Origin of the sequence: Streptomyces sp. NPDC006140, from assembly GCF_040628815.1 — a bacterium.
Lineage (GTDB): Bacteria > Actinomycetota > Actinomycetes > Streptomycetales > Streptomycetaceae > Streptomyces.
The window spans coordinates 170,531-226,510 of record NZ_JBEXTS010000013.1 but is presented as its reverse complement, the minus strand read 5'-3'; the positions used below and the strand labels follow the sequence as shown (position 1 = coordinate 226,510).

General features: G+C 72.3%; 52 protein-coding genes, 2 tRNA genes, 1 other RNA gene and 2 pseudogenes (2 of these 57 only partly in view). 23 read left to right on the top strand and 34 right to left on the bottom strand.

Annotation, left to right across the window (positions count from 1 at the left end; all coding sequences use genetic code 11):
* The 4 genes from ABZ386_RS30610 to ffs form a co-directional block, all read right to left on the bottom strand.
* A protein-coding gene (locus ABZ386_RS30610; protein ID WP_358966843.1) for a hypothetical protein crosses the window boundary here: on the bottom strand, positions 1-903 show its 5' end (the start). Its footprint begins 942 nt before the window's first position; the window shows 903 of its 1,845 coding nt (coding positions 1-903); the start codon lies at positions 901-903; its stop codon lies off the left edge, out of view.
* Between the two features lie 339 nt (positions 904-1,242).
* A complete protein-coding gene (gene purD, locus ABZ386_RS30605; protein ID WP_351347871.1) occupies positions 1,243-2,496 on the bottom strand; it encodes a phosphoribosylamine--glycine ligase in 1,254 nt (417 codons plus the stop codon).
* Between the two features lie 151 nt (positions 2,497-2,647).
* On the bottom strand, positions 2,648-5,182 hold the full coding sequence (locus ABZ386_RS30600) for a DNA polymerase III subunit gamma and tau (protein WP_358966790.1): 2,535 nt from the start codon (positions 5,180-5,182) through the stop codon (positions 2,648-2,650).
* Between the two features lie 54 nt (positions 5,183-5,236).
* Positions 5,237-5,335: signal recognition particle sRNA small type (gene ffs / locus ABZ386_RS30595), an RNA gene on the bottom strand.
* Positions 5,336-5,407: 72 nt separating this feature from the next.
* Between ffs and ABZ386_RS30590 the strand changes: the two genes are divergently transcribed.
* A tRNA-Ser gene (locus tag ABZ386_RS30590) sits at positions 5,408-5,495 on the top strand.
* A 5-nt stretch (positions 5,496-5,500) separates the two neighbouring features.
* Here ABZ386_RS30590 and ABZ386_RS30585 read toward each other — a convergent pair.
* From ABZ386_RS30585 to ABZ386_RS30575, 3 genes and pseudogenes are all read right to left on the bottom strand, one after another.
* Complete coding sequence (locus tag ABZ386_RS30585; protein WP_358966789.1) at positions 5,501-6,016, bottom strand: hypothetical protein; 516 nt, start codon at positions 6,014-6,016, stop codon at positions 5,501-5,503.
* A 154-nt stretch (positions 6,017-6,170) separates the two neighbouring features.
* Positions 6,171-6,440: a hypothetical protein gene (locus ABZ386_RS30580; protein ID WP_358966787.1), complete on the bottom strand. Its 270-nt coding sequence runs from the start codon at positions 6,438-6,440 to the stop codon at positions 6,171-6,173.
* Between the two features lie 114 nt (positions 6,441-6,554).
* Positions 6,555-6,869: pseudogene (locus ABZ386_RS30575) on the bottom strand (ATP-grasp ribosomal peptide maturase); the annotation flags it as partial.
* Between the two features lie 592 nt (positions 6,870-7,461).
* On the opposite strand from ABZ386_RS30575, the gene ABZ386_RS30570 reads away from it, so the two are divergent.
* Both ABZ386_RS30570 and ABZ386_RS30565 read left to right on the top strand, forming a co-directional pair.
* On the top strand, positions 7,462-7,833 hold the full coding sequence (locus ABZ386_RS30570; protein WP_358966786.1) for a low affinity iron permease family protein: 372 nt from the start codon (positions 7,462-7,464) through the stop codon (positions 7,831-7,833).
* Between the two features lie 264 nt (positions 7,834-8,097).
* Positions 8,098-8,286: pseudogene (locus ABZ386_RS30565) on the top strand (hypothetical protein); the annotation flags it as partial.
* Between the two features lie 25 nt (positions 8,287-8,311).
* On the opposite strand, the gene ABZ386_RS30560 reads toward ABZ386_RS30565, so the two are convergent.
* The 14 genes from ABZ386_RS30560 to ABZ386_RS30495 all read right to left on the bottom strand — a co-directional run bounded on the left by ABZ386_RS30560 (position 8,312) and on the right by ABZ386_RS30495 (position 25,819).
* Positions 8,312-8,683, bottom strand: coding sequence for an STAS domain-containing protein (locus ABZ386_RS30560; RefSeq protein ID WP_358966785.1), 372 nt, complete (start codon positions 8,681-8,683; stop codon positions 8,312-8,314).
* 263 nt (positions 8,684-8,946) lie between these two features.
* A complete protein-coding gene (locus ABZ386_RS30555) occupies positions 8,947-9,147 on the bottom strand; it encodes a hypothetical protein (protein ID WP_358966784.1) in 201 nt (66 codons plus the stop codon).
* A gap of 5 nt (positions 9,148-9,152) precedes the next feature.
* Complete coding sequence (locus tag ABZ386_RS30550) at positions 9,153-9,749, bottom strand: DUF5994 family protein (protein WP_358966782.1); 597 nt, start codon at positions 9,747-9,749, stop codon at positions 9,153-9,155.
* Between the two features lie 612 nt (positions 9,750-10,361).
* A complete protein-coding gene (locus tag ABZ386_RS30545; RefSeq protein WP_358966779.1) occupies positions 10,362-11,555 on the bottom strand; it encodes an HTTM domain-containing protein in 1,194 nt (397 codons plus the stop codon).
* The gene (locus tag ABZ386_RS30540; RefSeq protein WP_358966776.1) at positions 11,545-12,228 is read right to left on the bottom strand and encodes a DUF5819 family protein; all 684 of its coding nucleotides are present in this window, start codon (positions 12,226-12,228) and stop codon (positions 11,545-11,547) included. The genes ABZ386_RS30545 and ABZ386_RS30540 overlap by 11 nt, the downstream gene beginning before the upstream one ends.
* 138 nt (positions 12,229-12,366) lie before the next feature.
* Positions 12,367-13,674, bottom strand: a complete 1,308-nt coding sequence (locus ABZ386_RS30535) for an ice-binding family protein (protein ID WP_358966774.1) — start codon at positions 13,672-13,674, stop codon at positions 12,367-12,369.
* A 488-nt stretch (positions 13,675-14,162) separates the two neighbouring features.
* A complete protein-coding gene (locus ABZ386_RS30530) occupies positions 14,163-14,501 on the bottom strand; it encodes a hypothetical protein (RefSeq protein ID WP_356503495.1) in 339 nt (112 codons plus the stop codon).
* The gene (locus ABZ386_RS30525) at positions 14,482-15,744 is read right to left on the bottom strand and encodes a CHAT domain-containing protein (protein ID WP_358966771.1); all 1,263 of its coding nucleotides are present in this window, start codon (positions 15,742-15,744) and stop codon (positions 14,482-14,484) included. Before ABZ386_RS30525 ends, ABZ386_RS30530 begins: the two co-directional genes overlap by 20 nt.
* Entirely contained in the window at positions 15,741-18,263 is a 2,523-nt protein-coding gene (locus ABZ386_RS30520) for a hypothetical protein (RefSeq protein ID WP_358966769.1), read from the bottom strand. The genes ABZ386_RS30525 and ABZ386_RS30520 overlap by 4 nt, the downstream gene beginning before the upstream one ends.
* Before the next feature lie 88 nt (positions 18,264-18,351).
* Entirely contained in the window at positions 18,352-19,977 is a 1,626-nt protein-coding gene (locus ABZ386_RS30515) for an amino acid ABC transporter substrate-binding protein (RefSeq protein WP_358966766.1), read from the bottom strand.
* Between the two features lie 5 nt (positions 19,978-19,982).
* Complete coding sequence (locus tag ABZ386_RS30510) at positions 19,983-22,154, bottom strand: hypothetical protein (RefSeq protein WP_358966764.1); 2,172 nt, start codon at positions 22,152-22,154, stop codon at positions 19,983-19,985.
* A 164-nt stretch (positions 22,155-22,318) separates the two neighbouring features.
* Complete coding sequence (locus ABZ386_RS30505; RefSeq protein ID WP_356503503.1) at positions 22,319-22,786, bottom strand: MSMEG_6728 family protein; 468 nt, start codon at positions 22,784-22,786, stop codon at positions 22,319-22,321.
* A 17-nt stretch (positions 22,787-22,803) separates the two neighbouring features.
* Positions 22,804-23,259, bottom strand: coding sequence for a DUF4383 domain-containing protein (locus ABZ386_RS30500; RefSeq protein WP_351347850.1), 456 nt, complete (start codon positions 23,257-23,259; stop codon positions 22,804-22,806).
* A 13-nt stretch (positions 23,260-23,272) separates the two neighbouring features.
* Positions 23,273-25,819: a SpoIIE family protein phosphatase gene (locus ABZ386_RS30495; RefSeq protein WP_358966840.1), complete on the bottom strand. Its 2,547-nt coding sequence runs from the start codon at positions 25,817-25,819 to the stop codon at positions 23,273-23,275.
* 162 nt (positions 25,820-25,981) lie between these two features.
* On the opposite strand from ABZ386_RS30495, the gene ABZ386_RS30490 reads away from it, so the two are divergent.
* The gene (locus ABZ386_RS30490) at positions 25,982-26,953 is read left to right on the top strand and encodes a DUF72 domain-containing protein (protein ID WP_355727475.1); all 972 of its coding nucleotides are present in this window, start codon (positions 25,982-25,984) and stop codon (positions 26,951-26,953) included.
* Here the strand turns inward: ABZ386_RS30490 and ABZ386_RS30485 are convergent.
* From ABZ386_RS30485 to ABZ386_RS30470, 4 genes are all read right to left on the bottom strand, one after another.
* Positions 26,853-28,643 (bottom strand): copper resistance protein CopC, encoded by a 1,791-nt coding sequence (locus ABZ386_RS30485; protein WP_358966837.1) that lies wholly within the window; start codon positions 28,641-28,643, stop codon positions 26,853-26,855. The two genes, ABZ386_RS30490 and ABZ386_RS30485, sit on opposite strands and share 101 nt — an antisense overlap.
* 177 nt (positions 28,644-28,820) lie before the next feature.
* Positions 28,821-29,300 (bottom strand): cupin domain-containing protein, encoded by a 480-nt coding sequence (locus ABZ386_RS30480; RefSeq protein ID WP_358966760.1) that lies wholly within the window; start codon positions 29,298-29,300, stop codon positions 28,821-28,823.
* Complete coding sequence (locus ABZ386_RS30475) at positions 29,297-29,905, bottom strand: GNAT family N-acetyltransferase (protein WP_351347844.1); 609 nt, start codon at positions 29,903-29,905, stop codon at positions 29,297-29,299. Before ABZ386_RS30475 ends, ABZ386_RS30480 begins: the two co-directional genes overlap by 4 nt.
* A complete protein-coding gene (locus tag ABZ386_RS30470) occupies positions 29,898-31,991 on the bottom strand; it encodes a penicillin acylase family protein (RefSeq protein ID WP_358966757.1) in 2,094 nt (697 codons plus the stop codon). Before ABZ386_RS30470 ends, ABZ386_RS30475 begins: the two co-directional genes overlap by 8 nt.
* A gap of 78 nt (positions 31,992-32,069) precedes the next feature.
* Between ABZ386_RS30470 and ABZ386_RS30465 the strand changes: the two genes are divergently transcribed.
* The 6 genes from ABZ386_RS30465 to ABZ386_RS30440 all read left to right on the top strand — a co-directional run bounded on the left by ABZ386_RS30465 (position 32,070) and on the right by ABZ386_RS30440 (position 35,669).
* Positions 32,070-32,789 carry a siderophore-interacting protein gene (locus ABZ386_RS30465; protein WP_351347960.1) on the top strand — a complete coding sequence of 240 codons (720 nt, stop codon included), beginning with the start codon at positions 32,070-32,072 and terminating at the stop codon, positions 32,787-32,789.
* Between the two features lie 86 nt (positions 32,790-32,875).
* Positions 32,876-33,475 (top strand): HhH-GPD-type base excision DNA repair protein, encoded by a 600-nt coding sequence (locus tag ABZ386_RS30460; RefSeq protein WP_358966754.1) that lies wholly within the window; start codon positions 32,876-32,878, stop codon positions 33,473-33,475.
* Between the two features lie 366 nt (positions 33,476-33,841).
* On the top strand, positions 33,842-34,180 hold the full coding sequence (locus tag ABZ386_RS30455; protein WP_358966751.1) for a hypothetical protein: 339 nt from the start codon (positions 33,842-33,844) through the stop codon (positions 34,178-34,180).
* A gap of 60 nt (positions 34,181-34,240) precedes the next feature.
* The gene (locus tag ABZ386_RS30450; RefSeq protein ID WP_269803208.1) at positions 34,241-34,372 is read left to right on the top strand and encodes a hypothetical protein; all 132 of its coding nucleotides are present in this window, start codon (positions 34,241-34,243) and stop codon (positions 34,370-34,372) included.
* Positions 34,373-34,637: 265 nt separating this feature from the next.
* A complete protein-coding gene (locus ABZ386_RS30445) occupies positions 34,638-34,934 on the top strand; it encodes a type II toxin-antitoxin system VapB family antitoxin (protein WP_004943146.1) in 297 nt (98 codons plus the stop codon).
* A gap of 120 nt (positions 34,935-35,054) precedes the next feature.
* Complete coding sequence (locus ABZ386_RS30440) at positions 35,055-35,669, top strand: LytR C-terminal domain-containing protein (RefSeq protein ID WP_351347958.1); 615 nt, start codon at positions 35,055-35,057, stop codon at positions 35,667-35,669.
* A 171-nt stretch (positions 35,670-35,840) separates the two neighbouring features.
* Here ABZ386_RS30440 and upp read toward each other — a convergent pair whose 3' ends face one another.
* Positions 35,841-36,476, bottom strand: a complete 636-nt coding sequence (gene upp / locus ABZ386_RS30435) for a uracil phosphoribosyltransferase (protein ID WP_114257496.1) — start codon at positions 36,474-36,476, stop codon at positions 35,841-35,843.
* A 203-nt stretch (positions 36,477-36,679) separates the two neighbouring features.
* On the opposite strand from upp, the gene ABZ386_RS30430 reads away from it, so the two are divergent.
* From ABZ386_RS30430 to ABZ386_RS30395, 8 genes are all read left to right on the top strand, one after another.
* A complete protein-coding gene (locus tag ABZ386_RS30430; protein ID WP_198678215.1) occupies positions 36,680-36,889 on the top strand; it encodes a hypothetical protein in 210 nt (69 codons plus the stop codon).
* Between the two features lie 275 nt (positions 36,890-37,164).
* Positions 37,165-37,701 carry a hypothetical protein gene (locus ABZ386_RS30425; RefSeq protein WP_355715028.1) on the top strand — a complete coding sequence of 179 codons (537 nt, stop codon included), beginning with the start codon at positions 37,165-37,167 and terminating at the stop codon, positions 37,699-37,701.
* 56 nt (positions 37,702-37,757) lie between these two features.
* Entirely contained in the window at positions 37,758-38,189 is a 432-nt protein-coding gene (tadA, locus tag ABZ386_RS30420; protein WP_351340809.1) for a tRNA adenosine(34) deaminase TadA, read from the top strand.
* Positions 38,190-38,234: 45 nt separating this feature from the next.
* Positions 38,235-38,319, top strand: a tRNA-Ser gene (locus tag ABZ386_RS30415).
* A 116-nt stretch (positions 38,320-38,435) separates the two neighbouring features.
* Positions 38,436-38,612: a hypothetical protein gene (locus tag ABZ386_RS30410; RefSeq protein ID WP_351340806.1), complete on the top strand. Its 177-nt coding sequence runs from the start codon at positions 38,436-38,438 to the stop codon at positions 38,610-38,612.
* Positions 38,612-38,905, top strand: a complete 294-nt coding sequence (locus ABZ386_RS30405; protein ID WP_114254004.1) for a Dabb family protein — start codon at positions 38,612-38,614, stop codon at positions 38,903-38,905. The genes ABZ386_RS30410 and ABZ386_RS30405 overlap by 1 nt, the downstream gene beginning before the upstream one ends.
* 170 nt (positions 38,906-39,075) lie before the next feature.
* Positions 39,076-39,912, top strand: coding sequence for an RNA polymerase sigma factor SigF (locus tag ABZ386_RS30400; protein ID WP_351340845.1), 837 nt, complete (start codon positions 39,076-39,078; stop codon positions 39,910-39,912).
* 268 nt (positions 39,913-40,180) lie between these two features.
* Positions 40,181-41,086, top strand: coding sequence for an RNA polymerase sigma factor SigF (locus ABZ386_RS30395; RefSeq protein WP_351340802.1), 906 nt, complete (start codon positions 40,181-40,183; stop codon positions 41,084-41,086).
* Between the two features lie 479 nt (positions 41,087-41,565).
* On the opposite strand, the gene ABZ386_RS30390 is transcribed toward ABZ386_RS30395, so the two are convergent.
* Positions 41,566-41,760 carry a hypothetical protein gene (locus tag ABZ386_RS30390; protein ID WP_351340799.1) on the bottom strand — a complete coding sequence of 65 codons (195 nt, stop codon included), beginning with the start codon at positions 41,758-41,760 and terminating at the stop codon, positions 41,566-41,568.
* 215 nt (positions 41,761-41,975) lie between these two features.
* Here ABZ386_RS30390 and ABZ386_RS30385 point away from each other — a divergent pair, with 215 nt between their 5' ends.
* The 3 genes from ABZ386_RS30385 to ABZ386_RS30375 all read left to right on the top strand — a co-directional run bounded on the left by ABZ386_RS30385 (position 41,976) and on the right by ABZ386_RS30375 (position 45,943).
* Positions 41,976-42,464: a MarR family transcriptional regulator gene (locus ABZ386_RS30385; protein ID WP_351340796.1), complete on the top strand. Its 489-nt coding sequence runs from the start codon at positions 41,976-41,978 to the stop codon at positions 42,462-42,464.
* Between the two features lie 13 nt (positions 42,465-42,477).
* On the top strand, positions 42,478-45,033 hold the full coding sequence (locus tag ABZ386_RS30380) for an MFS transporter (protein ID WP_358966749.1): 2,556 nt from the start codon (positions 42,478-42,480) through the stop codon (positions 45,031-45,033).
* Positions 45,034-45,121: 88 nt separating this feature from the next.
* Positions 45,122-45,943: a YceI family protein gene (locus ABZ386_RS30375; protein WP_355715015.1), complete on the top strand. Its 822-nt coding sequence runs from the start codon at positions 45,122-45,124 to the stop codon at positions 45,941-45,943.
* Here the strand turns inward: ABZ386_RS30375 and ABZ386_RS30370 are convergent.
* Entirely contained in the window at positions 45,926-46,636 is a 711-nt protein-coding gene (locus ABZ386_RS30370; protein ID WP_351340788.1) for a GAF and ANTAR domain-containing protein, read from the bottom strand. The two genes, ABZ386_RS30375 and ABZ386_RS30370, sit on opposite strands and share 18 nt — an antisense overlap.
* Before the next feature lie 57 nt (positions 46,637-46,693).
* Entirely contained in the window at positions 46,694-47,416 is a 723-nt protein-coding gene (locus ABZ386_RS30365; RefSeq protein ID WP_351340784.1) for an ANTAR domain-containing protein, read from the bottom strand.
* A 278-nt stretch (positions 47,417-47,694) separates the two neighbouring features.
* On the opposite strand from ABZ386_RS30365, the gene ABZ386_RS30360 reads away from it, so the two are divergent.
* Both ABZ386_RS30360 and ABZ386_RS30355 read left to right on the top strand, forming a co-directional pair.
* Positions 47,695-47,988, top strand: coding sequence for an STAS domain-containing protein (locus ABZ386_RS30360; protein ID WP_351340781.1), 294 nt, complete (start codon positions 47,695-47,697; stop codon positions 47,986-47,988).
* Positions 47,989-47,998: 10 nt separating this feature from the next.
* Positions 47,999-48,469, top strand: a complete 471-nt coding sequence (locus tag ABZ386_RS30355; RefSeq protein WP_037760219.1) for a PPOX class F420-dependent oxidoreductase — start codon at positions 47,999-48,001, stop codon at positions 48,467-48,469.
* 23 nt (positions 48,470-48,492) lie between these two features.
* Here ABZ386_RS30355 and ABZ386_RS30350 read toward each other — a convergent pair whose 3' ends face one another.
* The 5 genes from ABZ386_RS30350 to ABZ386_RS30330 form a co-directional block, all read right to left on the bottom strand.
* Entirely contained in the window at positions 48,493-49,254 is a 762-nt protein-coding gene (locus ABZ386_RS30350; protein WP_356669950.1) for a TetR/AcrR family transcriptional regulator, read from the bottom strand.
* Between the two features lie 121 nt (positions 49,255-49,375).
* Positions 49,376-50,872 carry an MFS transporter gene (locus ABZ386_RS30345; RefSeq protein ID WP_351340775.1) on the bottom strand — a complete coding sequence of 499 codons (1,497 nt, stop codon included), beginning with the start codon at positions 50,870-50,872 and terminating at the stop codon, positions 49,376-49,378.
* Between the two features lie 123 nt (positions 50,873-50,995).
* A complete protein-coding gene (locus tag ABZ386_RS30340) occupies positions 50,996-53,146 on the bottom strand; it encodes a glycosyltransferase family 39 protein (RefSeq protein ID WP_358966744.1) in 2,151 nt (716 codons plus the stop codon).
* Complete coding sequence (locus ABZ386_RS30335; protein ID WP_351340770.1) at positions 53,143-54,519, bottom strand: bifunctional glycosyltransferase family 2/GtrA family protein; 1,377 nt, start codon at positions 54,517-54,519, stop codon at positions 53,143-53,145. The genes ABZ386_RS30340 and ABZ386_RS30335 overlap by 4 nt, the downstream gene beginning before the upstream one ends.
* A 14-nt stretch (positions 54,520-54,533) precedes the next feature.
* Positions 54,534-55,980, bottom strand: the 3' portion of a protein-coding gene (locus tag ABZ386_RS30330) for a HAMP domain-containing sensor histidine kinase (RefSeq protein ID WP_355715001.1). Its footprint extends 155 nt past the window's final position; the window shows 1,447 of its 1,602 coding nt (coding positions 156-1,602); its start codon lies beyond the right edge, outside the window — the gene reads right to left on this strand; its stop codon occupies positions 54,534-54,536.

The following is a 55,980-nucleotide window of genomic DNA, read 5'->3' as shown; positions in this document are numbered from 1 at the left end:
GGACGGCCAGCGGCCCATCCGCCAGGCGGGCAGGGCGACCCTGGTCAGCAGCCGGTCCCAGCCCGCGTACGCCAGCCCCACCTGCTCCTGGGCGACGATCCGCAGGCCGTAATCCACAGCCTGTGCACGCTCCGCGGCCGCGGCCGCCACCCCCCGCTCCATCTCGGCGGCGTGACCACGGCAGCTGCGCAGCAGAAGCCGGGCCACCCAGCCGACACCGGCGAGCACCGCCCGGGACACCGGATCGCGGCGGGACTCCGAGGCCACGGCCACCGCGGCGTCCAGCCCCCGGACGAAGCGCCGGGCGGCGGCTATGTCCGGGTGGGCCGAGGGGCCCGTACCGGCGACGACCGGTGCGAGGACCGCCCGCAGCTCGCCGACCCGCATCCACCACAGGAAGGGCGAGCCGATGACGAGGACCGGCGCGACGGGCTGCCGGCCGTGCGTGTACTTCCCGGCGCCCGCTATGTCGTCGTGCTCCTCGACCGGGGGCGGGCCGTGGGCGCGGTGTGTACGGTCCTCCAGCCAGCTGTCGCAGTCCGGGGTGAGCGCTATCGCGGAGGGCGCGGGGACGTCGAGCCGGTCGGCGAGGTCGCGCACCATCCGGTACAGGTCGGGGGCCGCCTCCTCGGTGATCGGGACGGTCGGGGTGATGGCGGGGCGGGCCCGGGCGACGACCAGGGCGACACCGGCGGCCGCGAGCAGCACGAGGACCGCGACCGGCGTCAGGGCCCAGCGGGCGGCGTCCCAGCCGGGGCCCGTGAGACGGCCGGTGGCCGGCCCCGCGAGCAGGATCACGGCGACGGCGGCGGGCAGCAGGGCCACGGCCAGCGCGCGGCTGCGGATGCGCAGCACGACGAGCGCCCGGTACCGCGCGGCCTGCGCGCCTGCCTCCACACCCATTCCGGTCACGACCGACCTCACCCCCTCCCCGTTGACCTGACGCTTCCCTTGCTCACTCCCCCACTGTGGCACCCGCCACCGACATCGCAATGCCGGTGGGCCAAGTGCCGGAACGCTTGCGCGGCACCCTAGTTGGGGCCTCGGCCCCCGTCAGCCGGATAGGGCATCGGTCACTCGATGGAATGGCTTTGGGGAGAGGTGGATGACGGAAAGCGAGGATCAGGCCCCCGCCTACCGCACACATCAGGCCCCGGATCCTGAGACGGATCCGGGGCCTGTGCGGTTCATCGGCGTCGGGGTGGTTTCCCTGGGTCCCCGGCGCCTGTCGCGCGCTGTCGGTTATGCGCCGGCCGCCGCCTTCGCGGCGATGTCCGTGCGGTGCTGGGAGCCGTCGAGGCGGATGCGGCCGACGGCGGTGTAGGCGCGGTCGCGGGCCTCGGTGAGGTCCTTTCCGGTGGCCGTGACGGACAGGACGCGGCCGCCGGCACTGACGATCGCGTCGCCGTCCCGCTTGGTGCCGGCGTGCAGCACGTACGCGTGCGGGGCGTCCTGCGCGGCGACCTCGTCGAGACCGGTGATCGGGTCGCCGGTGCGCGGGGTGCCGGGGTAGTTGTGCGAGGCGACGACGACGGTCACGGCCGCGTCGTCGCTCCAGCGCAGCGGCTCCAGGTGGGCGAGGTTGCCCGTGGCGGCGGCCATCAGGACACCGGCCAGCGGGGTCTTCAGGCGGGCCAGGACGACCTGGGTCTCGGGGTCGCCGAAGCGGGCGTTGAACTCGATCACGCGGACGCCGCGCGAGGTGATCGCGAGTCCGGCGTAGAGGAGGCCGGAGAACGGCGTCCCGCGGCGCTGCATCTCGTCCACGGTCGGCTGCAGAACGGTCTGCATGACCTCGTCGACCAGCTTCGGGTCGGCCCAGGGCAGCGGGGAGTACGCCCCCATGCCGCCGGTGTTCGGGCCCTCGTCGCCGTCCAGCGCGCGCTTGAAGTCCTGGGCGGGCTGGAGCGGCACGACCGTCTCGCCGTCGGTGACGGCGAAGAGGGAGACCTCGGGGCCGTCCAGGTACTCCTCGATGACCACGCGCTCGCAGGCGGCGGCGTGCGCCCGGGCGGCCTCCAGGTCGTCGGTGACGACGACGCCCTTGCCGGCGGCGAGCCCGTCGTCCTTGACGACGTACGGGGCGCCGAAGGCGTCGAGGGCCGCGTCGACCTCTTCCGGGGTCGTGCAGACGTACGAGCGGGCCGTGGGCACCTCGGCCGCCGCCATGACGTCCTTCGCGAAGGCCTTGGAGCCCTCCAGCTGCGCGGCCTGGCCGGACGGGCCGAAGACCGGGATGCCCGCCTCGCGCACGGCGTCGGCGACACCGGCGACCAGCGGGGCCTCCGGGCCGACCACCACGAGGTCCGCGCCGAGCTGCCTGGCCAGCGCGGTGACGGCCGCGCCGTCCAGGGCGTCGACCTGGTGCAGCTCGGCCACCTCGGCGATGCCGGCGTTGCCGGGGGCGCAGTGCAGCGCGGTGACGTCGGGGTCGTGGGACAGGGAGTGGCACAGGGCGTGTTCGCGGGCGCCGCTGCCGATGACGAGGACCTTCACGGGGGTCAGCCTAACCGGAGGCGGCGGGTTTCCTTTGTGCGGGCTGCCGAAGGGGGTGGGGATCTTGAGCTGGAGGTTCCTACGAGCACAGCGGAGCTGAGCTGAGCTGAGCTGAGCGGTCAGGCAGGGCTACTCGTTGGAGGACTCAGGGCTACTCGTTGGAGAACTCCTCCACGACCGTCGCTCCCAGCTCCCGGACGATGAGCTCCTGGCCGGAGAGGGCCGACTCGTCGAGGTCCGGGTCGTCGTCCTCGGGGATGTCCTCTTCCACGGAGACGTGGCGGGGCGCCGGGGTGGAGGGCTGGGGGGCCGGGGCGGACGCGGCAGGTGCGGACGGGGCGGACGCGGGTCTGCTCGACTGCTGGGCGGGGGCGGACGGGGCGGACGACTGGGGTGGGGCGGGGCGCTGGGCGGTTGCCGTGCCACCGCCGGCGGCGCTGTAGCCGCCCTGGGCGCCGCCGGGGTTGTAGCCGCCCGCGGTGCCGCCACCGCCTGCGTTGTAGCCGCCGGAGGCGCCGCCGCCGAAGCCGGAGGGGCCGCCCGGGGCCGGGGGCGCGGAGCCGCCGGAGGGGTCGACGATCGCCTCGATCTTCCACTGGACGTTGAACTGCTCGCCCAGCGCCTGCCGCAGCACGTCCTCGCTGCCGCTGCTCAGGAAGTTGTCCCGGGCGCCGGCGTTGACGAAGCCGAGCTGGAGGGTCGTGCCGTCGAAGCCGGCCACCTGGGCGTTCTGGCTGAGCAGGATCCAGGTGAAGCGGCGGCGGTTCTTGACCGCTTCCAGGATGTTCGGCCAGAGCATGCGGGGGTCGAGTCCGCCGCCCGTGGGGGCCGGGGCAGGGGCGGCCGGGCCAGGGGTGGCCTGGGCGGGAGCCGACGGTGGGGCTGCCGGGGCGGGGCTGGGGGCGGGAGCGCTCGGGGCCGGGGTGCCCGGGGCGGGTGCGTTCGCGGTGGGTGCCCCCGCAGCGGCCGTGGGCCAGCCGCCGGGGCGACGGCCGCCGCTGCCCGCGGAGGCGGCGGTGGGCCAGGCGCCCGGGGCCGGGGCGGTCGGGGCCGGGCTCTGGGCAGGCTGGGCGGGTGCGCCGGGGTGGGATGGTCCGCCGGGCTGGGCGTGTGCGCCGTTGCCGGGGCCGGAGGCGGCAGGGGCGTCGGAGGGTGCTCCCGACGCACCGGGGGCCTGTCCCCCGGGCGTACCCGATGCCTGGGGCGGCGCGCTCTGGCCCGCCGCGGCCGCCGTACCGGCTCCGGTGCCGCCTCCGGGACCACCGGGACCACCGGGACCACCAAGGTCTCCATGGTTTCCGGGGCCGACCATGCCGCCGCTGCTCCCGCCGGTACCGACACCGGCGCCGGGGGCACTGGGGGATCCGGGGGCTCCGGAGGCGCGGACCGCCGCCCGGGCCGCGGCCGGGCCCCCGCCCGGCGGGACCGGAGCCGCGCCCGTTCCCCCGTGCGCCGCCTCGTGGTGGCCCTCCGGCCCGGGGACGTAGCCCATGGCGGGCATGCCGGCCGCGGGACCCGGCGAGAAGTTCACGCCGCGCTCGATCCGGTCCAGGCGGGCCATGACGGACCGCTCGTCGCCGTAGGCGGCGGGGAGCAGGACGCGGGCGCAGATCAGTTCCAGCTGGAGACGGGGCGAGTTGGCGCCGCGCATCTCGGTCAGTCCCTCGTTGACGAGGTCGGCGGCGCGGCTCAACTCGGCCGGGCCGAAGGTACCGGCCTGGGCCTGCATGCGCTCGACGACGTCGGCGGGGGCGTCGATGAGCCCCTTCTCCGCAGCGTCCGGGACGGCGGCGAGGATCACCAGGTCGCGCAGCCGCTCCAGCAGGTCGGCGACGAAACGACGGGGGTCGTTCCCGCCCTCGATCACGCGGTCGACGACCTCGAAGGCCGCGGCCCCGTCGCCGGTGGCGAAGGCCTCGACGACGGAGTCGAGGAGGGACCCGTCGGTGTATCCGAGCAGCGCCGTCGCCATGGCGTACGTCACACCGTCGGCGGCGGCACCGGCCAGCAGCTGGTCCATGACGGACATCGAGTCACGCACGGACCCGCCACCGGCCCGGACGACGAGCGGGAGGACGCCGTCCTCGACCGGGATGGCCTCCTTCTGGCACACCTCGGCGAGGTAGTCCCGCAGGGTCCCGGGCGGGACGAGCCGGAACGGATAGTGATGGGTGCGCGACCGGATGGTCCCGATGACCTTCTCGGGCTCGGTGGTCGCGAAGATGAACTTGAGATGCTCCGGTGGCTCCTCGACGACCTTCAGCAGCGCGTTGAAACCGGCCGACGTGACCATGTGGGCCTCGTCGATGATGTAGATCTTGTACCGGCTGCGGGCGGGCCCGAAGAAGGCCTTTTCGCGCAGGTCACGGGCGTCGTCCACACCGCCGTGGGACGCGGCGTCGATCTCGATGACGTCGATGGAACCGGGGCCGTTGCGCGCGAGGTCCTGACACGACTGGCACTCACCGCAGGGCGTCGGCGTCGGGCCCTGCTCGCAGTTCAGGCACCGGGCCAGGATCCGCGCGCTGGTCGTCTTGCCGCAGCCGCGCGGCCCGCTGAACAGGTACGCGTGGTTGACCCGGTTGTTCCGCAGCGCCTGCTGCAACGGGGCGGTGACATGCTCCTGCCCGATGACCTCGGCGAAGGTCTCCGGGCGGTAGCGGCGGTACAGAGCGAGAGACGACACGCATACGAGGTTATAGGCGCCCACTGACAACGGACCCCGCCACAGGAACCCCGGAACGCAAACGCCCCCCACGCACCCGCCAGAGCCAACCTACCCTTGCTGCCTTCCGGCCCTGGGGGAGTTCAGTCAGATAGCGCCGCGTGAGGGGCTGCGCCAAGGCTACCTGATGTCGGGGGCGGGGAACGAGTTCGCGAGCACTCCTCTCGGTCATGTAATGTTTCGGGCGGAGGATTCGCCTAGAGGCCTAGGGCGCACGCTTGGAAAGCGTGTTGGGGGCAACCCCTCACGAGTTCGAATCTCGTATCCTCCGCCAGTGCCTCACCGGGCACGATGTCGAAGGGCCCCACCGTTCGCGGTGGGGCCCTTCGACGTGATCCGTCGCAGTGCACCGAAGATCCGGAAGGCAGAGACCACTGCGGACCATCGGGGCTTGCCAGCCAGACCGTCTGGGTGTCGTGGCCGGCCGTGACTCCGAACGCGGCCCTGTTCGGCAAGCCGTACTCCTCCCAGACGGCCACCGCCGACTCGACCGCGTCCCAGAGGCAACGTGGACCGCCCTGGCGGACCTACGGGCGTTTGACACTGCGAGCGGCTCTGCTGCCGAGCGATCATGAAGCTCGGGGCGTCCGCACTGAGCCATCCGCTCGCGCTGCCGCCAGTGACCACCAGCTTGACGAGGCCCAGTGAGCGCGTCCAGCCGCGGAGGGTGGTGAGGATGTTGCCACCGGGCCGCACCTGCTCCAGCCAGGCGGGAGGGATGCTTCGCAGCCCATAGGTGGCGATGAGCCTGTCGTACGGCGCTCCCTCGGGGTGGCCCGTACGACCGTCCCCCACGACCAGGCGGGGCGCTGACCGCACAGGGCGAGGGACTCGCGCGCTCGTCGTGCCACGCCTTCGTCCGTCTCGATCGAGGTGACCGCGTCGCTGCCGAGCCGGTGGCACATCAGCGTCGTCGAGTAACCGGTACCCGTGCCGATCTCCAGCACGGTCATCCGTCCTGCACGTCCAGATCCTCCAGCATGCGGACTACGAGGCTGGGAAGCGTGGACGACGAGGTCGGTTCGGCGTTGCTGATCGGCTTGGGGTCGCTCCAGTCGATGTCCCGACTGCCGAACTGGGTCAGCCACATCTCGTCGGAGTAGACGAGCCGGAGCCATTCCTCGCGGCAGACGCTCTCCGGGGCGACGGGCTCCCACGTGGTGACGCCCGGGGCGTCGCTCTCGCGATAGAAGCGCGGTGTGAAGACATGGCGAGGCACGGCCTCCACGGCAGCACGCCGTTCGGGAGACCGTAGCCACCCGTGCCTCACCAGTCGGTCGGCGAGCTGCCGGCGTAGACCAGCGGGGCCGACGCGATGTCGGGCTCGGTGTGGTCAGAGGGCACGGAGCCCTCCTTCCAGGAGGTCTGCCAGCGCGGCCGTCATGGGCAGGCCGGTCGGCGGCTCCATCCATGCCCACTGTCCGGACGGGTTGGACTCGATGAAGATCCACTCGCGGGATTCGGTCAGGAAGTCGAATGCCCCGAAGACGAGGCCGAAGTGTTTCAGGTAGGCGGGCAGCGCTCGTTCGATGCCGGGTGGCGCGGCCACGGGTGTGTAGATGTGGGGGCTGTAGTCGGTGCGCCAGTCGAGGAGTCCGGAGTCGATGCGTACCGAGAAGACGCCGCCCCGGTCGTGCAGCTCGGTGATCACGAAATCCGTGGTCGGGTCGCCATTCGCCGATTCGCCGGTGTACTCAGTGATGGTCAGGGGGCTTCGGGGCTGAGTAGCCGACTGGGAACTGAGATCGAGGAAAGTGGCGCTGCGATCGGTTTGTCCGCTCCCGTGAAGGAACTCTCCGAGTTGCCTCGCCGGTTCCCCGATTCTGATCGCGACGGGTGGAGCATCGCGGTTCGAGAAGCAGAGGCCGCGGTTCAGGGACAGAGTCCTGCCACGGCCAGCTGGAAGAGGCCAGCGCCGGAGTCAGTTACAACTCTCTCTACTGGGCAGCGCGCGCCCTCCGTGTGCCCGAGTTGCACGAAGGCCACCCGACGAGGGGCATTTGAGGATCTGTACCGACGCCACACCAGCCGATTGTTACCGGTCGTGGACGGTGACGGCTCGTCGTGCGACCAGTCCGCGCAAGCTGGCGACCGCGACGGCTGCGACAGCTCCGCTTCCGCACGACAGGGCTTCCGCCTCGACGCCGCGCTCGTAGGGTGCGGCTGCCCTCGGGATGGTCCGCCTCTTGGCCGGGCGTGGCAGCCCTGGGGCATGCCACCGTCCGCTGTAGAGAGTGGGCATGATTCTCAAGCACCCGTCCGACCGCGGAGGCTCCCGGGACAAGCCGTTTGAGAGGCTGGCCGAGAATGCCTCGCGGTTCACCAGTTCGGCAACGTTCTTCGGGATCTGCCTGATCCTGGTCGCCGTGGCGGTCACGTTGCACGTGATCGGTTTGCCGATCACGTGGCTTCTGTTCGTGGGTGAGGCAATGTCGGCCGTGACACTGCTCATGGTGGCGCTGCTGAAGAACTCCGAGCTGCGGGCCGAACGCGCCGTCCAGCGCAAGCTCGACGCCATCGCAGCAGCCCTGCTGGAAGGACAGGAGGGCGACGGCCCAGGAGAAGCACACCAGAAGCTACGGTCCACCCTCGACAGGGAAGAGAACTCCTGATGCGCTCGGTTCTCGCACGCTTGCCCCGCTTCGTGAGGGAAGAGGCCACCGTCGAGACGAGATTGAGGGTCGCACGGTTGGTGCGACTGATGCGTTCGTGAAGTCACCCGAGCTCAAGTTCTCAAGGCGAAGCCAGCTCTCACCAGGGTCTGGTGCTCTCACCGCAGCATCATGAGCGACACGTGTGTGCAAGGTGACGCTCCTATCTGGCTCCCGTGCTGGGCCGCCCCTGGGCTGTGCGAGGGCGTCAAGGGTGAGAGGCCGGTGACCGAGGCGTGGACACAGGCAGTACGGCACCAGCTCGACCTGGGCCGACTGCTCCCGCTCGGCGGGCCGGACGACGGGACATGGATCACCGAGCAAGCAGCCGTCCGGGCCCTGGGGCGCGCGGCCGCTGAGATTCCCGATGTCCGGGTGGAGATCCTGCGTGTCGGGTCGGCACCGGTCGAGCCCGCTCGCCCCCGGTGGAGCAGGGCCGTCACGGTGCACCGCGTGCGAGGGCGGGAGGCCGACTTGACGGTGGTCGAACGGTGTGGAGCTCGTGGAGCAGGAAACCGGAGCCGGTGATCTCGATGATGCGGGCCATGATCGGCGGCGGATGGTGCAGGCGGAGGATCGTTCCGGCTTCGGTGGCGAGCTCCGATGCCGCGAGGAAGGCGTTGAGTCCGCTGGCGTCGCAGAAGGTGACCTCCGTGAGATCGACGTCGGTGGTGCGGATGCCATCGTGCATGCATTCGGCCAGCGCGACACGCACGAGCGGGGCGGTGGCCAGGTCGACCTCTCCTGCGAGGGTAACCAGCGCGCAAGTGGGGTGGTCGTGCCGGTTGACGTTCAGCCGTGGCAGGGGCATGGCTCCTCGGTTCGGCGAGCCCTTCGGAGAGCCTCGCGGCTGGACCAGGTCCGGTCCTCGCGGCGGGCCGCCGATGCGGGGTGTGCGAGAGGGGCGGTGAACGGCCGCCCCTCAAGGATGAGTTGCCGAGCGGGCTGTCGTGACGGTTCGGTCAGGCCGACCCGTTCGGCGACGGCCGGGAGAGCCTGCCGAATCGGTGGGCTCACCCGGCTTGCTTACGGGGGCGCCGCCAAGAGAGCCCCCCTCGTCCGCCGGGCCCGCGATCATCGTGACGGCGGCCGGTGCCGCGCTCTCTCCCGCCGGCCGCGGGCCTTGCGCGGAGCCGGTCCCGCGACAGGCATCCCGGAGTGGCCGTAGTGGATGGCGGCCATGCGGTCGCCGTGCTGCGAGTTCAGCAGACGGATGAGGAGCACTCCGAGGGCGATCAGTCCCAGGATCACGGCCACGGTCACGAACGTCTCCACGGTCCTCACCTTCCCATCGGCTGCTGCGGCATCGCGGTGGTCATGGCCGGGATCCATGGACGTGCGGCCCCGTCCGGGGCCTCAATCCCTCCTTCGGAGTCCCAGACCGCTTCCACGGCCCGGTCGGCGTCGTGCAGTGTCCGCAGGCGCGTCGCCTCCTCGACCAGCCGGCTCGCGGTCGACATGCCGCGTGGGTCACTCGCGGCGGCCATGAGCCAGGCGGCCGAGTCGGGAGTCGTCTGCGGTGGGACGACCAAGAGGTTCCAACGGCCCACGTGGTAGGAGAGCAATAGCAGTTCATGCGGGTCCTGCTCGTCCCGGAACCAGCCCACGTTCACTACGTGCCCGGCGACGGGTGCCTTGCGCGGGATGACCGGCCACTGGGCGGGATTCACCGTGACCCGGGTGATCCGCCCCCACAGCGGATCCAGTACGGCGGTCAGGGACGGGAGTTCCGCCTCGAGATCGCGGGAGCGGGGCCACCAGGCGCCGTCCAGCAGAGCCGGGGCGGAGCCGGCGGGAGCCAGCGACAGACGCAGAGGAGCCGGGGAGACCCGGTCATCGGCCTCGGTCGTCGACGGGCGGGAAGTGGTCGCAGTCATGATGCGAACCCTGCCCCGGGCCGGCATGAGCCGGCCCGGAATATTCGATCGCCGAAAACGACACGAGCCTGAATGCCGGTGCGCGAAACATCCTCGGTAATTCCAGCGTACTCCTCGAACAGGCCCACCGGACCGTACGGACGACGGAGGATCGGTCCTGTGCGCCCCTCCCCGGAACCGTTGTCCCTCAGGCAGGCAACGATCCGGGCTCGGGCAGTGAGCACCCCTCGGCGGGATTGCGGCGGACGTGTCATGGCCGCGAACGACGCCCCGCCAAGATCTTCGTCGAAATTGCGGACTCCCTCGTCGAGAACTTCGACGTCATCGACCTGCTGCACCGGCTGTCCGCGCTGCGTCGAGCTGCTCGAGGTGCCGGCGGCCGGTATCCCTCGTCATGGAGCTGGCCGGGAAGGCCGTGACGCGGCTGTCGACCGCCCCTGCGGCGGGCAGGGAGGCGGAACGGATCTCGTTGTTCGGGAGCGTCCATGAGACACAGCGGCACGTCAGCTCGGGCGCGGACACCGGACAGGCCTCGGCCGCCCGCGAGAGACACCAGCCGTGGCCAGGGCACTCCCTCGGGCGGTGCCGGAGGATGCCTGCGTATGACGCGCGTCAGGGCCCTTTCGAAGGGAGCCGAGGGAACACCGTCTCCGGACGGTCATGGGTGTCTTTCCGTTCTGCGGGAAGCACGACCGGGTACGTCGAGGCGAGTGCGTCGCCGGGTCCGCCCTGCGCCGGGACGGCTCCTGCGCCTGCCGCCCGTACCGGTGCCGGTTCGCCGCCGTGCGTTCGGCGCAGCACGCGTCGGCCGAGATGGGGCAGAAGGGTGTAGAAGCGGTCGGGAAGGAACACCGCGTCGGCGACGATCATCGCCCCGGAGAAGAGTGGCAGCCCCATGAGTACGGCGATGCCGACGTGCATGCCCAGCAGCAGGCTGAGAACGGGGTACTTGAGCCTGCCGAACAGCACGAACGGGAAGGCCACCTGCAGGAGCACGGTCAGGTAACCGGCGATGGCGATCACGAGCGCGTGCTCGTCGACGAAGTCCGAGAGCACGGGCCAGGGACGGAAGAGTTCGAGGTTCAGGGCGTAGTGGAGAGCGGTGCCGCTGCCCCAGGTACTGCCCTGGACCTTGTACAGGCCGGCTGATCCGTAGAGAAGACAGACCTGCGCCGCGATGAGGAACATGCCGCAGTTGTGCACGACCGTGACCAATACGCCCCAGGCGTCGGACAGTTGCCGGGCGAGGGGGTGCCCCGACGGTCGCGGCGCACTGTCGGCACGAACCGATTTCAACCTGTTTCTGCGGGCGTCCAGGGACCAGCGTCGGCCGCAGGCGGTGAGGACGAGGTAGAGGGACATCAGCAGGATCAGGTTGTCGCCCCCGTCCGTCATGAAGATCGCGCGGGCGTGGAAGGAGGTCACCACGACGGCGAAGAGAACGGACATGACGCGGGTCCTCCAGCCCAGCATGAACAGCGCGGACGTGATGAGGGCCAGCCCGTAGCAGAGTTCGAGGAATGCCTGGCTGTCGCACAGGACCAGCACGCTGACCCAGCCCGTCTGTTCGAAGAGTTCACGGGCCAGGGCGGGGGTCCAGGGAGATCCGGGGCCCCAGATGTCGTGCCGGTGCGGGAACTCTCGCACCAGAAAGACGAAGTAGAGCAGCCCGTAACCGATGCGCAGCACCGACGCGGCGTACAGGGACACCGGCCGCCCGGTCAGGAGGTCCCACCCCGCGGCGATCCGTTCGCCGAGCCATGTACAGGCGCCGGGAAGCGCCGTCCTCCGCGGCTCATTCGGCATGGCGGGTCACCTTCCACCAAGGCAGAAGCCGGTTCTCGGACGGCTTCGGCGGACGAGTGCCGGCCCCTGATCCGGGCACGGCGACGGGTAGTGTGACGACGCGGAGCTGGACGAAGTCGAACGTGTCGCCTTGCCGGGCGGTGAGGCGGTCCGCGGCGATGTTGGTCAGATACGTCCGCATCATCACGGCGCGCTCCGTGCGCGCCGTGTCGTCCCCTCCGTGCGAGTCGACGTAGCCGGACCAGGCACGGCGCAGCATGTTCTGTGCCGTGTGGCTCGGGAACACATGATGTTCGACCGCGGAGCCGTCCACGGCCGTGAGATCGAACCAGGGACTCACCTCAAACGATCCGTCGGCATCGGTGTGGGCGGATCTCGCCAGAATCTGCCGGTTGACGGATTCCGGATCCGGGGCGAAAAGCCGCCAATTCTGTTCGAAGAAGGGGAACACCCATGCATTGACCTGCGAGCCGTATCGCTTGGAGACGGTGTTGGCCGGTGCCACGTGGAGAAACAGCAGAAGCACGTGCACGACACTCGCCACCATGCACAGGACCACCATGGCGCACAAACCTGCTTTGATGACACGGGCGCCTCTCGGCAACTCGGGCGGAGTGGCGTCAGGGCGTTCCTGCACATCCGGACTGGACTCGGAACGCTGGATTTCCTTCACGTCCGCAGCATCGATTCCGCTTGACATCGCCTACCGCCTTTCTCACATCGGCTGCCCATGCCGGGCGGCGCGCGGCGGATTCGAAGAGATTCCGCCGCGCGCCGTCATCTGGTGAGCGGGCCGACCGCAGTGCGTTGCCTAGCCGTCGTGGCGCTTGGAGTGGTCGTCGCCCTCGTGCCCCTTGGGCGCCCCGTCGTGGCCGTAGCCTTCGTGGGGCTGGCCGCCGTAGCCGTACTTCTCGTGGGGCTGGTCTCCGTAGCCGTAGTTCTCGTGGGGCCGCTTGCCGTGGTCGGAGTCGTCGCCGTGGCCAGGCTTGCCGTGGCCGTGCCCGCCGCCGTGGCCGGGCCTTCCGGGCTTGTCGTCATGGCCCGGCTTGCCCGGGCCGTGGTCGTGCCCGCCGCCGTGCCCGCCGTTCCCGCCGCCGTGCCCGCCGTGCCCGCCGTTCCCGCCGCCGTTCCCGCCGCCGTTCCCGCCAGTGGTGTTGCCGGCCGTGTTGCCCGCGGTGTTCCCGGACGTGTTGCCGGCGACGTTGCCCGAGGTGCTGCCGGGCGAGGCGATGGGTCCGCCCAGGAGACCGCCGGTGACGAGGCCGCCGCTGACGAGGCCGCCGCCGAGGAGACCTCCGCCGGTCGTGGTGCCGGTCGTCGTGCCTGCGGTGGTTCCGGTCGTCGTGCCGGTGGTCGTGCCACCCGTCGTGGCACCCGCGCATCCGCCGAGGAAGATCCTGTTGTTGTCGAGCGTCACGGCGCCGTTACGCGCCAGCGCGCGGCCTTCGATGTTCGTCCCCGTTGTCACGCTGATCGATTCCAGCGCCATGATGGTTCCGACGAAGACGGAGTTGGTGCCGAGGGTGGCCGAACTCCCGACCTGCCAGAACACGTTGCACGGTGAGGCGCCGTTCGTGAGGAGGATCTGGCTGGACGATGCCGTGATCAGGGTCGAGGGGATTTGGAAGACCCAGACGGCGTTGGGGTCTCCGTGGGCGTCCAGGGTCAGGGTGCCGTTGATCTGGACACCGCCGGATCCACGGGTGTAGACGCCCGGGTCCAGCGTCTGGCCCGCACCGATCACCGAACCGAGTGCGAAGTCCTGTGCCTGGCCGGCCGCGTTGTTGTACGCCTGAACCAGGTCGGCCTTGGCCTGGAGGGCCTGAGCGTCCGCGCGGTGCACCGCACCGCGCACCTCGCCGGGCGGGAATCCGGTCACGGATGCGTTCGGGTGGGTCCCGAGGTCGTTGTAGAGCACGGTCGGGCCGGTGTTGGTCACCCCCTCGCCTGCCAGAACGGAATAACTGGCCGCCGTTCCCAGACCCGGGGCCGTGGCGATGGCCAGTGCAGGGGTCGGCGTTACGGCGACCATCACGGCGGCGACCGTCGCCGCAAGGACCGACGCCAGCACGCCGGACAGGGAGCGCCGGTCAGCCGCTTGTGGAATCTTCAGCTTCATCTGAAAGGCCAATCCTGTGAGGACCGTGGCGTACCGGGCCCCACCGATCACCCGGGAAGCCCTGTTGCTCTTACGCAGCGGCACATTACGCAGAAATATCCTTGTAACGGACTTGCACAAGACAGAAGAAATGCCACTCATTCGAACGGCGCACAACGCTAGGAAAATAGCTTGAATTCAAAGGGCAGGAGCCGAATGCAGCATTTTCCCTACCGGTGCTTCCGGTGCTCCGTACGCTCCTCACGAGTGACATCCCCACACGCCGCGATGCGACACGCATGTGTTGTCCGAGTGGTGCGTCCGATTCGCGCTCTGTCCACACGCTCCAGCTGACCGCACTCTGAACCTGCCAGAGCGTCACCTCGGTTCACCAAGACCGGGATACCGATCTGGCTCGGGGTTTGGTGATCATCGCATTGATCCATGGCTACGCTCGATAGCAATGGACGAGGGAGGGGTGGACCAGGTCCTCGGCCCTTCCGGGCGCGTCAACCCCGGGTGAAGGTGAAGGTGATGCCCGCCCGGCCGGACAGTTCGCCGCCCGAGCCGAGCAGTGACACCGTCCCCTTCGCGCTCACCTCCGCGCTGAACGTCACCTCGTTCAGCTGGAACTCGCCCGCGCGCTCGGGCAGGGAGGCGATGACGTCCTGCATCGACGTGACGAAGTCGGCGAGGCGGGCGCGGAGTTCCTCGGCGGGGATCTCCGTGCGGGCGGCACGCCACTCCTCGAGGCGGCGGAGGGTCAGCCGGTCGGTGCGGCCCTGGTCGGTGTCCTCCAGGCCGAGGACGCTGATCGTCTTCGCGGTGTCAGGGGTGGGCTCGGGCACGGGGTGTCTCCTCGGAGGTCGGGCGGACGTGCAGGTCGGGGTCGGCGTACGCGGCGTACGTGAGGCCGAGCGGGTTTCGTAGCGTGTAGAGCAGGTGCAGGCGGGACTCCAGGAGTGCTCTGCCCAGGGGGATCCTGCGGATGAGGAAGCGTTCGTACAGCGCCTTGGAGAACGCGGCGGCGACGTCGTCGGGGATCTCGGTCTCGGTGCCGATGAAGCCGCGGTTGCCGTTCATCAGGAAGAGGTACGGGAACGACGGCGCTCCCGGGGCCCGCAGCCGGCCCGAGCCGCAGGCGTTCATCATCACCAGCGGCAGGTCGAAGTCGCGCAGGTCCCGGTCGGCGCCGAGGGCGACGAGGTCCGCTCCGAGGGCGCCGAGCGTGGTGCGCGAGTGGTGTCCCGCTCCGCTGAGTTCGATCTCGGACGCGAGGGTGTCGTCGGATCGCGTGTAGCAGTGGCAGGCGAAGTGCTGGACCTGGTCGGGCAGTTCGCGGCGGGTGCCGTCGAGGAGGAGCCGGGGGTCGAAGATCTGCTCGGCCAGGCCCGGTGCGTGTTCCGCGCCGTCGGGGTACGGCCCTTCGAGGTCGATGTGGGCGCTTCCAACGCCGCTGAACCAGGCCAGTTCCTCGACGGCTCCTTCGAGGTGCTCGTAGTACAGGTAGCGGGCGGGGACCCGGCCGTGCGGGCCGGTGTGCAGGGCGAGGCCGCCGTGGACCGGGGCGGGCAGCATGGCGCGGCGCACCACGCACGAGAAGCCGATGAGGGTGCGGCAGGCGGTGATGAAGTCGGCCGGGGTCTCGACGGGCGGACCCGGGAACATCCGGAACAGCGGCAGGAACTCCAGCGGGAGGAATCCGTCCCGGCCGCCGACGCACTCGACGAGCGGGGGCGGCAGTTCGGGGTTCATGCCGTACGGCAGGGCGTTGTTCCAGAACGCCTGGAGTTCCTTGAGGACGGCCTGCTGTCCGCCGAACAGGATGAAGAGCAGGGTGCGGCCGAGGCCGTGCAGGCTCTGGAAGACCCGGTTGAGGTCCTTGTCCTCGACGTCGAACCCGGTGAGTTCGTCCTTGAGGCGGGTCAGCCCCCGGTCCAGTTCCTGGCGGACCCTGAGCAGCGCGTCGCTGCCGACCAGGGTGGCGCGTACGGGCGCGATGCCCGGGCGCCCGGCGGTGAACTCCAGGCGGGTCGCCTCGGCGCTGGTCAGGACGCGTACGGAGACGTCCGGGGGCCGTGCCTCGCTCATGCGCCGTCCGTCGCCCCGGCCGGGGCCCGCACTTCTACCTTGAGGGCGACGACCTGGACGAGGTGGCCCGCCTGGTAGAGCTGGAACCACACCTCGTGGCCGCCCTCCTCCTCGGGCAGCCGGAACTCGAAGGCCGTCTGCCGCTCGTTCTCGACGAGGAGGTTCCTGCGCTGGGGCAGGGGCGTGAGCGTCGAGCTGTCGGCCATGGCGTCGAAGGACACCGTGCGGGTTTCCCTGCCGCCCTCGACGCGGACCGGTTCGAAGACGAAGAAGTCCCGGCCCGGGGGGCTTTCGATGACTGACGGGAGGTCTTGGGCGCGCGGGTCGCGCACCACCGAGACGAACAACTTCACCCGCTGCCCCGCCGGGGCCGTGATCGTGCCGCCCTCGGCCCGTACGTCCTGCTGCCCGCGGTCCAGCTCGATCGCGAGATAGCCGGTGAAGTTCGACAGGGCGGGGCCGGTCACGGACTCCTTGACCGAGGAGTGGATCGCGTCTCGGATGTCCCGTTCGAACTGCCGGTGGAGTGCCGTCAGATGCTTCTTCAGGTCGTCCTTCAGGCCTTCGCCGATGGGGCCGGCCGTCCGGCGGGCGACCTCCCGAGCGAGCGCGGACACATCGATCTCCCCGGCGGTGGCTGTCGCGAACCGCGAGGCGTGTGAGGCGTCCTCCTCCCGGAGCGCCTGGCGCACCTCGGCGCGGATGCCGCCCCCCACCCGCAGCGCCACGAGCGCGGCGAGTTCGTCGAGCCGGGCGCCCTCGGGAAGCTCCGGCTCCGCCGGCCGGTGCCGCGCGGAGCGGTTCGGGGGCTGCTCACCGCTCAGTTCGGCGGCCAGCCGGATCATGAGCGGCCCGGAGGGATCCGGGGGCAGGGTGATGTGCAGGCGCTCCGCCAGGTCGTACCGGTAGACCTCGACCGCGTGCGCCTTGGCCTCGTACACCTCGGCCAGCAGCCGGCGCGCCTGCACCAGCCCGATCGCCGCCAGGAGCAGCGGTCCCCAGACGAGCGGCACGGGCCGCCAGTCCGTGTAGCGGAAACCGCCGAGGCCGGTGAGTGCGACGAGCAGCCAGACCCCCGATGTGCACAGGGCGGCGGCGAGGGTGATCCGCCAGACCAGGACGCCCCGTTCCCGCCGCCACAGCTGTCGACCGACCTCGTCGGGGACGACCAGGGCGATCCGCGGCCAGATCTCGTCGATGGCGAGGCCGGTGGTGAGGGCCGTACGCCGGTCGTGTTCGGTCACGGCGGCGGAGCGGAGGGGCTGGGCGAGACGCTGCCACCAGGTGGCGGAGCTGCCCGGATGCGGGTCCAGTTCGCGCAGGCGGCGCTCCCACTCCCGCTCGCGCTCCCATTCCCGCTCGCGCTCCCACTCCGGGGACGACGACCACCCGGGCGGTCCGTATCCGCCCGGCTCGCGGGACAGCCGGCCGTAGCCGTCCGGGCGACGCCGGGGCCCGGCCTCCTCCTCCGTCAGCACGCGCACCCGCCGGGCCAGTTCGGCCGCCCAGGCCCCTGCCCGCCCGGTGCCCGTCCACAGCAGTACGGCGTACTGCGCCACCAGCAGAACGGCACCGGCCACGGCCAGCCAGCCGACCCGCAGCAGCCGCTCGTCCGGATCCGCCCCGCTCCACGGCTCCCCCTGCGACATGGCCCACGCCAGGCTGCCCAGCGGGACCAGGATCCCGGCGAGCTGCGCCCCGGGCGAAGCCGTCCGGCCTCCGACCTGGGCGGACCGCCGGCGGACGGCGGAGGCGAGGGACAGCACGCCGACGACGAGCAGCGGACCGCCCACCGCGACACCGCCCGCCCACCACGCGGCGACGGTCTCGCCCCGCAGCGCGAACCGCGCCACCACACCGCCGACCCCCAGGACAGCGGCGGCCCAGGACACCTTCAGATACCGGTCCTCGGCCGACCAGTCCTCCGAGTCGGACAGCCAGAAGCCCGCGGCCAGCGCCGCCATCGCGGCTCCCAGGGCCCAGGCCGCCCACGTGGGGCCGTCGGCCGCGAAACGGGCGGTGAGCCAGGCGCCGCACGCCTCGGCCAGGACGAAGGGAGCGACGGCGAGGATCTCTTCGGACGGCGTGTGGCCTCTGGGCAGGCCGTAGCCGGCGCTGACCTTGGCGGTGCGCCAGGACGCGGCACCGGTCAGCGCGACGAGCAGGGCTCCGGACGCCCAGGCCGTCACATGCTCCTGGTCGCGGGTCAGTCTCGCGGTGATCAGGGTCAGTTCGGCCACCAGGACCATCGCGAGGATCCCGGTCGTGTGCAGGTGCAGCGTCCGGGTTTCACCCTGGCGAGTGGACTGGCGGCCTCGCCGGACGCGGGCGACGGCCGCCTCGGCGCACCACGCGGCGGCCGCCGCGAGCACCAGCCACCCGCCGAGCAGCCACACACCGCCCGCCGGAACACCCGCCACGGGGGCGAGTACGGCACCCGCGCCGCCCGCGCCGACCAGGACCGTCGCGGCCGTCGCGAGGAGGGCGAGGCCCCGCGTGGTGCCCGTACTCCCCGCCATCTCTCCCCCTCGGCCGCTCCGGGTCCGGCAACTCATCGACCAGTATGGCCAGTTGTGACAGCGCCCGCGACGCCCCGGGCGGCGGCCCTCATGGAGTGCTGCTGGGGATCACGCAGTTCTTCGGCTGGGGGCGGCCCGTGGGCCAGCCCAGGCCGACGAACTTCAGGGTGCCGTCGCCCTTCGTGCCCGGGTCCAGTTCGACGATCGCGACGGGTTTGTCGTAGGCGTTGCCGCCGGTGGTCAGGCAGATCAGCCCGCTGGTGCCCGCGACACGGTGGCGGGAGTGCAGGAGGGACCACTGGCGGCCGACGTCCTCGCGCGAGGGGACCGTCGTCCCAGAGGCGCCCTGCTGGGCCTGGTGGAGGGCCTTGCCGATGGTGAGGAGGCCGTCGTGGACGAGCATCGTGCGGGAGTCCTCCAGGTTCGGGGTGCCGCCGAGATCGATGCCCTCGGCTTCCGTCGCGATGATCTGGCGGCGCAGGGCGTCCAGGGCCGCCCTCGGTTCGGTGAGGTACTGCGGGAGGTCCCGCTCGGCCGGTTCCCGGCCGTCGTGGGTCGACCGCCACTTCTTCGCCCAGGCGGTCAGCTCGGTGGTCCAGGCGGCGGGGTGGGCGGGGGCCGCGTACTGCACGGTGACCTTCGCCGTGCCGTCGTCGCCGCGGAGCTTCGCCCAGTCCTGCTCCGTCATGTCCTGGCGCAGCGAGGCCGCGTCGGAGCCGCTGACGATGGTGTAGTGCCGGCCCTCGCAGCCCACCTCGGCGAGTTTGAGGGCGAAGATGCGCAGGTGGAGGGTGCGGCCCGCGAAGTAGACGGTGTCCGCCTCGGAGTCGCAGATGTTGTTGGCGGTCTGGGTGAACTGGTTGCCGGTCGAGCCCGCCTCGTCGATGGACGGGGACTCGAAGGACATCGCGGCGGGGCCCGCCGGGCCCTTCTCCCTGATCCTGCTGAAGGCCCGGGCGAGCGACTCGTTGTAGCCGTCGGGGCGTTTGTCGTAGACCAGGACCGTCTTGAGGTTCCGGCGGCCCCGTTCGCCGTTGAAGTCGGCCAGGGCCTGGGCCGCGTCGTTGTTGGTGGCGAGGATGCGCGCGAGGCCCGGGAAGCGCAACTCGGCCATGCCGTCGGCCTGGTCCTTGTTGGCGATCCGGTCTCCGCTGATGCGGGCGGCCAGCACCGGGATCCGGTTCTCGGTGAGGCGGGCGACGGCCGCTTCCGTGGCGGCGAGGCTCAGGTTGAAGCCGGTGACGGCGCGCAGCCGGTCCTCGGGGGAGGCGGCCATCCGCAGCAGGGTGTCGACGACCTTCGCCTGATGGCCGTAGTCCTGCCCGGGGTTGGCCAGCACCAGGCGGATCTTCGGCGGTTCGCCCTCGCCGGAGTTGGCCTGCCGCTGCCCGAGGTACGCGCCCTGGAGGTCGCTGCGCATCTGCCGGCGCAGTGCCTCGCGGTCCGACTGGAGCGGCAGCATCATCGCCACCGTGACGTGGGGCTGCTTCTCGATCCTGCGGTTCTCGCGGGCGATGGCCCGGGCCACGGGGGCGATCTCCGGGGTGCCGAAGTCGTAGCCGTCGCCGTTGACGCCGACGCACTCGCCGTCGATCCGCTCGACGCCGTCGGCGCAGGTGTCGGGCTTGCGGACGAGGGAGGTGGTGACCGCGATGCCCGCGATGACCAGCACCGCGCCCAAGACCGAGTAGAGGATCTTCTTCCATCTGGGCATGCCCGCTATCTCCTTCGCCGGAGCTGTTCGGTGCAGGTGCAGCGCAGCAGGGGCTGCTCATTCTCCGCCAGGGCGCTCCAGTCCGTCGCCGTCCTGCTGAGCAGGCCCGCGCCGTCGAAGTCCATGATCGAGAGCAGGTCCAGCAGCTTGGCCAGGGTGCGTGCGGTCTCCTTGCCGGTCGGCCGGGTCCGCTCCTCGCACAGCCACACCGCGTGCAGCAGCTGGTCGACCGTGCGGCGCAGCGGCGGGCCCTCCGCCGGGACCAGGCCCTGGGCGCGCTCCCGCCGGGCGTCGGCGCCGCCCGGGTAGGGCGCCTGGGCGATCTCCAGGAGTTCGGCGCACCACTGGCGGGGGCGGCCGGGGAGGGTGGCGGCGAGGTGGCTGACGACGTCGTCGGCGCCGCCGGACACCAGGTGGTGGTTCATCCGGTGTGCGGTGAGCGAGCGGAAGGCGCCGCCCGCCGAGGGGGTGTCCGGGCCGGCCGCGCGCTCGGCGTAGTGGTCGCGCAGCAGATGGTGGTCGGCGTACCAGGCGGCGCCGCCGGGGCGCAGTCCGTACAGCCGGTGCACCAGCAGCTGGCGGAGGCCGAAGTCGCCGATGAAGTGGCGTTCGCAGGTGGGCCAGCCGGTGTCGGTGAGGAGCCGGGAGACGTGGTGGGCGGTCAGGTGGTGGACGTGTCCCGACTGGTGGTGCCGGAGCAGGACGTCCGCGCACTCGGTGTCGTGGGCCACGGACAGGTGGGTGAGGAGGTCGAGCCAGTGGGCGTGGTGCTCGGTCGGGAGCCGGACCGGTAACTGGTCCAGGACCAGCTCCCGCAGCAGCACCTCCGCGACGGGGCGTTCGGTGGCGTCGTCGCCGGGCAGGCGCAGCGGGGCGTCCAGGATGTCCCGGTCGTTGGCGTCGGCCGGCATGCGGAAGGCCGCCGCCGCGGCGGCCAGGCGGATCACCGTGTGGGGCCGGCCGCCGCTCAGCCGGGCCACGGCGGCGTCGATGCGGCGGCGGTTGGCGCCGCCCTCCGGCTCGGCGTACCGCTGTCTTCGTACGGTCTCCCGGCGGAGCTGGTCGCCGGTGAGCAGCGGCATCCGCAGCAGGAGCACGCCGTCGGCGAGCGGGGCCCGGTCGGCGCCCTCGTCGGTGCGCCGGGTCCAGTCGGGCGGGGCGCCGTCGGCGGGCCGGTACTCGGCCGGGGGCGTCACCTCTCGGGGCGGCAGGCCGCCGTGCAGGAAGGCGCCGCCGTCGGACCGGCGGGCCGTGCCCACGATGACGACGCGGTCGCGCTGCCCGCCCCGGCGGTCGGTGAGGACGGCGCGCAGCAGCCGCTCGCCCAGGGGCGCCTCGGCGTGGTCCAGCAGCAGGCCGGGGCGGCCGACCCGGCGCAGCCAGCCGGCCGGCCCGCCGAACGCCGCCTCCAGGTCCTCGCGCAGGGCCCGGAAGAGGAAGCTCTCCGCCACCTCCCGTGCCTCGCCGCCGGCCCGGAAGTCGGCGGCGAGGATGCGCAGCCCGATCCGGGGCTGGCCGGCCGCGCCGGGGTAGGCGCCGTAGATCCGCTCCAGTTCCGCCCTGCCCCGGGGGGCGAGCCGCTCGAAGAGGGCGTCCAGCAGGGCGTTGCTCACGGCCGCCGAGTACGGGTCGAATGCCTGCCCGGACAGGGTCGTCAGCAGGTTGCGGATGGCGCCGCGCAGCACGCCCCGCCAGAAGTCGCCCGTGGCCAGGCCGCGCAGGCGCTGCTTCTGGGGCAGGTTCTCGTAGCGCTCGGCCTCGGTCGCGACCGCCTCGGGCGTGCCCTCCGCGACGCCGGTCGCGATCACGGCGAGGCCGGTGAAGAGCCGCGGGAAGGCGAACGAGCCGCCCGTGCCCTGCCAGGTGCTCAGCCGCCCGGCGACCTCGACCAGGGCCTCGGTCGCGGCCGAACGGGCGCCGGGCTCCGGGTCCGCGCGGTCCGCGTACACCGGGGAGGCGCAGTCCAGGTGGATCACCGGCACCTTGGCGGCGAAACGGTCCCGCACGGCGCGCAGCAGCCGGCCCTTGCCCATGCCCGGGCCGCCGGTGAGCAGCACCACGGGGAGGTCGGGGCCGTACAGCGGGTCCTTGCCGGCACCCGACGGAGCCCGGCCGAACAGACGAGCGAAGAAGCCCTCCTCGTCGAGGAGTTTCTCGAAGCCCAGTTCTTCACACACGGACCCCCCATGGAGTACCTGCCCGCCCGCGGACGGGTGACCGGTGACCGATGTGCCAGAAAAGATCCAGTGGAACACGGAACCATCCGGTCGACAACGGGGGCCGCATGGAAGGAAGTTGCGAAAACCGGACCTACGGCTGCCAGGCCTACCGACTGCCGGGCTTACGGCTGCCGGTCCGACGCCGGCCAGACGTAGGGAAGGTCGTCGGGGACGCCGGGGAACAGCTCCGTGTACGTGGCGGGGTCCTTGCGGACCAGGGCGGAGCGGTGGCTGCGGTGGAAGCCGGCGTCGCCCAGCCAGGGCGGGAGTTCGCCCTCGGCGGCCAGCACGGACTGGTCGCGGACCGGGGCGTGCGGGCGGGCCGCGGCGAGGTCGGCGACCAGGGTGGCCGCGCAGCTGTCCTGGTGGCCCAGCTCGCGCCAGACGCGGCAGACCTCCAGTCCGTAGCGGACCAGCGCCTCCTCGTACCCGGCCCACATCCGTACGGCCGGGTGCCTGCGCCAGCCGTAGCCGGGCACGATCAGGCCCCGCAGGACCTGCAGCGCCTCGACCCGCTGCTTGCCGAGCCGCCGGCGGTCCAGGGCCAGGGCCGAGTCCCGGAAGCCGGGGTGGGGGAGGAAGGTCTGCACGCCGGTGGCCCCGGGCCTCAGCGGGTCTCGCGGGTGCGGGCGGTGCGGCGGCTCAGGGCGAGGGCCGAGCCGATCATGGCGATGCCCAGGACGAAGTGGAGCCAGTCGTCCGCGGTGTTGAGGGGCACGAAGTTGGCGTCGCTGTCGTGGCCGACGGACAGGCCGTAGACCCACAGCACCAGGTAGACGGCACCGCCGACCATCAGGTAGGCGTACGCCCCGGCGGCCGTGCGGGCAAGGGCGAGACCGGCGAGGCCGTAGGCCAGGTGCACGAGGTTGTGCAGGATCGACACCTGGAACAGGCCCAGCAGCTCGGCGCCCGACTCGTGGGAGGCGAACTCCATGGAGTCGTAGTCGGTGGTGATGCCGGGGATGAAGCCCAGCACGCCGACCAGCAGGAAGACGAGGCCGAACAGCTGGGCGACCCGCTGGACGGGGGTGCGGACGGCCCGGTGGGAGGTGGATGTGGTCATGGCCGGTGGCTCCTCACTGGAGAGACGGGAGAGACAGGGACTGTTCCGCCCAGATGGTCTTGCCCGTGGCGCCCTGGCGGGTGCCCCAGCGCTCGGTCAGCTGGGCCACCAGGAGCAGGCCGCGGCCGCCCTCGTCGTAGCTGCGGGCGCGCCGCAGGTGGGGTGCGGTGTTGCCGCCGTCGGACACCTCGCAGATGAGGGTGGAGTCGTGGATCAGGCGGAGCTGGATCGGCGGCTCGGCGTGGCGGATGGCGTTGGTGACGAGCTCGCTGACGACCAGTTCCGTGACGAAGACGGCGTCGGACAGCCCCCAGCGCTCCAGTTGCGCCACCACGTCCTTGCGGGTCTGGGCGACCGCGGAGGGGTCGTCGGGCACCGCCCAGGTGGCGACCTGGCCGGCGTCGAGCGCGCGGGTACGGGCGATGAGCAGGGCCACGTCGTCGGCCGGGCGCCGTGGCAGCAGGTCGGCGAGGACCGTGTCGCACAGGGCGTCCAGCGAGGGTGCCGGGCGGGCGAGTGCCTCCCGCAGCTTGCGGACGCCGGTGTCGATGTCCCGGTCGCGGTTCTCGACCAGGCCGTTGGTGTAGAGGGCGAGCAGACTGCCCTCGGGGATCTCGACCTCGGTGGCCTCGTACGGCAGGCCGCCCACGCCGAGCGGGGGCGCGGCCGGGAGCCCGACGAGTTCGACGGTGCCGTCGGGGCTGACCAGGGCCGGGACGGGGTGCCCGGCGCCGGCGAAGCAGCAGTGTCGCGACACGGGGTCGTAGACGGCGTACAGGCAGGTGGCGCCGACGTCGGCGGAGGTCTCGGGGTAGCCGGCCGGCTCCGGGGGCCCGGGGAACGGAGCGGGCCCGGGGGTGTCCGCGGGCGCTGTGGACTCCGCCCCGCGCTCCTCCTCCGTGTTCAGGCGGGCCACGAGGTCGTCGAGGTGGGTGAGGAGCTCGTCGCAGGGCAGGTCGATGTCGGCGAGGGTGCGGACGGCCGTGCGCAGCCGCCCCATGGTCGCCGAGGCGTGCAGGCCGTGGCCGACGACGTCGCCGACGACCAGCGCCACCCGCGCCCCGGACAGCGGGATGACGTCGAACCAGTCGCCGCCGACCCCGGCGTGCGCGCCGGCCGGCAGATAGCGGGACGCGACCTCGACCGCCGCCTGCCGGGGCAGCCGCCGCGGCAGCAGGCTGCGCTGGAGGGTGACCGCCGTGGCCCGCTCCCGGGTGTAGCGGCGGGCGTTGTCGATGCTGACCGCCGCCCGCGCCGCCAGCTCCCCGGCCAGGACCGCGTCGTCGTGCCGGAACGCCCCGGGGCTGCGGTACCGGGCGAAGAAGGCGACGCCCAGCGTGGTGCCGCGGGCGGCCAGCGGCACGGTCATGATCGAGTGCACGCCGAACGCCCGGACCCGGGCGGCACGGGCCGGGTCGCGTGCCAGCCACCCGGCGACGGCCGCGTCGGTCACCGCGTGCACGGCGGGCTGTCCCGTGCGCAGGCTCTCGAAGGGCGCCGAGCCCTCCGGGTAGGACTCCACCCGCCCGACCGCCCCGACCGCCTCCGGCGCCCCGGGGGTCACCGACCGCAGGGCGACGCGGCGCAGCAGCAGCGGCCCGTCGGCCGGGACCGGGTGCGCGGGCGGTTCGTGCAGGTCGTCCAGTTCGGTCAGCAGATCGACGCCGGTGAAGTCGGCCAGCACCGGGACCGTCACGTCCGCCAGCTCCTGGGCCGTGCGCGTCACGTCGAGCGTGCTGCCGATGCGCCGGCCGGCCTCGGCGATCAGCTGGAGCCGCTGGCGGGCCCGGAACTGCTCCGTCATGTCGTGCGCGGAGAGGCAGACGCCCTGGATCACGCCCTCGGGGTCGCGCAGCGCGGACGTGAAGGCCGACCAGGCGTGCTCGTGGTCCTCGCCCGGGGCGCGCAGGTAGTTCTCGTCGTACTGCGGCTCCCCGGTCCGCAGCACCCGGGCCATGCTCTGTTCCGCCTGGACACCGGCCTCGTTGTCGACGATCTCGCTGACGCGCAGCCCCCGCATCTCGTCCTCGGTGAGCGCCACGGCGCGTTCCATGTCCGCGTTGGCCCGGCGCAGCCGCAGCCGGGTGTCGTAGATCGCCATGGCGCAGCACGGGGACTGGGCGAAGCTCCAGCCCACCAGGGCGTCGTCGAGGCCGGGCCGCGGCTGCCAGCCGGTCAGCGCGGAGACGATGAGCCAGGCGGGGGCGCCGGTGCCGGGCTCCCGGTGGTGGGCGAGGATCCGCACCGTCAGCTTGCGGCCGTCCCGGTGCCGGAGCGCGACGTCGCCGTTCCAGCGGGGCAGCCCGGCGAGGGCGGGCATGCCGCCCCGGACCGGGATCGGCTCGGCCAGCAGGTCCGCGGCGCGGCGGCCGGTCATCTGCCCGGCCGAGTATCCGAGGAGCCGCTCGGCGCCCGCGTTCCAGCCCGTCACCGTGCCGCGGTCGTCGAGGGTGACGCGGGCGGTGAGGGCTTCGCCGACGAGGGCCTCGAGGACCTCGCGGGCCTCGGGCTCTTCTCCGGACGGCCGGGTGATCCGGCCGAGGGTGACGGGCTGCTCCATGTCGGTCATCTCGCTCTCGCGGGGCATCAGCCATGACCCCCGCTTACTGACCCCGGATACATGCAATTATCACCTGTTTACCCCTATTGAGGGGGTTTCACCGTCCCGCGGCGGCCGGGCTGCGGGAGCCTGCCGCCGCCCGGCCCGGGTAACCGCTCCCCCATGGGCGAGATCCTCGTGGGCACGTGTTCCTGGACCGACCGCGCGCTGGTCGGCAGCGGCTGGTACCCGCCGGGGCGGCGGGACGCCGAGGGGCGGTTACGGCACTACGCCGAGCGGTTCCCGGTCGTCGAGGTCGACGCGTCGTACTACGCGCTGCCGAGCGAGCGGAACAGTCGGCTGTGGGCCGGGCGGACACCGGACGGGTTCGTGTTCGACGTGAAGGCGTTCTCGCTGCTGACCGGGCATCCGACCCGGCAGGCGGTGATGCCGGACGGGCTGCCGGCGGACCCGCGGGACCCGGCGGTGCTGGACGAGGTGTGGGCCCGGTTCGCGGCCGGGATCGAGCCGCTGCGGCAGGCCGGGCGGCTCGGGAGCGTGCTGTTCCAGTTCCCGCCCCGGTTCCGGCCCGGGCCGCGGGCGGAGGAGTTCCTGCGGGAGTGCGCCGAGCGGACCCGGGGCTGGCCCCTCGCCGTGGAGTTCCGCCATCCGTCCTGGTGGGAGCCGGGCCGGGACGAGGCGACGAGCGCGCTGCTCGCCCGGTACGGCATGGCCGCGGTCGCCGTCGACATGACGCAGACGCTGCCGTCCTCCGTGCCGCCCGTGACGCCCGTGACCTCGCCTCGGCTGTCCGTCGTGCGGTTCCACGGCCGCAGCACCGCCTGGGGCACCGGCAGCAAGGAGGACCGGTTCCGGCACGCCTACGGAGAGGACGAACTCGCCGAGTGGCTGCCCCGCGTGCGCCGGCTGGCGGAGCGGACCGAGCGGGTCCACGTCCTGTTCAACAACTGCTGCGGCGACGCCGCCGTCCGCGCCGCCGAGACCATGACCCGGCTCCTCGACGGCGACCGGCCGACGGCGGCACCGGGGCTGCCTAGGGCGCGATCCGCACCTGCTTCTCCACCGTCACCTGGTCCACCTCCGACACCCGCACGGTCGTCTTCATCGTCCAGGTCCCGGGGAGCGGCAGGGTGACGGCGTTGGTGCTCCAGTAGCCGCCCCGGTCGGTGAGTTCGGCGTCGATCGGGCCGACGTCGCGGGAGGGGAGGCTGAAGGTGACGCGGAGTTCGGGGATGACCACCAGCCCGGCGTCGGAGCCGTGGACCACGGCCTGGATGCCGTTCTCGCCGACCCGGGCCGGGTCCAGGGTGATCCACACCTTGCCGCGGCCGGTCACGGCGCCCGTGCCCGTGTCGTAGGGCACCGTCACCTGGGTGGTGGGCGGCAGCGTGCCCGCCGGGGCCTGCCGCGCCGCCTCGGCCTGGGCGCGGCCGGGCAGGGTGCCGGTGAGCACGGTCGTGATCAGCAACACCGCGGCGGCGACGGCGACTTCGACGAGGACGGAGCGGCGCAGGCCGCGGCGCAGGGCGTCCGGACTGTCGGAGTCGCCCGGGCCGTCCGAGTCGCCCGCCACCGTGTCAGGACTGTTCCGCTCCTCGGGTTCGGCCGGTGCGCCGACCGGTTGCGGGACCCGCGCCGGTACGGCCGTCCGGGCGGTGGCCGCCGGTGCGGCGATCCGCGCCGTCCAGCGCCGCGAGTACCCGGCCGCCAGCAACAGCGCGGTCACCGCGACCAGTTTGGCGAGCAGCAGCCTGCCGTACGACGTGCCGCTCAGCACGGAGAGGGAGCCGAGGCCGCGCCAGGACTGGTAGAGGCCGGTGACGGCCAGGACGATCACCGAGGCGAACGCGATCCGGGAGAAGCGCGGCACGACCTCCGTGAGGTCCTCGCCGGACGAGCGGCGCAGGGTCAGGAGCAGCGCCACGAGACCGCCGAGCCACACCCCGGTCGCCAGCAGGTGCAGCACGGACGACGTCATCGCCAGCGGCACCTGGATCCCGGCGGAGGCGTGCTCGGCCGCCGCCCAGGTCAGGGCCAGTCCGGCGGCCAGGGCCGTGCCCAGCGCGAGTGCGACGGGCTCCCGGCGGTCCCGGCGCCGGGCCAGCCACACCAGGAAGACCGCGCTCAGCACGAGCAGGGCCAGCCGGGCGAGCAGGGCGAGGCCCGGGCGGCCGGACAGGGTGCGGCCGAGGGCGTCCGCGTCGAAGGCCGTCGCCGGGCCGGTGCCCGCCTCGTACGGGGCGCGCAGCAGCAGCAGGGCGACCGTCGAGCCCAGCAGTGTCCACCAGGCCGCGACCACGGGCCGGCGCAGGGGTGAGGTGCGGGCGGGCCGGCACAGCAGCGCGAACGCGACCGTGCCCACGAGCAGCGCGGCGGCGAGGTAGGCGAGGTAGCGGGCGGTGGTGTGGAGGCCGCCGGTGAGGGGGTCCTCGGCCGGGCCGGTGTCGACCTGGAGCATGGTCGAGGAACGTTTGCCGACGGAGAAGCTGAAGGCGCCGGAGACGGGGTGGCTGTCGGCGGACACCACTCGCCAGGCGACCGTGTAGGTGCCCTGGGCGAGCTTGCCGGGCAGGGCGATGCGGGCCGTGTCGGAGCGGTCCTCCGCGTGGGTGGCCTCGCCGGTGGGGACGCGGTGCTGGTCCGGGCCGAAGACCCGGAAGGAGTCGTCGAGCAGCCCCACGGACTCGGTGAAGGTCAGGGTGACGTGGCGGGGGGCCCGCTGGACGACGGATCCGTCGTCGGGGTCGGTGGAGCGGAGGGCCGCGTGGGCCGAGGCGGGGGCCGCTCCCCCGAGGAGCAGTACCAGCACGGTGCCGAGCAGCACCAGGGCCTGAAGTCGCCGGGGGTGTCCGACATTGCGCTCCACGTGGGTCTCCGGGGTCGGGCTGTACGGCTCCCGGTCATGTACGGATGGGAGTGGTGTAGCGCTCAGCGGGGGTTCGGCGTGCGTGGTTCGGCGGGTGCGGGTGCGTGGGGGCTGGTCGCGCAGTTCCCCGCGCCCCTAAAAAGCAGGTCGGCCGAGCCCCTGGATCTTGTCAGCCGCTGTCGGATAGCTCGCCGCCAGCTCCGCCGCGTCTCCGTGCTCGTAGCCCTCGAAGGTGAAGCCGGGGGCCATCGTGCAGCCGAACAGGGTCCAGGAACCCCCTTCGGCCACCCTGCCGCCCATCCACGTGCCCGCCGGGACCGTGAACTGGACGTGCTGGCCGTGCAGGACGTCCGGGCCCAGGACCACCGTCCGGCTGCTCCCGTCCGGGGCGAGGAGCAGGAGCTCCAGGGGGTCGCCCCGGTAGAAGTGCCAGATCTCGTCCGTGGGCAGGCGGTGGAGGGCGGAGAAGTCGTCCGCCGTGAGGAGCGCGACGATCGCCGTGCCCTCCGGTCTGCCGTCGGGGCGTTCGGGTCCGGCCCAGGTCTGGCGGAACAGGCCGCCCTCGCGCGGGATCGGCTCCAGCCCGTAGTGGGCGATGAGGTCGTCGGGCGTCACCCGGGGAAGAGTATCTCCCGGTCGAGGAAGGCGAGCTGGGCCTTCTTCTCCGGCAGGTACACGTCCGGGAGGTCGATCTCGGGCAGGACGACCACCGGCCCGGCCGTGAAGCCCTGCTTGAGGAAGCGGGCGATCGCCTTCTCGTTGCCCACGTCCGGGTCGACGACGATCCGCCGGCGGTCCAGGCCGAGCAGCACGTACCGGGCGATGGCGGTCACCAGCCGGGCGGTCCAGCCGGGCTGCCCGCCGTCCGGCCCGGCGGGGGCGAGCAGCAGGTGGACGCCGATGTCGCCGGGCCGGACGTCGTAGCACTCGCCGACGCGGTCGGCCTCCGGCTCGTAGGTCTGCAGGAGCGCGACCGGGTCGCCGTCCCGGACGACGAGGTAGGCGTGGTGGGTGGTGAGCGTGTCCAGGTGGGCGTAGACCTCGGCGACCTGCTGCTCGGTGAGGCCGGTCATGCCCCAGAAGACGGCCCGCTCCTCGCGCGCCCAGGCGTGGATCACCCCGGCGTCGGCCTGCGGGTCCAGCGGCAGCACGCGGACGGTGCCGAAGCCGTCGCTCACCTGCTCGTGGACGGCGGTGCGGGAGGCGTACGGGTCAGACATCGGTCTCCTTCGTCAGCTGCGCCCAGTCGGTGACGACCGGGACGAGGTCTCCCGCGAGCCAGTGGGGGAGCTGGTCGCGGTGGTGGGGCGAGCCGGGGACGCCCGAGGCGCCGAGCGGGACCACCCAGCGGCTGTCCTCGCGCCGGGCCAGGTCCCACACGTACCGGGCGGCCGGGCCCCGGGCGGCGCGGTCGGTGAGGCCCGGCACGCCCGAGGTGCACAGCACGCAGTCGTGGTCGCCGGACAGCCCCGGTTCGTCGTACGGCTGCTCCGGCTCCAGCGCCCGCCAGGGGGCGAGCCGGTGGGTGTCGCCCCAGACCCCGGCCGGCGGTCGCGCGGCCACCTCCTCGATCGCCGCGCGGACGGCCGCCGGGCGGTCGATGCCGTACAGCTCCCCGGCGGCCAGCAGGTGTTCGAGGGCGAAGCCCACACGGGGGACGAGCGCCATCCAGGGCAGGAACACCTCCGGGTACGCCGGCGGTGTCGCCAGCGCGGCGAACGCCGGGTGCGCCGCCAGCTTCCGTACGACCGCGCCGCGCACCGCCGCGTACAGGGCCGCGTCGGCGCTGCCGGCGTCCATGCGGCGGTCCCAGCCAAGGAGCCGGTCCCGGAGGGCGCGGGCCTCGGGGGTGAGGCCGTCGAGGGACTCCAGGTGGTCCAGGAGGGCGGTCGCGGAGGCGAGGTACGTGTCCGTGTGGAGGGCGGGCATGTCGGCGGCGGACCAGCGCTCCTTGCCCGCGAGCAGCGCGGCGATGCGGTCGTGGCGGTGGGGCGGGGCGAACTCGACGCCGAGGGGTGCCGCCGGGCCGCGCTGGTTGGCCATGACGGCGACGCCGTCGGTGAGCCCGGCGCGGGGCGTCTCCTGCCGGCCCCGCCACTCGTGGCCGGGCTCCCAGGCGGGCACCAGGCGCAGCCGGTTGGCCTCGGCGCGCAGCGGCACGAACCCGGCCACGCGGTGCAGCACACCGCCCTCGGTGTCGGCGGCCTGGACGACGTTGACCGGCTCGGCCCAGCGGTCGAAGGCCCGGTCCACGTCGGCGACCCGGCGGGCGCGCAGCAGCGGCAGCAGGGCGCCGAAGCCGAGGTCGCCGGTGACCCGGGGCGGGTAGCGCAGGCTGACGGCGACCGGGGGCAGGTCGGGGTCGGTGGTGCCGCCGTCCAGGCCCTCCGGTCCGCCGATCACCACCGGGCCCCGGCCGGTCTCGATCACCTCGACCTCGACCGGCTCCTCGCCCGCGACCTCGACGGCCTCCGTGTGCCGGGCCGCCCGCCGCCAGACCCCGTCCGGGTCCAGCGCCTCCACCCCGGCACCGGTGCGCCGCAGCCGCTCCCGGTACAGGTCCTGGTAGTCGGCCATGGCGTTGGTGATGGCCCAGGCGACCGTGCCGGTGTGCCCGAAGTGGGCGATGCCGGGGACGCCCGGGACGGCGAGGCCCACGACGTCGAACTCGGGGCAGGAGAGGCGGATCTGCTGGTAGACGCCGGGGTCCTCGATCCAGCGGTGCGGGTCGCCGGCGATGACCGCCCGCCCGGTGACGGTCCGCTCGCCGCTCACCAGCCAGCCGTTGCTGCCGGAGGTGCCGGGGCCGTCGGTGGCGAACAGGCGGACGGCGTGGGCGCCGAGGTGGGAGACGACGTGCTCGCGCCAGAGCTTGGCGGGGAACCCGGCGAAGAGGATGTGCGTGGCGAGCCAGACCCCCAGCGGCGTCCAGGGCTCCCAGCGGCCGGGGGTGAGGCCGGTGCGGGCGAACTCGGGGGCGGCGTCCGCTCCCCGCGCCAGTCCCGCGTTGACCCCGTCGACGTACGCCCGCACCCAGGCGGCCGTCTCCGGGTCCTGTCCCTCCAGGTGCTCGAAGCAGCGTCTGGCGGTGTCGTCGAGTCGGGCGCGTCGGGCGAACCGGTCCCAGGCCAGGGCGCTCTCGCCGAGGAAGGACGCCGAGGTGCCCCGCGCCCGGTGGCGCTCGACCTCCAGCTGCCAGGCCCGGTCGCGGGCGGTGACGAGGCCCTGGGCGTGGGCGAGTCCGGCCGCGCTGCCCGCGCGCAGATGCGGAATGCCCCAGGCGTCGCGATAGATCTCGGTGGCCACGCTGTGCCCCTTCTTTGCTTTAGGTTAGGCTTGCCTAAGTCATGCGTGGCGAAATCGTACGTGAAGGGTGAAGACGCGATGGGGCAGGGGCGGGGTTGGGAGGGCGCGGTCCTCAAACTGCTGCGCGCGAAGGATTTCGAGTTCACCGTGACGGACGCGGAGGACGTCACCCCGGACTACCGGCGGCTGCGCTTCACCGACGGCGGCCTGCTGGCGACGACCGGCGTCCACCCCACCATGTGGGTCCGGCTCTGGTTCGACAACGCGGGCAAGCCGCACCAGCGGGCCTACACCCTGGTCGACCCCGACCCGGCGGCCGGCACCTTCAGCCTGGAGTTCGCGCTGCACGAAGGGTGCGCCAGCGACTGGGCCCGGGCGGCGAAGCCCGGCGACACCATCGAGGCGACCGTCCAGGGCACCGGATTCGAACACCCGAGCCCGGCGCCCTCGCATGTCTTCGCCGTCGGCGACCCGGCCTCGCTCCCGGCCATCAACTCGCTCCTGGACGCCCTCGGCTCCGCCCCGGCCACCGTCTGGTTCGAGGGCGGCGACGACGACCTGCCGTTCCGCACCGACCCGGACCGCCACGAGCTGCGCAAGGTGCCGCGCCAGGACTCCGGCGCCCACCTGGTCGACCGCGTGAGGTCGGACCTGCCCGGGCTCCTCCGGGACACCTCCGACCCGTACGTCTGGATCGCCTGCGACACGGCCACCACCCGGACCCTGGCGGCGTACGTCCGCAAGGAACTGGGCCTGCCCAAGCAGCGCGTGCACGCCCTGGGCTACTGGCGCCCCTGACGGGACGGCGTCCGCGGACTACCGGCGCCCTGAGCGGACGGCGGACTGAGGACGCGGCCCGGACCGCCCCGGGGGATGATCGGGACATGGACGTCACTCTTCACCTCGCCCAGGACCCCGAGGCCGACGCGCTGCTCGGCCGCAGTCCGCTCGCCGCGCTCGTCGGGATGCTGCTGGACCAGCAGATCCCGATGGAGTGGGCGTTCAAGGGTCCGGCGACGATCGCCCAGCGGCTCGGCACCGACGACCTGGACGCGCACGACATCGCCGCGCACGACCCCGAGGCCTTCGCCGCGCTGCTCTCCCGGAAGCCGGCGGTGCACCGCTACCCCGGCTCCATGGCCAAGCGCATCCAGCAGCTGTGCCAGTACCTCGTCGAGCACTACGACGGTGACGCCGAGGCCGTCTGGAAGGACGCCGGCACCGGCAAGGAGCTGCTGAAGCGACTGGCGGAACTGCCCGGCTTCGGCAAGCAGAAGGCCCAGATCTTCCTCGCCCTGCTGGGCAAGCAGCTCGGGGTGCGGCCGACCGGGTGGCGCGAGGCGGCCGGCTCCTACGGCGAGGAGAAGTCCTTCCGCTCGGTCGCCGACATCACCGGCCCCGAGTCGCTGGCCAAGGTACGGGCCCACAAGCAGGAGATGAAGGCGGCGGCCAAGGCGGCCAAGGCCGCCGGAAAGCAGCCGTAACCCACCCGGCCCGCCCCGCCTGGCGGCCCCCTCCCGGCCGCCCCGAGCATGAACCATGCCCGAGCCCCCGAGCCCCGCCCCCGGGCCCCCGAAGTCGGTCCCCTCCCGGGGCCCCGCACGACACGGGACAGGCCCGGCGACCGGCCGCCGGTACGCCGCTGGAGTCCGGTGCAGCCGGCCATCTCGCGGCCCGGCCGGCGGACCGCGCCATGCCAGGGGCGAGCGGCCCGTTTGGCGGCCGCCGGCTGCTCGCGGCCGCTGTCGTGGTCGCCTCGGCCCCGCCCGTCCGGGGCCGCCGTACGCCGACTGGGCGGATCTCACGGCCGGTGGGATGAACGACGTCCGTGCGCCGGGGAACGACCTCCCGTGAGCCCCGCACCGCAGCCCGTCCCCCGCGGCAGCCGCCGAAGCGCCTGGCTGCGGGTCCTCGTGCTGCTGCTCGCCCTGCTCGTGCCGGGCGCGCACGCCGAGGCGCACACCGCGCCGGCGGCCGGCGTCCCGGGGGAGAGCACGATCGTCGAGTGCGACGTCCTCGACGCCGCCCCGCGCCCGGCGGCCCGGGCCGCCCGCCGCGCCCCCGTCCCCCTGCGCCCCACCCCGTTCCGGCGCCCCGGGCCCCCGCGCACCGCACCGCACCCCGTGCCCGTACCGCCGACCCCGCCGCACGACCCCCGCCCCCTGCGTTCCGAGGTCCTGCGCTGCTGAGCGGACCCCACCGGTCCCTCAGTCCCCGCAGTCCCGCACGGAACCAGGAGGAGCACACCCATGCTTCGAGACCCGTACGCCGTCCTGCGCGCCCTGGTGCGCGCGGAAGCCGTCCGCAGCACCCCGAAGGCCGGACCCAAGCCGGACCCGCGGAAGCCGCAGCAGCCCCCGAAGGGGCGGGAACGCGGCTGACCCGCCCGCGGCGGGGGCGGCCACCCGATGCCTCCGCCGCCCGGAACATCCCGACGACACCTCCCCCTTTCGGGCGAATCAGGCGCACGTTCCGCGAAACCGCCCCCAGGAACACCGAGAACAGCGGCGGGCCGATGACAGGGGCTCACCGTCCGGCATATTCACGCCCCTGTTCCCGGTTCGTACCCCCTTGTGGGGTTTTTTTCAGCGTCGTACTCCGTCGCCATGGCTGCGCCCGGAAGGTCGTGACCGGTAGGCTTTCCGTGTGATCTTCAAGCGCATCGGAAACGGCCGGCCGTACCCCGACCACGGCCGGGAAAGCACCCGGCAGTGGGCGGACGTCGCGCCGCGCCCGGTCCGCCTCGATCAGCTCGTGACGACGAAACAGCAGCTCGACCTGGAGACCCTCCTCGCCGAGGACTCGACCTTCTACGGCGACCTCTTCGCGCACGTCGTGAAGTGGCAGGGCGACCTCTACCTGGAGGACGGCCTGCACCGCGCGGTGCGGGCGGCGCTCCAGCAGCGCCAGGTGCTGCACGCGCGCGTGCTCGAGCTCGACTGACCCCGCAGGTCACGGGTTGGCCCTTTCGGGTTCCACTGGGCGACGTCGAATGATCATCTAGTAGGCATCGTCGCCCGGGCGCACTACGCTGCGCTCATGAGCATGCTGACTCCCCCCGGCATGGGCGGCAAGTACCGCATCAAGGGCAACAAGTACCCCCGGATGCGCCGGCCCCGGCGGCGCGGCAGGCTCGTCGCCCTGGGCACCGCCTCCGTCGTGGTGCTGGGCGTGGGCGGCTGGGGCACGCTGCAGCTCATCGACGTCTTCACCGGCGGCGGCAGAAAGGCTTCGGCGGCCGGCGGCGGCACGGAGTGCGGCCCCGCGACGAAGGCGAGCCCCTCGCCCAGCGCCAGGCCCCTGCCCGAACCCCGCGCGATCACGGTCAACGTGCTCAACGCCACCACCCGCAGCGGCCTGGCCAAGAAGACCGCCGACGAACTGAAGAAACGCGGCTTCAAGATCGGCGACGTGGGCAACGCGACCAAGGAGTACGACAAGAAGGTCAAGGGCCCCGGCGTACTGCTCGGCCCCGCCGCTGCCCGCGACACCTCACTGCCCGTGCTCGGCACGCAGCTCCCGGGCGCCGAACGGCGCACCGAGGCGGCCCGCAAGGGCGCCGCCCTCGACCTCGTCATCGGCGACGGCTTCAAGGAACTGGCGAAGAAGCCGGACGCCGACCAGGCCCTGACCAAGCTGGCCAGCCCCGAGCCGGCGCCGTCGAAGAAGGGCTGCTGAACCCCTCAGGGCCCGCGAACCCGCAGGCCCCGTGAGCCCGCAGGGCCCGTGAGCCCTCAGGGCCCGTGAGCCCGCAGGGCCCGTGGACCCGCAGGGCCCGTGGACCCGCAGGGCCCGTGAGCCCGCAGGGCCCGTGAGCCCGCAGGGCCCGTGAGCCCGCAGGGCCAGGGCCTATTCGGCCGCCCCGTACATCCGGTCGCCCGCGTCGCCGAGGCCCGGGACGATGTAGCCGTGCTCGTTCAGGTGCTCGTCGACCGAGGCGGTCACCACCGTCACCGGCGTGCCCGCCAGCTCGCGCTCCATGACCTCCACGCCCTCCGGCGCGGCCAGCAGCACCACGGCCGTCACGTCGTCGGCGCCGCGCCGGATCAGCTCCTGGATCGCCGCGACCAGCGTCCCGCCGGTGGCGAGCATCGGGTCGAGGACGTACACCTGACGCCCCGACAGGTCCTCCGGCATGCGCGTGGCGTACGTGGAGGCCTGGAGCGTCTCCTCGTTGCGGATCATGCCGAGGAAGCCCACCTCGGCGGTCGGCAGCAGCCGGACCATGCCGTCCAGCATGCCGAGGCCGGCCCGCAGGATCGGCACCACCAGCGGACGCGGGTGGGACAGCTTCACGCCCGTGGTCCGTGCGACCGGCGTCTGGATGTCGACCTGCTCGGTGCGCACGTCGCGCGTGGCCTCGTAGGCGAGCAGGGTGACCAGCTCGTCGGCGAGACGGCGGAAGGTCGCGGAGTCGGTGCGCTGGTCGCGCAGCGTGGTGAGCTTGTGGGCGACCAGAGGGTGGTCGACGACGTGGAGACGCATGTCCACAACAGTAACCGGGCCGGATGAGCCCGGCCGCACGGCAAGCCCGCCGCCCGGCCGTCACCCGTTCGCTGGCGTCAAACCGCCCGTCCGGGGGAAAGTGGGAGGGACGGACTGAGGGTGGTGAGCTGATGCCCGACCGGGATTCCCGACACGTTCCGTCGCCGCGCGCACAGCCCGGGACCGACCCGGAGACCGACCGGATGACGGACCAGACGTACCGGACGGACGAGAGGTACCGGACGGACGAGACCGACCGGACGGACGAGTCGGACGCCGAGCGCCGCCGGCGCCGCGCCCGGTTCCTGCGCGACCTGGCCGAGGCCCGGGAGCTGCGCGACCGCGTCCAGCCGCGCCGCGCCAAGACCGCCCGGCTGCGGCACGCGATGCGCATGCGCACCTTCCGCTGGTAGGAAACGGGTGAGGAAACCGCCGGGGAAGATCACGAACCGCGCGGGCGTTGTCGAGGTGGCCGTGCGTGGAGCGCGGGAAAGCCGCGTACGATCCGCAGGTGGCGGCAACGAGCGTGCGATCAAAACTGCTGGACACAGGGAGCCGAAGACGTCCCCTGAACGCCTAGTTTCTGCCACGATTCCGAGTGGGTGGGGCTCGGACGAGCACTCCCCGCCCGCAACCTCCGCCGGGGGGACCCCCAACCGGCACGCCTATGACCAGTGGGAGAGTCACGGTGTACTTCGCCGCACTGCTCGCGCGCACCGAAGACGGGTGGGAAGCGAGCGACACAGAGCTCGACGATGTGGAAACCCTGTCGGATCTGGCCGACCTGGCCCGTGAAGCCTCCCCCGACGAGGACACGGTGCTCGTGCTCATCGAGCAGGAGGACGCCTGGTTCGGCGTCGTCCGCGTGGACGGCGAGGAAGACCCTCGCATCTACGTCTCGGACGCCGCCGCCGCTGCCCGCAGCAGCTACGGCGAGATCCTGCTCACCGACGAGCTGCTCGGCCGGGATCCGGACGACGGGGACGACCTGGACGCCCTCGACCTCGACGGCACCGAGGACGGTGACGGCGACGACGACGACACCGACGACGCCGGCCCGGTCGCCGGCTCCGCCGAGTCCGTGCCGCACGGCCCGGTCGGCGACGCCCGGATCCTGGACGACCTCGGCGTGACCGAGAAGGAGCTGCGGGCGCTCGCGTCGGACGCGGTCACCGAGATCGCCGAGGCCCTGGGCGCCTCGGAGACCCTGGAGACCGTCCGCTGACCGCACGCACCACCCCCGGACCGCCGGATCCGGTACGGGACCCCTGGCGGCCCGCGATGCGACTCGCCCTGGACGAGGCCACCGCGGCCGTCCAGGGCGGGGACGTCCCCGTCGGCGCCGTCGTCCTGGCCCCGGACGGCACGACCGTGCTCGCGGCCGGGCACAACGAACGCGAGGCGGGCGGCGACCCGACGGCCCACGCCGAGGTCCTCGCCCTGCGCCGGGCCGCGGCCGGGCTCGGGCAGTGGCGGCTGGCCGGCTGCACGCTCGTGGTCACGCTGGAGCCCTGCACGATGTGCGCGGGCGCGATCCAGCAGTCCCGCGTCGACCGGCTCGTCTACGGCGCCCGGGACGAGAAGGCCGGCGCGGCCGGCTCCCTCTGGGACCTCCTGCGCGACCGGCGGCTCAATCACCGGCCCGAGGTGATCGAGGGCGTGCTCGCCGAGGAGTGCGCCGGGCTCCTCACGGAGTTCTTCCGCGGCCGCTGAATACCGATTTCGAAGCAGCGCGCACCTTGCTGTAAGGTCTCCCTCGGTAGCGTGTCCGAGCGGCCGAAGGAGCTCGCCTCGAAAGCGAGTGTGGCGCAAGTCACCGAGGGTTCAAATCCCTCCGCTACCGCTGAAGAAGGGCCCCGTCGTCAGACGGGGCCCTTCGTGCGATCAGCCCCTTCGCGTGCCGGACCCTTCGTGCGATCATGTGCGCGGCATGGGACACAAGGGACAGGGGAGGCCGCGATGGCGGTGAACGCTAAGAAGATCGCCGTCTACTTGGTCGTGGTCTTCGTCTTCTATGTGATCATCACCGACCCGGAGAAGGCCTCTGACTACGTCCTGATAGGTTTCCAGGGCATATCGGACGCTGCAGGAGCCCTCGGCGACTTCGCCACCTGGGTCGCCAACGGAGGAAAGTGATGATCCGCCACCTGGTCCTCTTCAAGCTGCACGAGGGCGTCGAGCGCGACGACCCGCGGGTCCTGAAGGGTGTCGAGGCCTTCCGCGCGCTCGACGGCGCGATCCCCGAGATCCGCTTCTGGGAGCTCGGCTGGAACGTCAGCGACCGCCCGATCGCCCACGACTTCGCCATCAACTCGGCCTTCGACGACGCGGAGGCGCTGCGCCGGTACGTGGAGCACCCGGCCCACCAGGCCGGTGTCGCGCTGTGGCGGGAGTTCTCCACCTGGGTGATCGCGGACTACGAGTTCTGAGGCCTTCGCTTCGAGCCCCTCGCCGTACCGGCGGGGGGCTTTTGCGTTCATTCATACCTCAACACGTAGTTATGCGGTGCTTGCACACTGTGCACATGTCTTGTGATGCTATGACCGCTTTTGATGGAAGAGTTGACGGATGAGTTGACGATGACGAGGTGGAGTTGACCGTGCTGGCCAGTACCGCACCTCAGGCACCCACCTCGGAAACGCCGGAATCCACCCCGCCCGCTCCCCAGCGGAGCCGTGGCGCCGACACCCGCGCCCTGACGCAGGTGCTCTTCGCCCAGCTCAAGGAACTCCAGCCGGGCACGCCGGAGCACGACCGGGTGCGCGGGGCGCTCATCGAGGCCAACCTCCCGCTCGTGCGCTACGCGGCCGCCCGGTTCCGCTCCCGCAACGAGCCGATGGAGGACGTCGTCCAGGTCGGCACCATCGGGCTCATCAACGCCATCGACCGCTTCGACCCCGACCGGGGCGTGCAGTTCCCGACCTTCGCGATGCCGACGGTCGTCGGCGAGATCAAGCGCTACTTCCGCGACAACGTCCGCACGGTCCATGTGCCGCGCCGGCTGCACGAGCTGTGGGTGCAGGTGAACAGCGCGACGGAGGACCTGACGACCGCCTTCGGGCGCACCCCGACGACCGCGGAGATCGCCGAGCGGCTGCGCATCACCGAGGACGAGGTGCTGTCCTGCATCGAGGCCGGGCGGTCGTACCACGCGACGTCCCTGGAGGCCGCGCAGGAGGGCGACGGGCTGCCGGGGCTGCTGGACCGGCTCGGCTACGAGGATCCCGCGCTGGACGGGGTGGAGCACCGGGACCTCGTACGGCATCTGCTCGTGCAGTTGCCCGAGAGGGAGCAGCGGATCCTGCTGCTGCGGTACTACAGCAATCTCACGCAGTCTCAGATCAGTGCGGAGCTGGGCGTCTCGCAGATGCACGTCTCTCGGCTACTCGCGCGTAGCTTCCAGCGGTTGCGGTCTGCGAACCGGATCGACGCGTAACCGCAAACAGGAGCGAGAGGTCCCCTGGGGGAGGGAATCGCTCATCAGGGCCGTTCTCGACGGTTCCGGGCCGAAAAGGCGTCAGACCCCTTGTTTGCAGGGCTGATTCGCGTCTCAGATGTCGACATGTCACTACAGCGTGTTGCCGACATGTGACATTCTGCGTGAAGCGCGTTTGCCGGGGCTTCGGCTCCGGTATTCAGGTGAAGGCTGCGTTCCTCAGACGGGGGCGTTCGCCGCGACCGTCCCGCGACCCAAAGGGGGTGGCATGTCCGCAGAACAGGGCAGCTCGAAGGTGCTCACGCTCGCGGAGAGCGAGACAGCTCCCCATGCTCTCGACTCACTCGGCCCCATCGACGACGTTCCGGCCGAGCTCGCGACCGAGCCCGCGCCGGCGCTTGTGGCCACGGGGGCCATCGACACCCGCACCCTGTCCCGCTCCCTGTTCCTGCGGCTGGCCGCGCTCGACGAGGACAGCCCCGAGCGTGCGTACGTCCGTGACACGCTCATCGAGCTCAACCTCCCGCTCGTCCGGTACGCCGCCGCGCGGTTCCGGTCCCGCAACGAGCCGATGGAGGACATCGTCCAGGTCGGCACGATCGGGTTGATCAAGGCGATCGACCGGTTCGACTGCGAACGGGGGGTCGAGTTCCCCACGTTCGCGATGCCAACCGTCGTGGGTGAGATCAAGCGGTTCTTCCGCGACACGTCGTGGTCGGTGCGGGTGCCGCGCCGGCTTCAGGAGCTGCGGCTCGCGCTGACCAAGGCGAGCGACGAGCTGTCGCAGAAGCTGGACCGGTCGCCGACGGTCACCGAACTCGCCTCCGTGCTCGGGGTGTCCGAGGAGGACGTCGTCGACGGGCTGGCGGTGGGGAACGCGTACACGGCGTCCTCGCTGGACTCGCCGGCGCCGGAGGACGACGGCGGCGAGGGGTCGCTGGCGGACCGGCTGGGGTACGAGGACACGGCGCTGGAGGGCGTGGAGTACCGGGAGTCCCTGAAGCCGCTGCTGGCGAAGCTGCCGCCGCGTGAACGGCGGATCATCATGCTCCGCTTCTTCGCGAACATGACGCAGTCGCAGATCGGCGAGGAGGTCGGCATCTCGCAGATGCACGTCTCGCGGCTGCTGACGCGGACGTTGGCGCAGTTGCGGGAAGGGCTGATCTCGGACTGACGTTGACGTAGCGGGCTCGTGGGGGTGCGCGTCTTCGCCTGCCGCCGGGGGGTGTCCGTCCTCGGAACGGCGCGATGGGGTGTCATACCGACTCACTGGCGTTGACGCGCCAACCGCTGCGGGCGGACACCCCCCGACACGTCCCCTTCCGTGGTACGGCGGGTGCGGGCGCGTCGTGGCTGCCGCCCAGCCGCCCTGACTGCGGGCCGCCCGTCCCGCTCAGCTGCGGGGCGCCCGTCCCGCTCAGCTGCGGGCATGCGTGCCGCCGGGCTGCGGCACGGGCTCCCGCCGCTTGGCTGCGAGCCGCCCGTCCCGCCTAGCTGCGGGCATGCGTGCCGCTAAGGGCGGCACGGGTGGGCGCAGCGGCACCCCGCTGCGCCGGGTTGCGGACCCACCCGGCCTCAGCAGAAACGCCCGGTACCGGGCAAGCAGCCTGTTCAGCAGCGCCGTTGCCCGGGCCCGGAAATCCGCCGTACGAGTTACGCGAGCGCCAGCCAAGCCACCGCCGCGATGATCGCCACGGCGACGACTACGCCGACGATGAGACCGATCCGCGGCCCGCCACTGGTCGCCGCGGCCTGCCGCCCCTGCGGCGCCTCGTCGACGAACGCGCGGAACATCTGGGTGCTGCCGGCAGGGTCGTGATTGCCCTGGGGGGCCTGGTTGTTAGCCATGGCCCGAGACCCTAGCGAAAACGCCGGGGCTCCCCAAGTGGGGGTTGGCCTTCCGTTTGTCCGGGCGCGACCCGTACCGCCAGGCTCGCCACCTGCACATTTACTGCCGCAATACTTGCCTTTGCCAAGTTTTTATGGCCGCACCCCCCTCTTTTATTTGCCTTCAGCAACCAACAGATGCCATGGTTGCCCTAAGCAACGAAAGCGGAGGTGCCATGGCCGAGAGGGCGCAGTACGAAGAGCTGGTCCGCCAGTTCAGTGCCTTCGGCGCCGTGAAGCGGGAGCTCGGACGGATCATGCCGGCCGAGTGCCCCGGCGGATCGGCGGCCGTACTGACCCTGCTGGGCCGCCACGGCGACATGCGCATGAGCAAGCTCGCCGAGCTGCTCGCGGTGGACATGTCGGTCACCAGCCGCCATGTCGCGCACGTCGTGGCCCGGGGCTGGATCGAACGCTCCCCCGACCCCGCGGACAAGCGCTCCCGCATCCTGCGCCTCACCCCCGCGGGCCACGCGCAGCTCGACGAGCTGTCCCGGCGGACCACCGAGGTCCTCGCCGAGCGCCTGAGCGACTGGACCGACGAGGACGTCGGCCGGCTCACCCAGCTGATGGCGCGGCTCAGGGAGAGCTTCGACTGCCGGCCCGCGGCCCGGGCGGCCCCGCCCGCCTCCGACCGGACCACCCGTACACCCGCAAGCACGTAAGAAAAGGAAGCCCATGGCAACGACCACACCAGCCGGTGTGCGGGCTCATGCCAAGCACGGGGGAGGCTCCCACGGCTCCTCCGGCGGCGGCGCTCCGATGACGCACCGGCAGATCATGGAGGCCCTCACCGGCCTGCTGCTCGGCATGTTCGTCGCGATCCTGTCGTCGACGATCGTCTCCAACGCCCTGCCCCGCATCATCAGCGACCTCGGTGGCGGCCAGAGCGCCTACACCTGGGTCGTGACCGCCGCGCTCCTCGCGATGACGGCGTCCACCCCGCTGTGGGGCAAGCTCGCCGACCTGTTCTCCAAGAAGCTGCTCGTGCAGCTGGCGCTGGTGATCTACGTGGCCGGTTCGGCCGCGGCCGGCATGTCGCAGAACCCGGCCACGCTGATCACGTTCCGCGCCGTCCAGGGCATCGGCATGGGCGGTCTGTCCGCGCTGGCCCAGATCATCATGGCGGCGATGATCTCGCCGCGTGAGCGCGGCCGGTACAACGGCTACCTGGGCGCCGTCTTCGCCACGGCGATGGTCGGCGGCCCGCTGGTCGGCGGTGTCATCACCGACACCGACTGGCTCGGCTGGCGCTGGTGCTTCTACGTCGGCGTGCCCTTCGCGGTGATCGCCCTGATCGTGCTGCAGAAGACCCTGCACCTGCCCGTGGTGAAGCGGAAGGTCAAGGTGGACTGGGGCGGTGCCTTCTTCATCACCGCGGCCGTCTGCCTGCTGCTGATCTGGGTGACCTTCGCCGGTGACAAGTACGACTGGCTCTCCTGGCAGACGTACGCGATGGTCGGCGGTTCCGTGGTGCTTCTGGCGCTGTTCGTGCTGGTCGAGGCCCGGGCGAGCGAGCCGATCATCCCGCTGCGGCTGTTCCGCAACCGCACCATCACGCTGGCCTCGCTGGCCTCGCTGTTCGTCGGTGTCGCGATGTTCGCGGGGACCGTCTTCTTCAGCCAGTACTTCCAGCTGGCCCGGGACAAGTCGCCGACGATGTCCGGGGTGATGACCATCCCGATGATCGCCGGTCTGTTCGTCTCCTCCACCGTCTCCGGGCAGATCATCACCCGGACCGGGCGCTGGAAGGGCTGGCTGCTCGGTGGTGGCGTGCTCGTGACGGCCGGACTCGGGCTGCTGGGCACGATCCGGTACGACACCGAGTACTGGCACATAGCGATCTTCATGGCGCTGCTGGGTCTCGGCATCGGCATGATGATGCAGAACCTGGTGCTCTGCACGCAGAACCAGGTGGAGCCGAGTGATCTCGGTGCCGCCAGCTCCACGGTGACCTTCTTCCGGTCCCTCGGCGGTGCCGTGGGCGTCTCCGCCCTGGGCGCGGTCCTGGCCAACAAGATCACCGACTACGTCAAGGACGGCCTCGCCGACCTCGGCCCCAAGGGCGCGGCCCTCGGTCACGCCGGCACGGGCGAGGGCAACATCCCCGACCTCGGCGCGATGCCCGCGCCGATCCGCACCGTCGTGGAGAGCGCCTACGGTCACGGCGTCGCGGACGTGTTCCTCTACTCGGCCCCGTTGGCGCTGCTCGCCCTGCTGGTGGCGCTGTTCATCAAGGAGGTCCCGTTGAAGACGAAGGGCGCGCTGGCGCAGGCCGCGGACGCGGACGCACCCGCCGAGGCTCCGGTGGCTCCCGCCGAGGCGGCGGCCGAGGCTCCCGCCGGGCAGAAGGCCGTGCCGAGCTGGGCCGCGGCGGACACCGAGGGCGCCGGCGGGACCGGGCCCGAGGGCACCCAGCGGCTCGCCGCCGTCGCCACGATCGCCCGGGCCGAGGAGCCCTCGTCCGGTGGGGCCGGTGTGCCGGTCCGCGGTTTCGTCCGCGGCAACGAGAGCGCCCCGGTACCGCAGGCCGCCGTGACGCTGATCTCGCTGGCCGGGCGTCAGCTGGGCCGGTCCGTGGCGCAGGCCGACGGCTCCTATGCGCTGGACGCCCCGGCGTCCGGGTCGTACGTCCTGATCGCCTCCGCCGACGGCTACCAGCCGCAGGCGTCCACGGTCGTGGTGAACGGCGAGCCGGTCTCCTACGACATCCTGCTCAGCGGCACCAGCGGGCTGACCGGCCTGGTGCGGGCCGCGGAGAACGGGCAGCCGGTCAAGGACGCGATGGTCATCGTGACCGATGTGCGCGGGGACCTGCTGGCCACCCAGGCCACCGGTGAGCAGGGCGAGTTCTCCTTCGCCGAGCTGGTGCCGGGGGCGGTGACCGTCGCGGTGAACGCCGCCGGGTACCGTCCGCGCGCCCTGCCCGTCGAGGTGGGCGGCACCGGGGTCACCCGGGTCGAGATCGACCTGGACTCGGGCGCCCGCGTCCAGGGCGTCGTCCGCGCCCCGCACGGCCCGCTGGCCGACGCCCGGGTCACGCTGCTCGACCAGGCCGGCAACGTCGTCGGCTCGGCCACGACCGGCACGGACGGGGCGTACGCCTTCACCGACCTGGACGGCGGCGACTACACCGTCATCGCCACGGGCTACCCGCCGGTGGCCACCGCCCTGACGGTCACCGGCCGCGGCACCGACGGCCACGACATCGAACTCGCCCACCCCGGCGAGTAGTACGGACCCCGGCCCGTGGCGGTGGGCGCGCTCTGAGCGGAGGTGCGCCCCCGTCGCGGGCCGGTCTCATTCTGAGGAGTTACGTGTGATGGGACTGACCGCGAGGATCCGCACCCGGGACGGATGGGCCGTGTCGCACGCGGTCGTCACGGTGGCGGACATGACGGGTGCGCAGGTGCTGCGCGCCGAGGCCGACGCGGAGGGGGCCGTACGGGACGTGACGCCGCTCCAGCCGGGGGCGTACACCGTCATCGTCACGGCCGTCGGGTACGCGCCCGCGGCCTCCAGTGTGATCGTCACGGCCAGCGGGCGGGCCGAGGTCGGCACAGTGACGCTGGCCCGGCAGGGCGGCACCGAACTGCCGCCGCCCGGGCCGTGGACCGTCGACCCGGTGCACTCCAGCGTGGCCGCCGTGGCGCAGCACCTGGGCATCTCCAGCGTGCACGGCCGGTTCACGGAGTTCTCCGGCTCGATCGAGATCGCCCCGGACGACGTCACCAAATCGCGGGTCGAGGCAGTGATCCGGGCCGCTTCGATCAACACCGGCAACGACATGCGCGACGGCCATCTGAAGTCGCCTGACTTCCTCGACGTCGAGCGGTTCCCCGAGATCACCTACCGGTCCACGGGGCTGACGGCGTCCGGGTCCGACCGGTGGACCGTCCACGGCGAGCTGGGCATGCACGGCGTCGTACGGCCGGTCGACCTGGACCTGGCCTACCTCGGCACCGGCCCGGACCCCTGGGGCGGCACCCGGGCGGCCTTCCGCGCCACGACCGAACTGCGCCGCGAGGACTTCGCGATGAACTACAACCAGGTCCTGCAGGCGGGCATCGCCGCCGTCGGCACGACGCTCAAGGTGGAGCTGGACATCCAGGCCGTGCAGGGCGAGTCACTGCCGGCCGCGTGACGCGGGGTCTCCCGGCCGGGACACTCTCGCCACCAACTGGCTGCACAGGTCCCGGAGTTTGACGTTCCGGTCCTGCGAGACCCGGCGCAGCCGTTCCAGCGCGAGGCGCGCGTCGATCCGCTCCCGGGCCATGAGGATGCCGATCGCCTGATCGATGACGCTGCGGGAGAGCAGCGCGGTGCGCACGTCGGCCGCCGACTGGCGCCGCCGCTCGATGCGCAGCGCCACGCTGATCACGTCCCCCGCCCGGGCCGCGAAGGCACGGGCCGCGTCCCGGCCCGTGCCCAGCGCGTCGGCCGTCACGCCGTAGAAGTTGATCGCGGCGCCGGTCTCGCCCTCGACGGCGATCGGCACCGCCAGCACACAGTGGACGCCCGCGGACAGCGCGTAGCCCGTGTACGACGGCCAGCGGAGCTCCGCGGCCAGGTCCGGGGCGTACTGCTCGGCGCCGGTCTCGGCGGCCTCGACGCAGGGGCCGGAGCCGTTCTCGTACTGCCGCAGGTCCAGGCCGCTGGGCAGGCCGTCGCTGCCGGCCAGGGTGAGCAGCCGGTCCGCGCGGCGCACCGTGATGCTGCACGCGGCGGCGCCGGGCACCTCCTGCACCGCGCGGTCGGTCAGATCGCGCAGCAGGGTGTCGAGACCGCTGCTGCGCACCATCGCCTGGTCCAGCGTGTCGGACGTCTCGGAGCTCATGACCGTACGGGTATCCCGTCGGCGTCCGTTAACGCACGTGCCGCAACTCACGCCCGCTCACGTGGAGTTGTGAGCGCCGACGATACGGCGGGCCAGATCGCGCAGTTTCACGTTCTCGCGCTGGGAGGCGCGCACCAGGCTCTCGAAGGCCGCGGCCGCGTCGATGCCCTGGCGTTCCATGAGGATGCCGGTGGCCTGGCCGATCAGGTCCCGGGTGTGCATGGCCTCGGTGAGCTGCTCGCGGACGGTCGCGGACTCCAGGGCGATGCTGACGTGCGTGGTGAACAGCCGGCCGATGCGTGTCGCGTCCTCGTCGAAGGCGCCCGGCTTGCGCGCGTAGGCCGTGAGCACGGTCAGCCGGCGGCGGTCGGCGCGCAGCCGCAGCGACAGCGCCGAGCGCAGCCCCAGGGCCGACAGCACGTCCCAGCCCTCGTCGGACTCGCTGTCCGCTATCCGCGCGACGGGGCTGTTCCACAGCTGCTCCCAGTGCCCGGGCCGGTCGCGGCCCTCGTGCCGGGCCTCGGCGGAGCGCACGACCTCGTCGGTCCAGGCGAGGGTGCGGAGTTTGTTGCCGCGCTCGATCTCGGAGATGCCGGCGTGCTCGGCCCCGGGCATGAGGTGGACGGCGAGCCGGACCGCCGTGCGCAGGGTGCTGTGCGGTGTGAGGGTCTCGTGCAGTTGCTGAGAAGCCACCGTGAGGGCTTCGGCCAGCTCGAAGCCGACCTGAAAACGGGGCAAATCAGGAAACTCGGACGCAGCCACCACGAACCTCTTCGGCATGCACGGTCATGACCGTGCGCAGGAGAGCTCCGCAGCACATTCCCGACTGCGAGCACAGGACGGACAGCACTCTAACTGTTCGGTTGCCCCGAAGTGACGTCCGGCCGACGGCCGGGCCAGGGCGCTTTCGCGACCACCCCGCGGCATGGTGCAATGGGCTTCACGGGTCAGGAAGCGGCCTTACCGGAATCCGGACGAACGTCTGCCAGGTGAGCTCCGTGACCTTCCTCCCGAATCCCACCGAATCGCGTGACCTCCCCGGTCGCGTTCATCTCGCCATGCCCGCCGAAATCGACTTCTGCAACGCGGAAGAGCTGCTTCCGCTCGTCGTGTCCGCGGTCGAGGCCCGGCGCGACCGACTGGACGTGCTCGTCCTCGACCTCACCCGCACCTCCTTCATGGACTCCCAGGGCGTCCGCCTCATCAACGACATCCGGCACCGGCTGCGCCCCGGGGCACGGGTGCGCCTGGTGGCCCGGCCCGAGGGTGTCGCGAGCCGCGTCCTGGAGCTGACCGGGCTGCGCCGGGACGTCCCCGTGTACGACAACCTCCCCGAGGCACTGGCGTCGTAGGCTGCCGCACATGGCACCGAACATCGCTACGAACACCCGCGTCTCGCTCGACGAGTTGCTGGACTTCGTCCGCCCCCGGCACCACGCGATCCTGCTGACCCGCCGGGCCGACGGCGGCCCCCAGGGCTCCCCGCTGACCTGCGGGGTGGACGACTCCGGCCGGATCGTCGTCTCCACCTACCCGGAGCGCGCCAAGACCCGCAACGCCAAGCGCGACCCTCGGGTCAGCCTGATCGTCCTCAGCGACGACTGGAACGGCCCCTGGGTGCAGATCGACGGCACGGCCGAGGTCGTCGACACCCCCGACTCCGTCGAGCCGCTCGTGGAGTACTACCGGAACATCGCCGGGGAGCACCCCGACTGGGACGAGTACCGCGCGGCCATGGTCAAGCAGGGCAAGTCCATCATCCGGATCACGCCGGAGCGGTGGGGCCCGGTGGCGACGGGCGGGTTCCCGGCGCGGCTGGTCGAGGGGGAGTAGCCGACCGACGCCTCCGGAGGGGCTCAGCGCTCCCGGGCGACCATCGCCTCGATGCCCGCGACGAGCAGTTCCAGCGCGAACTCGAAGTCGCGCTCCAGCATCTCGGCGACGGTGTCGCCGCCGCGCGCCGCCATGATCTCCTGCGACTCCCGGAGGACGTCGGCGGCCTGCGGGGCCTCCGTGACCGTGCTCAGGGACTGCTGGAAGTACTCGTCCACGGTCTGGCCGGCGGCCGCGGCCCGCGTGGCGAGGTGGCCCTCCAGCGTTCCGTAGCCGTAGACGAACTGGAAGACCGCCGAGATCGTGCTCGTCAGGCGTTTCGCCGGCAGCCCGGTCCTGCGGACGACGCGCTGGACGACCCGCGAGAACGCCAGGTTGTTGGGGCCGATGTTGAGGAAGACGCCGACCAGCGCCGACACCCAGGGGTGCCGCACCAGCAGCGTCCGGTACTCCCGGGCGAGGGCCCGCACCTGGTCGCGCCAGTCCTCGTCGGCGTCCGGGTCGGGCAGCCGCATCTCGCCCATGACCTGGTCCAGGGCGAGTTCCAGGAGGTCGTCCTTGGTGTCCACGTACCAGTAGACGGACATCGCGGTCACGTTCAGCTCTCCGGCCAGCCGCCGCATCGAGAACCTGGCCAGCCCCTCGGCGTCCAGCAGCCGCACGGTGACCTCGGTGATCCGCCCCCGGTCCAGCCCCGAGGGCTGCCCCCCGCCGCGCCGTCGGTGCGCCTTGCTCTCCAGCCAGACGCTGGTCCGCGCCTGACCCTGCCGGGCCGCTTTCGCCATGGCGCACCTTCCTCGATCTTTCAGACGCCGCTCATGCTAGACGCGCCTCTCAGGGGCGCGGGGAACCGCGCGACCAGCCCGAACGCTCCCGCAGCCGCCCACTACCCAGCCGCCCGAGCTCTTAGGCGGACTCTGCCCGCTCGGCCCGCCGCAACAACGCAGCCGCGACCAACCCACCGGCCAGCACAGCCACAGCCCCGACCAATTGACTGGTCTCCAGCCCGGAGGCGAACGCGTCAGAAATACGCGCCCTCTCCGCCGCACTGTCGGCAGACGCCAGCGCCGCCGGCAGCGACGCCGCCGAGACGGCGACCAGGGACGCGAACCGCGAGTTGAGCACCGCACCGAGAACGGCGACCCCCAGCCCGTTCCCGAACTCCGCGAGCGTGCCGTTGATGCCCGCGCCCACACCCGCCTTCTCGGGCGGTATCGCGCTCATGATCGCGTTGGCCATCGCCGGCATGGACAACGCCACACCCGCCCCCATCACGACCAGGCCGAGCAGCATCCCCTCGTACCCGTGCCCGCCGAGCAGCGCGATCGCCGCCAGCCCGGCGGCCACCAGGGTCATGCCGAGCGCGATGGCCGTCGGCGTCCCGGCCTTCCGCACCAGCTTCGCCCCGACCCCCGTGAAGTTGAGCACGACCACGGTCAACGCCAGCGGCGCCGTCCGCAGCCCTGCGTCCAGCGGCTCGTAGCCGAGCACGAACTGCAGATGCTGCGTGAGCAGGAACAGCGAGCCCGTCATGCCGAACGCCACGAGGATCGCGCCCGCGACCGCGCCCACGAACTTCTGGTTGCGGAAGAAGTGCATGTCGAGCATCGGGTGCTCGGTCCGCAGCTCCCACGTCACGAAGAGGCCCAGGACGGCCACGCCGATCAGCGCGGAGACCAGCACCTGCGCGGAGGTCCAGCCATGCTCGGGGCCGGTGATGATCGCGTACACCACGGCCGTCATGCCGATGGTCGACAGCACCGCGCCGACCAGGTCGGGCCGTTCACCCGCCTGGTGCTTGGACTCCGGCACGAGCGCGGCGACCGCGACCAGGCCCAGCACGGCCACCGGGATGTTGATCAGGAAGATCGCGCCCCACCAGAAGTGGTTCAGCATCACCCCGCCGATCAGCGGCCCGGCCGCAAAACCGAGCGAACTGACCGTCGACCACAGCGCGATGGCCTTCACCCGCTCCTGGTCGTCGAAGATCTGCACGACGACGGCGAGGATGGTGGTCATCAGCAGCGCGCCGCCGACGCCCATGCCGGCGCGGGCCGCGATCAGCTGGGCGGGGCTCTGGGACAGGCCCGCCGCCAGCGAGCCGACGCCGAAGATCGCGAGGCCGGACATCAGCAGCAGCTTGCGGCCGTAGCGGTCGGCGGCGTTGCCCGCGGTGAGCAGCAGGCCGGACTGCACCAGCGCGTAGGCGTTCATCATCCACTGGACGTCGGCGGTAGTGGCGTCCATCTCGCGGGTGAGCGAGGGGATCGCCACGTTCAGGATCGTGTTGTCCAGCAGCACGGTGAGCTGGGCGAGGCAGATGACACCGAGGATCAGCCAGCGTTGGGGGTGGCCCTGAGTCGGGGGACGGGCCTGTTCCTGTTCCTGGGGAATCGTCGTCATGCTGTACACCGTAGAATGATTCCCATACGGTGTACAACCGAGTAACCGGGTAACCGGGTAACCGGGTAATTGAGGAAGGGCGGTGGCGCGCTCGGCCACCGCCCTTCTCCCGGTCAGGGTCCGTCAGTCGCTCGCCTTCTGCGTGAGGTCGTAGAAGGTCGCCGAACCGACCGTGACCTTCTTGAAGTTGGCCTCGACCCAGGAGGTGATCCGGGAAGAGGTGCCGTCGCTGCTGCCGCCCATGCCGCCGCCCGAGCCGGAGGCGATGAAGTAGTGGATCTTCCCGTCGGCCACGTACTGCTTGAACTGGGCCAGGGTCGGGGACGGGTCGGTGCCGTTGAAGCCGCCGACGGCCATCACCGGCTCGCCCGTGGACAGCTGGTAACTCGCCGCGTTCTGGGCGCCGATGGCCGCCGCGGCCCACGTGTACTGGTCGGCGTCGGCCTCCAGCAGCTTCTTGGCCTGGGCGCTGACGCCGGCGCCGTTGAGCAGGCCGCCCATGCCGCCACCGCCGCCACCGCCCATGCCGCCCGTACGGCCGCCGTCGCCGTTCTGCTGGTTCTGGCCCTGTTGGTTCTGGCCCGGCATGCCGCCGCCGGGGAAGCCCTGCGGGCCTTGCTGGTTCTGCTGGCCCTGCTGGTTCTGCTGGCCTGGCCGGTTCTGGCCTCCGCCCGGGAAGCCGCCACCGCCGGGGCCGCCGCCGCCCGGGCCGCCGCGTCCGCCGGCCACCGCCGGGCCCGCCGTGACGATCGAGCCCGTGTGCCCCTCGTTCAGCGTGGTCAGGGTGTACGCCGCCGGACCGGCCAGCGCGGCGACGAGGCCCAGCCCCGCGGCGCCCAGGGCCAGTCGACGGCCCAGCCGCCCGGCGAAGACCAGGCCCAGGGCCGCGGTCAGACCCCCGACCAGCACCAGCCACTTCAGCCCGGGCAGGTAGTCGGAGGAGCGGTTGAGCAGGACGTACCCCCAGGCCGCGGTCGCCGTCGTCGCCGCCGCCAGGGTCAGCGACGCCCACGCCACGGCGCGCTTCTCCCAGAGCAGCGCCGCGCCCATGCCGATGAGCGGGGCGATGTAGGGGGCGAGGGCCACCGTGTAGTACTCGTGGAAGATGCCCTGCATGTAGCTGAAGACGAGCATGGTCGTGAGCAGCGCGCCGCCCCAGACGAGGAACGAACCGCGGGTCACCGACGTGCGCTTCGCCCTGCGGGTGGCCGCCAGAGCGGCGACGAGGAGGATCAGCGCGGCCGGGATCAGCCAGGAGATCTGGCCGCCGATGGAGGAGCTGAACAGCCGGTCCCAGCCGGTCTCGCCCCAGTTGCCGCCGCCTCCCCCGCCACCGCCGCCGACGCTGCCGGTCTCCTCGCCGTTGAGGCGGCCCAGGCCGTTGTAGCCGAAGGTCAGTTCCAGGAAGCTGTTGTTCTGCGAGCCGCCGATGTACGGCCGGGACGACGCGGGCCACAGCTCGACGATCGCCACCCACCAGCCGCCGGAGACGACGATCGCGGCCAGGCCGGCGGCGAGCTGCCCGATCCGCTTCCTCACCGGCACCGGCGCGCAGACGCCGTAGACCAGGGCGAGTCCCGGCAGGATGAGGAACGCCTGGAGGGTCTTGGCGAGGAAGGCGAAGCCGATGGCCGCGCCGGCCCAGACCAGCCACTTCGTACGGCCGTCCTCCAGGCCCCGGATGACGAGGTGGCAGGCCATGGCCATCAGCAGCGCCAGCAGCGCGTCCGGGTTGTTGAAGCGGAACATCAGCGCCGCGACGGGGGTGAGCGCGAGCACCGCGCCCGCGATCAGTCCGGCCGCGGCGCTGAACCGGCGCCGCACCGCCGCGTAGACGACGGCGACCGTACCGACGCCCATGAGGACCTCGGGGGCGAGGATCGCCCAGGAGCTGAGCCCGAAGAGCCGCACGGACAGGGCCATCGGCCACAGCGCGGCCGGGGGCTTGTCGACGGTGATGGCATTGGCCGCGTCCAGCGAGCCGAAGAAGAACGCCTTCCAGGACTGGCTGCCGGCCTGGACGGCCGCCGAGTAGAAGGAGTTGGCGTAGCCGGAGGCGCTCAGGTTGTAGAGGTAGAGCACGGTGGTGGCGAGCAGCAGGCCGAGGAAGGCCGGGCGGGCCCAGCGGGGGTCCTCGGGGCGTCCGTGCCACAGGCGCCGCGGCAGGGGCCGTTTCGGCTCACCGCCCTCGGGGGCGGCCGGACGCGTCCAGGTCTCGGGAAGCGTGGCCGGCGTGGCTCTGCCGTCGGCCCGCTGGTCGTAGTGGACGGTCATCGCAGGTCCCTCGCATCGTTGTCGTGCGGACGCACCGGCAGCAGCTGCACGGTCGCGTCCCGCCAGGAGTCCGCGACGTCACCGGCGCGGAAGTGAGTGGAGTCGTACGGGGCGGCCACCGGGGCGTCGTCCCCCCGCCGGTCGGGGAACACCCACGCCCGGAAGAGCAGGAAGCGCAGGACGGTCGCCGCGAGGTTGGCGGCGATGAGGACGGCCAGTTCGGTGGAATGGGCGGGATCGGACGTGGCGGCGTTGAGCGCGGCGAGCGAACCGCTGGTCAGGGCGAGCCCGATACCGAAGACGACCAGGCCCTGCGCCTGGTGCCGTACGGCCCCGCCGCGCCCCCGCACCCCGAAGGTGAGCCGCCGGTTCGCCGCCGTGTTGGCGATCGCGGAGACCAGCAGGGCGAGGGCGTTGGCGACCTGCGAGCCGGTGAAGACGCGGAAGCCGCTGTAGAGCAGCAGGTAGAAGAGGGTCGACAGGCCGCCGACCACGCAGAACCCGACGAGCTGGCGGGCCAGGCCCCTCGGCACGTCCTGGATCTCGCGGTCGCGCGGGTCGTCGCCGAACGGCCGGGTGAGCCGGTCCAGCGGCAGCGACCCGGTGGCCAGGGCCCTGCCGACCCGCCACACGCCCTTGAGGTCGTCGGTGGCGGTCCTGACGATGTGCACGGTCGAGTCCGGGTCGTCGACCCAGTCGACGGGGACTTCGTGGATACGGAGTCCCGCGCGCTCGGCGAGCACCAGCATCTCGGTGTCGAAGAACCAGCCGGTGTCCTCGACCAGCGGCAGCAGCACCTGCGCGACGTCACGGCGGATCGCCTTGAAGCCGCACTGGGCGTCGGAGAAGCGGGCCTGGAGCGAGCCGCGCAGGATGAGGTTGTAGGCCCGGCTGATGAACTCCCGCTTGGGGCCGCGCACCACGCGCGAGCTGCGGGCGAGCCGGGAGCCGATCGCGAGGTCCGAGTGGCCGGAGATCAGCGGCGCCACCAGCGGGAGCAGGGCGTTGAGGTCGGTGGACAGGTCCACGTCCATGTAGGCGAGGACGGGGGCGTCCGAGGCCGACCAGACGGCCCGCAGGGCCCGGCCGCGGCCCTTCTGTTCGAGGCGGCAGGTGGTGACCTCGGGCATCTGTGCCGCCAGCCGGGCGGCGACCTGCGGGGTGGTGTCCGTGGAGGCGTTGTCCGCGATCGTGATGCGGAACGCGTACGGGAACGTCCGGGCCAGGTGCTCGTGCAGTCTGCGGACGCACGGCTGGAGGTCCTTCTCCTCGTTGTAGACGGGGATCACTACGTCCAGGACAGGCGTACCGGCTGGTGCGGCCGGGAGGTGCTCCCGCGCCGGCAGGGTGCCGGGAGAAGAATCGGTTCGCATGGAACCGACTTTCGTCAGGCGCCCTGTTGTGCCCATGTGGTGACGCTGTGGCGTGCCTGTGAGTGCTGTTGCGGGCTCATTTCCCGCTGCGGCTGGGGCGGCAGCGCGGGCAGGTGCACCGTGAACACGGTCCGCCCCGGCACGCTGTCGACGGTCACGGCACCGCCGTGCGCGGTCGCCACGGCCTGCACGATGGCGAGGCCGAGTCCGGTCGAGCCGGTGGCGCGGGAGCGCGCGGAGTCGCCCCGCGCGAACCGCTCGAAGACGTGCGGCAGCAACTCGGCCGGGATGCCCTGTCCGTTGTCCTCGACGTCCACGCACAGCCAGGGGCCGCGCCGCTGCACCCGCGCGGTGACGGTCGTACCGGGTGGCGTGTGGGTGCGGGCGTTGCCGAGCAGGTTGACCAGGACCTGTTGCAGCCGGGCCGCGTCCGCCGGGACGAGCGCGGGCTCGTCGGGCAGGTCCAGCCGCCAGTTGTGGTCCGGGCCGGCGGCCCGGGCGTCGCTGACGGTGTCCACGACCAGCGGTACGAGATCGGTCTGCTCGAACCGCAGCGGCCGCCCCGCGTCCAGCCGGGCGAGCAGCAGCAGGTCCTCCACGAGCAGCGTCATCCGGCCCGCCTCGGACTCGATACGGCCCAGGGCGTGCCGGGTGTCGGGCCCGACCTGCTCCCTGCCGCGTCTGGTGAGTTCGGCGTAACCGCGGATGGAGGCGAGGGGCGTCCGCAGCTCGTGACTGGCGTCGGCGACGAACTGCCGTACCCGCATCTCGCTCTGCTGCCGTGCGTGCAGCGCCCCGTGGACGTGGTCGAGCATCCGGTTCAGCGCGGCACCGACCTGCCCGACCTCGGTGTGCGGATCGGTCTCGGAGTCGGGCACGCGCTCGCTGAGGTTCACCTCGCCGGTGTGCAGGGGCAGTTCGGAAACGCGGGTGGCGGTGGCGGCGACCCGGCGGAGGGGGCGGGTGGCGACGCCGATGAGGACGGAGCCGGCGATGGCGGCGGCGACCAGCCCGGCACCGGTGACGCTCACCTCGACGAGGATCAGGGTGTTGATGGTGGAGGTGACCGACTCGGTGGGCAGGGCGACGTAGTAGGCGTCCCCGTCGCGCCCGAGGACGTACTGCACGCGGTACTCGCCGAGACCGGGGATGTCGACGGTGTGCATGCCCCGGGTGGGCACGTCGGCCAGGGCGGCCCTCTGCTCGGCGGTGAGGTCCACGGGCGTGTTCCCCTGGAAGGGGCCGTTCTCGTTGGACACCTCCTGGGCGAGGACCGCCCGGGTGACCGTGCCGTCGGCGCCGACCTCGGCGGCGATGGTGCGGGGCTGCGCCGGTCCCTTGACGAAGCCGGTGATCCGGTCCGTCGCGTCGTTGTCCTTCTCACCGCCGGGTTTCATGGGGCCCGACAGGCGCTTGCCGGCGTCGTCGACCTGGCCGTTCAGCTGCTCGTACAGATGCGAC

Excerpts from the sequence above, each read along its gene's own strand:
- ABZ386_RS30570 (WP_358966786.1), top strand. The coding sequence starts at position 7,462 with ATGATTCTCAAGCACCCGTCCGACCGCGGAGGCTCCCGGGACAAGCCG.
- ABZ386_RS30560 (WP_358966785.1), bottom strand. The coding sequence starts at position 8,683 with ATGCCCCTGCCACGGCTGAACGTCAACCGGCACGACCACCCCACTTGC.
- ABZ386_RS30550 (WP_358966782.1), bottom strand. The coding sequence starts at position 9,749 with ATGACTGCGACCACTTCCCGCCCGTCGACGACCGAGGCCGATGACCGG.
- ABZ386_RS30545 (WP_358966779.1), bottom strand. The coding sequence starts at position 11,555 with ATGCCGAATGAGCCGCGGAGGACGGCGCTTCCCGGCGCCTGTACATGG.
- ABZ386_RS30535 (WP_358966774.1), bottom strand. The coding sequence starts at position 13,674 with ATGAAGCTGAAGATTCCACAAGCGGCTGACCGGCGCTCCCTGTCCGGC.
- ABZ386_RS30525 (WP_358966771.1), bottom strand. The coding sequence starts at position 15,744 with ATGAGCGAGGCACGGCCCCCGGACGTCTCCGTACGCGTCCTGACCAGC.
- ABZ386_RS30520 (WP_358966769.1), bottom strand. The coding sequence starts at position 18,263 with ATGGCGGGGAGTACGGGCACCACGCGGGGCCTCGCCCTCCTCGCGACG.
- ABZ386_RS30515 (WP_358966766.1), bottom strand. The coding sequence starts at position 19,977 with ATGCCCAGATGGAAGAAGATCCTCTACTCGGTCTTGGGCGCGGTGCTG.
- ABZ386_RS30500 (WP_351347850.1), bottom strand. The coding sequence starts at position 23,259 with ATGACCACATCCACCTCCCACCGGGCCGTCCGCACCCCCGTCCAGCGG.
- ABZ386_RS30495 (WP_358966840.1), bottom strand. The coding sequence starts at position 25,819 with ATGGAGCAGCCCGTCACCCTCGGCCGGATCACCCGGCCGTCCGGAGAA.
- ABZ386_RS30490 (WP_355727475.1), top strand. The coding sequence starts at position 25,982 with ATGGGCGAGATCCTCGTGGGCACGTGTTCCTGGACCGACCGCGCGCTG.
- ABZ386_RS30475 (WP_351347844.1), bottom strand. The coding sequence starts at position 29,905 with ATGTCTGACCCGTACGCCTCCCGCACCGCCGTCCACGAGCAGGTGAGC.
- ABZ386_RS30465 (WP_351347960.1), top strand. The coding sequence starts at position 32,070 with ATGGGGCAGGGGCGGGGTTGGGAGGGCGCGGTCCTCAAACTGCTGCGC.
- ABZ386_RS30460 (WP_358966754.1), top strand. The coding sequence starts at position 32,876 with ATGGACGTCACTCTTCACCTCGCCCAGGACCCCGAGGCCGACGCGCTG.
- ABZ386_RS30450 (WP_269803208.1), top strand. The coding sequence starts at position 34,241 with ATGCTTCGAGACCCGTACGCCGTCCTGCGCGCCCTGGTGCGCGCGGAA.
- ABZ386_RS30440 (WP_351347958.1), top strand. The coding sequence starts at position 35,055 with ATGGGCGGCAAGTACCGCATCAAGGGCAACAAGTACCCCCGGATGCGC.
- upp (WP_114257496.1), bottom strand. The coding sequence starts at position 36,476 with ATGCGTCTCCACGTCGTCGACCACCCTCTGGTCGCCCACAAGCTCACC.
- ABZ386_RS30430 (WP_198678215.1), top strand. The coding sequence starts at position 36,680 with ATGACGGACCAGACGTACCGGACGGACGAGAGGTACCGGACGGACGAG.
- tadA (WP_351340809.1), top strand. The coding sequence starts at position 37,758 with ATGCGACTCGCCCTGGACGAGGCCACCGCGGCCGTCCAGGGCGGGGAC.
- ABZ386_RS30410 (WP_351340806.1), top strand. The coding sequence starts at position 38,436 with ATGGCGGTGAACGCTAAGAAGATCGCCGTCTACTTGGTCGTGGTCTTC.
- ABZ386_RS30405 (WP_114254004.1), top strand. The coding sequence starts at position 38,612 with ATGATCCGCCACCTGGTCCTCTTCAAGCTGCACGAGGGCGTCGAGCGC.
- ABZ386_RS30395 (WP_351340802.1), top strand. The coding sequence starts at position 40,181 with ATGTCCGCAGAACAGGGCAGCTCGAAGGTGCTCACGCTCGCGGAGAGC.
- ABZ386_RS30390 (WP_351340799.1), bottom strand. The coding sequence starts at position 41,760 with ATGGCTAACAACCAGGCCCCCCAGGGCAATCACGACCCTGCCGGCAGC.
- ABZ386_RS30385 (WP_351340796.1), top strand. The coding sequence starts at position 41,976 with ATGGCCGAGAGGGCGCAGTACGAAGAGCTGGTCCGCCAGTTCAGTGCC.
- ABZ386_RS30380 (WP_358966749.1), top strand. The coding sequence starts at position 42,478 with ATGGCAACGACCACACCAGCCGGTGTGCGGGCTCATGCCAAGCACGGG.
- ABZ386_RS30375 (WP_355715015.1), top strand. The coding sequence starts at position 45,122 with ATGGGACTGACCGCGAGGATCCGCACCCGGGACGGATGGGCCGTGTCG.
- ABZ386_RS30370 (WP_351340788.1), bottom strand. The coding sequence starts at position 46,636 with ATGAGCTCCGAGACGTCCGACACGCTGGACCAGGCGATGGTGCGCAGC.
- ABZ386_RS30365 (WP_351340784.1), bottom strand. The coding sequence starts at position 47,416 with ATGCCGAAGAGGTTCGTGGTGGCTGCGTCCGAGTTTCCTGATTTGCCC.
- ABZ386_RS30360 (WP_351340781.1), top strand. The coding sequence starts at position 47,695 with ATGCCCGCCGAAATCGACTTCTGCAACGCGGAAGAGCTGCTTCCGCTC.
- ABZ386_RS30355 (WP_037760219.1), top strand. The coding sequence starts at position 47,999 with ATGGCACCGAACATCGCTACGAACACCCGCGTCTCGCTCGACGAGTTG.
- ABZ386_RS30350 (WP_356669950.1), bottom strand. The coding sequence starts at position 49,254 with ATGGCGAAAGCGGCCCGGCAGGGTCAGGCGCGGACCAGCGTCTGGCTG.
- ABZ386_RS30345 (WP_351340775.1), bottom strand. The coding sequence starts at position 50,872 with ATGACGACGATTCCCCAGGAACAGGAACAGGCCCGTCCCCCGACTCAG.
- ABZ386_RS30340 (WP_358966744.1), bottom strand. The coding sequence starts at position 53,146 with ATGACCGTCCACTACGACCAGCGGGCCGACGGCAGAGCCACGCCGGCC.
- ABZ386_RS30335 (WP_351340770.1), bottom strand. The coding sequence starts at position 54,519 with ATGCGAACCGATTCTTCTCCCGGCACCCTGCCGGCGCGGGAGCACCTC.